The following is a 56,060-nucleotide window of genomic DNA, read 5'->3' on the forward strand; positions in this document are numbered from 1 at the left end:
GCTACGCGCAGGTGCAGCTGGCCGAGCTCTGCATGTACGCGAGCCGACAACTGAGGGGTCCACGATCGCCAGTGCACCTCAGGTCCGTATCGAGGTCGGCGCCCGGAGCGTTTGCGGTCCTGCAGCGCGGCCGGTCCCGCCGTGTGGAACCGTTTGCGCCGGCGACGCACGGTGGACAGGTGTGCTCCCAACTCGCGGGCGATGGCGGCGTTGACCCGTCCGTCGGCCGCGTCCAGAGCCACCCTGGCCCGCTGGAACTGCCCCGGTGCGGTAGACCCTGCCGAGGTGAACTGGAACGTGGTCGGCCGCGCCGCCATCCTGGCCGCGAGCTGACTCACCGCCACACCGGACGAAGCCAACCAGGCATGGTCATCCAGCTGCCGTGAACGCTCCGTCGGTGAGGATCGGAACGATGTCGCAGACATCCAGTTCGGTTGCGATGTCCACGTCCCCGGCGAAGCCTCCGCCCGTGAGTTCCCGGCCGGATGCGCTGCTGGTGACCGTGGTCACGACATCCGGCGTCGCCTCGAAGCAGTCGGCTGCGGCGGCCGCTTCGGGCGACAGCGGGCCGCCACACTGCTTCCGCAGTGCCGCAAGGACCGCTCCGGCGCCGAGCAGATCCTCCAGCGCGGGGCGCAGGCTGCCGTCGGGCCATCGCTCGCCCGAGGCGATCACGGCGACCGGGCGGTCGAGGGTTCCGTATCCGTGCTGGGCGAGCCAACTGCCCACCGCTGACGCGTTGCGCAGGCAACCCGCGACCACCATCGACTCACCGACCGCGGCGGCGATCGAGGAACCGTTGGGAGAGGGCAGGACCAGTCGCGGGGCGAACGGAGCACTTCTCAGCGCCGTCGGAGACAGCGACCACGGCGACGCCGACGTTGCCATGCGCCGCCCGACTGCCAACCGCGCACCCATCTCATCGGCGAACTTCGACGCGGACTCGTCACGCCAGGGATAAGGGAAGACTCGCGTCCCGGCCTCCACAGCCACCGTCACCGAGGTCGTGAACGACAACACGTCGACGACCACCAAGCACGCGATGTCCGCCGCGAGCCGTTGCGCGCCGACGGGCCCCCAGTCGAATCGCGCCCCACTGCCCGTCTGCAGAAACCAACTGTCCATAGCTGACGACCATGCCATTGCATCCGGAAACCGACACCAGCGGGGGCAACCTTCCGTCGGAGCAGGCATCCACAGCCCCGCACCCCTGATCAGACCCTCGCAGGATCAACGCTCACGGTCTCAGGACTGTCCCGTACGGGACCGGTGTGGCCAGAGAACGCGCGGGCGTCAACCCTGACCATCGTCCAAGTCCGGCCTTGCCATTCGGCTCAGTCCTTCGACTGCTGCCGCTCCTAAGTTCGTGGCCATGGAAACGCACACTCGAAAGAACTTCCGGGTCACCCGTCTGCTGGGCGCCGTGGCACTACTGGGAGCGGGGGCCGGAGCGACTGTGTGGCTGTCTCCGGGCGGGCTGGGCGAGGCCGACACAACCGAGGTCACGAAGGGGGCTTCGGTATCGGCGTACCGGTCGGCGGCCGGAGCGGTTGCGGACGTACCGGCATGGATGGGCTCGCTTCTTGAGGTGGCCGGCGAGGGCACCCTGGTCGTTCTCGGGCTGTTGCTGGCCCGGCTGTGCTGGACCGCGGTCCGCCGCAAGGACGCGGCCGGCACTGCAGGAGCCGTCATGATCGGTGTCGGCACCGTTGCCGCCTATGCGATCAGCGAGGCACTGAAACTGGTCGTGGACGAGGAGCGGCCCTGCCGAGCGTTGCGAGGGGTCGAGGCGATCGCGGAGTGCCCGCGGACGGGGGGACTGGCCCGCTCGACCACAGGAGGAAGATCGGCACCCTCGTCATCGACGCGCAGTTCGACCGCGAGCCCGGAAGCGGATGCCTCGCCCACCAGATGCGTGAGGCTGGAGTCGGACGGCCGCATCGGTGCGTCGTCCGTCTCCTCGCGCAGGACACCGATCACCTCGCCAAGACGTTCCACCGCGGACGCAGCCTTGGCCCTGATGTCCTGCGCGGCCATCCGATGGTGGTCTTCCAGACCAGGCGCGAGCTTCAGGGCGCCGGCCGACAGCGCGATCAGGCTGAGGTCATGGCCGAGTACGTCATGCATGTCCTGTGCAATGCGAGCCCGCTCGAGCAGCCTGGCCTGCTCGGCGACCAACCGCTGTTCTCGTTCCAGATGCTCGGCCCGCTCCCAACCGGCCCTGATCAGTTCCTGGTACTGGCGCCAGAACCGGCCCACGAACCAGGGCAGCATGGCGGCGAGGACCACTACCCCCACGAACCGGCTCCCCAGAGCGAGCCACGCGGGCACGGTGGATGCGGCCACCACTCCGGCTGCGAGAACTGCGACCAGTACCAGCGCTGTGGGACGGATCCTCCCCGGCCGCCGCCCTGCCAGAAACGCGGTGATCACGGTCGGCACAGCCCACCACGGGCTCACCACACTCAAACCGGCCGCCACCGTCGTAGCCACCGCCAGTAGGGTGCCCGGATCAAGCACCCGCCGGAAGCCGGCCACCCCGGCTCCGGTCACACCTTCGTCTTCGGTCGTGGACTTGTACACGGACGTGACGGTACGGAAGACATGGACCATCCGGCACTGCCGAAAGTCCAATCCGCCGGACAGCAGGCACAGTCCGTCCTGCACAGCTCACCCCACCTCTCCCCCGGTACCGACACACCGGCCTGACGAAGTCATCCGGCACCCACGTCCAAGTCGACGCCGTCACCATCCAGCCATGACCGCGACCCGGCCCGAGCGCGGTTCGCACTCGGGCCGGGCAGGATTTCAGCGAGAACCGTAGCCGGTCCATCAGCCTGCTGACGCTATCGGCCGTAATCGCCGAGTCCGTCAGCATCGCGCCACTGCCCGCGAGCGTCAGCCAGGCCACCGCCGCGAGCCATGGCCTCGGGCAGCACCGGGCCACGTTCCGGAAGGGTGCGTCCGATCGGGCGACCTTGCAGCGGTCCAGAGAGCTCGGGCGGGTACGGACCAGCCGCTCACGGCCGTCGGCGCGCCGGTGATGGCGAATGATGCGGCAGCTCGGGTTCGAAACACGACATGTCTGCGGGGCTGCCTGGCGGGTGACACCGACGCAGCTGAACGACCGGGCGGCCGAACCCCGGTGGCGGCGCGGAGGGACCTTCGTAGGCTTTGTTGGTGTCAGTCAACGGGCCTCATGTTCGGGGGCCCGGTCCAATGTGCTCTCGAAGGAGCGACGCCATGACCGCATCCTCTGCCCCTGGGGGCTCCCGGCGTTCAGAGACCGATGCCGCCGGCTTCACTGCGTCGCCGCAGCTTGCCCAGGCTTTGCAGCAGATCGTGGTGGACCTGGTGGAACTGCACCTCCAGGGGAAGCAGGCCCACTGGAACGTGGTCGGCCACAACTTCCGGGACCTACATCTGCAACTGGATGAGATCGTCGACGAGGCGCGGGAGGCCGCCGACACCATCGCCGAACGCATGCGGGCTCTCGCGACCTGCCCGGACGGCCGTACCGACACCGTGGCAGCTACCACCACTCTCCCCGCGTTCCCGGAGGGCGAGCAGAGTGTGAGCGCCGTTGTCGAACTCGTCACTGCACGCCTGCGCGCCACCGTCGATACGCTGCGCACCCTCCATGACCAGGTCGACAGCGAAGATCCCTCCACGGCCGACCTGCTGCACGCCATCATCGACTCGCTGGAGAAGCACGCCTGGATGGTCAGCGCGGAAAATCGATCCGCCTGACACCGGATCCGGAGTGGCCCGGAGCAGGCGCCATGCGTGTTGCAGAAGGCTGCGACGTTGCTGGTCGGTTTCGCGTGCCCTGATCAGGCGTCAGGGCGAGACTGTGCATGTGTGCGGTGTCCCGGACGTGGACTGCGGCGGTACCGGACGACCGACAGCAGCCTCATCGCGCGTGGTGCGAGGGAGGGAGCGACCGCGCATCCGCGACGTCATGTCCAGGCCCTGGAACGGCTGTTGACTGGTCCAGGGCCTGGACAGCCGCATCAGTTGACGCGACGAGCTCTCACGCCGTCGGCCTCGAAGTCATAGATGTTCTGATTGATCCGGAGACCGTCGATGGCGCCGTGCCACGCGTTGTCGCGGCCCTTGCTCACCGCGGCGGTGTGGATGGTCGGTCTACCGGTGCTGCCGCTGTCGTCGAGCGCGCTCTTGATCTGCGCCCAGGTGCAGCTCGTGGCACAGGCGGTCGCGCCGCCCGCGGCGCCCGTGAGGAACCAGTGGCCGTTCGTGGTGGCATCGATGTACGGGCTCCATTGGTTCTCGTACGTCGTCGGGAATGCAGCCGGCACCCAAACCAACGAGGAGTAGTTGGTGGCGGGGAGCGACGTCAGGTTCGGATCGATCTCGAACCTGATGTTCGGCAAGTTGGCCGATCCGCCGACGAGAGCGTTCTCACCGGTCTGAAAGACGCGGAACCCGACACTCTTCAAGCCCAGTACCGGATCGCCGTAGAAGTCGACCTCGTTGCCGAATTCGGCCTTCTCAGTGTTGTCCGCCACCGCGATCCCGAGGCTGCCCTGCCCGTACGGCGGGCTTGCGTAGATTCCCGTCTTGTCGTACGAGCCGTACGGGCCGTCCCTCAGATCGGCGACAGGAGAGCCGATCGTGTTACGGGCGATCACGCCCCAGTGTTCTGAACGCGCTTGGTTCGTGTCTGCGAGAGCAGACACCGATCCTGAGAGGGTCGAGGTGACAATCGCGGCCAGCACTGAGACCGCAAGCGCCTTTCCCCGACTCACGCCAAAGCGAGCGTTCACGCTCACTCCTTCCGGATAGTTGAAGGGCCAGATATGTGGCTGGCTGATGAACGACCAGACATGCGCCGGTGCCCGGCCGGCGCGACGCACGCCACCGTATCTGACTCTCAGTAGTTGCAGCGGTCACGACATGCTGCACACATGGGGCGATTTATACTTTTAACGCACCGGGAGACGTGGCCGTCCATCACTTTGCGTGCCGGGTTTCGGTCCTTCGAGCCGTCGAACGCGCCTCCGGACCGTCGAGGGCTGAACGACGGCTCCGGCTTGCCCTGCCGTCCGGCCACGATCCGGTGGTGAGTGTGTCCGCAGCTGTCGCGGTCGGTCGCGAGGACAGCCGCGCCTACCTGCCGGTGGTCCCGGCCGGTGCACGGGTCGTCGCCACCGACGCGCACGGCCGCCCGGCGCTGCTGTGTCACGAGACGGGCGAGGGCCGTACCGTCCTGGCCACCTATCCACTGGAGCACAGGCTGCCCGCACGGCCCGCGCCAACCCGGAGCAGACGCAACGGCTGTACGCGGCGCTCGCCGAACTCGCCGGAGCCACACGGCCGGTGACGGTCGACACGCCGTACGTCGCCGCCGACACCCTGGCCCGCGAGAACGGCACCCGCTACGTGTGGCTGGTGAGCCAGTCGGGCGAGGAGCTGACCGTCCGTCCGTCGGCGGACGGGGAACTGCGCGAGCTGACCGGCGGCGAGCCGGTGAAGGACGTGGTGATCGCCCCATACGGGGTGCGCGTCCTCGAACTGCGCTGACGGCCGGGGCCCTTCTCGTCCTCGCCGGGCTCGCGACACGCGAACCCGGACCGGACGGGAACCTCCTCCGTGCCGATCGCCGTACCGCACACCCGCCCTGTCCTGTCCCGTGAAAGTGAGCCACCCGATGTCCGAGCCGCTCTTCCGGGATCCCACGGCGCCCGTCGCCGACCGGGTGCGTGACCTGCTGGCGCGGATGACGCTCACCGAGAAGGTGGGTCAGGTCAACCAGCGGATGTACGGGTGGGACGCGTACGAACGCACCACGGCTACCGCGGCTATGTCGACCAACCCGCCACCCCACGTCACGCGTTCGGCCACGGCCTGGCCTACACGTCGGTCGAGTACGGCGCACCCCGGCTGTCCCGCGCGTGCGTCGCGGTGGCGGAGTTCGATGCGGACGCGGCGCGCGGAGCCGCAGAGCCACTCCTGTGCACGGTAGAGGTGCACAACACAGGCGACCGGTCCGTGAGCGAAGACGGTGCAGCTCTACGTGCGCCGGGTGCTCGGCGGGACGTCGTGGCCGCGGGTGCGGGAACTGCGCGGCTTCGCCCGGATCGAGCTGGTGCCCGGGGAGCGGGCCGAGGTCTCCTTCCCGGTGGGGGCGCGGTCCCTGGCATCCGTCACCCGCGCGTGGGAACGTGCGGTGGAGCCGGGAGAGTTCGCGATCGAGACGGGACCGTCCTCGGACCGGACCCGTGGCGCCCGGCTCATCGTCACCGCCCCGACGAACGGCATCTGTCGGTAGCGGACGGCCCCGTCGTGCTGCGGGCGCGGATCGGCCGCCGCACCGTACGCAACGGCTCGGGCCGCCGGCCGCTCCAAGCACCGCCGCGGATGGTGACCGGCCCTGCCCCTCCGACGCCGGAGCGGCAGCCTGTCGGGGCCTCGAAGATCACGGCCGGGACAGGCGCAGTCGGCCCTCCGGTACGGGAGACCCGCCTTGTGTGGCAGTTCTTCTGCGCAATGCCCTTGGGAAGACGCGGATCTGAGCCCGGCCGCTCAATTCCGCCCCCCTTCCCCGGAAGGGGGGCGGAATTGCGCCCGGTCGCGGTCAGCGACTGACAGTTACTCGGACCGGGCGGCAGAAGCAGCTAACCAGATCACACAGTTCCGAACAAAACGCCGATCGGCCAGACGGGTGTACGGCCCGCAAGTGCGCTGCGCCGACAGGCATTTGGAGACACCCTGAAGCCATGGTGACACCCCGCTGGACCGTTCAGGCCCCCACGCCTTCCGGAGGCAGACTTGTGACGATGCACGCCAACGGTTGCGAGCGGCGGTTGGGGACCGCGCACAGCGATCACGACCTTGTCGCGCTCCTGTCCGCCGCCGGACTGGCTGCGCCGGAGCGGGTTCTCGACGATCCCGGCGTGATCGAGTGGCAGGGCGCCCGCGCACACGTGTACCAGGCCGGCTGACCGAGAGGGCACGACGGACGGCCCCTGCCCGGCAGTTCGAGGTGGCGGACACGGAGTTGGCCCCTGACCTCCTGGAGCCAGATGGCAGGCCATCGACCGGAACGATCACACATCCGTACCCCGCCGGGCCCTGCTCCAGTTCGCCACGGCCCGCGTCAGCGGTCGCATCACACGCCGACCGCGCCGTCGATGCGCTCACGGAGCAGATCGGCGTGTCCGTTGTGCCGGGCGTATTCCTCGACCATGTGGATGAGCACCCAGCGCAGCGACACCGTCCCGCGCCATGAGTCCTCGCCCACAAGGTCCAGGTGGGGCGCGTCGGTGACGAAGGCGTCGGCGAACGCCACCTCGGCGCGCCATGCCTCCCAGGCCTTGGCCACAATGGCGGGGTCGGACACCGCGCCGTCGAAGTCGCCGTCGGGCTCGGCCGACGAGGAGAAGCGCGGTGGTGCGTCCTGGCCTGCAAGGACCTGGCGGAACCATCGGCGTTCCACGTCGGCAAGATGGCGGACGAGGCCGAGCAGCGAGAGGGTAGAGGGTCCGACGGAGCGCTGGGACAGCTCCGCGTCCAGACCGGCGCATTTCAGTTCCAGCGTCGAGCGCTGGGCCCTGAGGAACCCGACAAGCATGCCTCGTTCTCCGCCGGTCGAGGGAGCACCGAGCCGGGGGTCGTCGTCGGGTCCGACGAACATGGCGGCTCTTCTCTGTGGGCTGGTCGTACTCATGCTGTCTCTCCTTCAGGGCTCGCCGGTGATGGTGGTGACGGCGATGTGCGGGTGGCGCGGGCACGGGCGCTTCGGAAGGTACATGCGGTGGCGGCCGGAGCGGCGGGCAGCAGGAGAACGGCCCGCAGTGGACGAGCACGACACTCATCACCGCACCGCTGAGGGGGCGTCGACCAGGGAGGCCGCCGACGGGGGCGGCAGGACCGTCGCGGCCGCCGACAGACCCGCCGGGGTGCACCGCCCGAGTGATCAGCAGCCCTAACCGGGGCAGTTGAGCCGTCGGCACGGCGTCTGCTTCGGGATACAGGATCTGTCCGATTGTGACCGGTCACCCTGATTGGAAGGTGGCGATCGGGTCACACGGATGCCATGACGTCCACTGACGCAAGGAGAGCCGGCAAGCGGCGCGGGAGTTCCGAGCACCTCGGATCGTCGGGGAAGTCGGGAGAGCGTGATCCTCGGCCCGGCCGCCCCCGGCGGTGGGTGAAAGCGGTCGTGCTCGGCGCGGCCGCACTCGCTCTGCTGCTCGTGGGCACCCGTCTCAGCGTGCTTCCCGGCATCGGTGACTTCTTCGGAGACACGACGAAGGACCGCTCGGGACCGGCAGTGCTGAAGTCGATTCAGGACATGAGCTCGTACGAGGCGGCGTCCGGCAACTTCCAGGTCGTCGTAGATCTGGAGAAGGACGCGAAGTTCCTGCCGGATGCCATCCGCGGCACCCGCACCCTGTATGTCGGTGCCGGCACCGTCGGTGCATCCGTCGACCTCGGCAAGGTGGCGAGTGACGGTGTGGTGATCAACAAGGAGCGCACCACGGCCGACATCCGACTGCCGCATGCAGTACTGGGCAAGCCGGCACTGGACCCGGACCGCTCCTACGCGGTATCCAAGCAACGCGGGTTCCTGGACCGAATCGGCGACTTCTTCTCGGACAACCCCAGCAGTGAGCAGGCGGTCAACAAACTCGCCGCCCAGCACATCGGCGAGGCTGCCAAGGACAGCGGCCTGACCGTCCGCGCCGAGAAGAACACCACGAACATGCTCAAGGGCCTGCTCGGCTCACTGGGGTTCGACCGGGTCACCGTGCACTACGGCCCCGCTCCCCAGTAGTTCAGCGGCATCGAACCCAACGTGCGCCCGGTACGTTCGGGCGCACCGAGACGCAATGAACTCCGAGCCGTCGCCGGCCGAAGCCGCTGGTACCGGTGCCGCCGGTACCAGCGGCGCCGGAGCATCCGGTGCACGATCCCGGAGAAGACCGACAGCCAGGCCGTCCGCCTGCGCCGCGGCTCATGGGGCGGACGGCCACAGGCCTTCGACGACGAGCGTCAGCACCGCCCCGACAGAACTTGGTACAGAACCTAGTACTTGCTGATCTCCCAGAAGCGGAAGACGGTCGAGGCGTCCAGGGTCCACTCCAGGCCGGCGATGTCGTCGTGCGCCACCGCGTACTGCTTGCCCTGCCACAGCGGCAGGATCGGCAGGTCCCGGGCCACGTCGTCCTGGAGCTCGCCGAAGTCCTTCTCGGTGGAGCCCCGTTCGGCCTTGGCTGCGGTGTCGGGGATGATCCGGGCGGTGATGTCGTTGTTCACGTAGCGGTTCTGCAGGACGTTGTCCTTGCCGAAGAACGGCTGGGTGAAGTTGTCCGGGTCGGGGTAGTCCGGGACCCAGCCCTTCACGTAGACGCCGAGCTCGCCGGCCGCGATCCGCTTCTCGTACTGGTCGAAGGGCAGGGACTTGACCTCCGCCTCGAACAGTCCGCTCGCGTTGAGCTGCTTGGCGATCGCGCGGAACGCCTCGTCGGTGGCGGGGCCGTAACGGCTCGGTGTGGACCACAGCGTGAGCTTCACCTTGTCGGTGATGTCTGCGGTACGCAGTGCCTCTTCCGCCTTGGCCGGCTGCGGGCTGCCACCGTACATGTCGAAGTACGCGGTGTTGTGGGCCGTGATACCGGCGGGGACGATCGAGTACAGCGGGGTGGCCGTGGAGTGGTAGACCTCGCTGACGAGAGCGTCACGATTCACCAGGTACGCGATGGCCTTGCGTACGGGGAGCTGTCCGACCACCGGGTCCTTCATGTTGAAGACCAGGTGCTGCACCTCGGCGCTGGTGCCTTCGACGACGTCGATGCCCTTGTCGGCCGCGGCGGCGGAATCCTCCAGTTTGGAGATGTCCCTGGCGGTCAGACCGCGGTAGGCGACGTCGATGTCTCCCTGCTGCAGCGCGGACGCCAGCTTCTTCTGGTCGCCCCGGAAGAAGGCGAGGGTGATGCCCGAGTTCTTCACCCGTGCCGTGCCCTGGTAGCCGGAGTTGACCGTGAAGACGGCCTTCGACTTGTCGAGGGACTTCAGCTTGTAGGGCCCCGACCCGACGGCCTTGCCGTCCTTGCGCAGGCTGTTCGCCGGGTACTCGCTGTGGTCCACGATGGAGCCGGCGCCGGAGGCGATCTTGCTGGGGAAAGTGGCGTCGGGAACCTTGAGTTGGAAGACGACCGTTCGCGCGTCCGGAGTGGTGATCTTCGCGATCGTGGAGAGCAGCGGCGCGGGGCCGGCGGGGTCGTCGATCCTGATCGCCCGCTCGAAGGAGTACTTGACGTCCTCGGAGGTGAGGCTGTGGCCGTTGCTGAAGGTCAGACCGTCACGGAGCGTGCACCGGTAGGTCCTGTTGCCGTCCTCGAACGTGCAGGACTTAGCCGCTTCCGGCTGGGGGGTCGAGCTGCCTCGGGGAAAGCTGAGCAGGGACTGGAAGACATTGTTGAACAGCAGCCAGGATCCCGGGTCGTAGCCCGAGGCCGGATCCGCGGCCAGGACGTCGTCCGACATGCCCACCACGATCGAGTTGCCGGCCTGGGCTGAACCTCCTCCGGACTGGATGCTGCAGCTACTCAGCAGGGCCACCGCGAGACCGGCCCCGACGGGAGCGCTTGCCCACCGCTTGCGTATGTTCACAGAACTGCCTCGTGTTTTCTGTCGGCCGCACGGGGTGTCCCACACGGCCGGGATTGATCAGGAACCATCGGTTGCGGACCTGGTCGGTCCGTTCGGAGATGGTGCAACCGCTGCCCCACCGCCTGAGCCAGGTCCGGATGGACCGGGAGCTGTAGCCTTTGCCGCCCAAGACACGGTCAGGCCGGACCCGTGGCCGTCCGGGACATCCGAATCTCCTCCATCACAGCGGTGCACCGGAGCAGTCGTTGCTGTTCCCGGCCTCCGTCCGCGGTCCCCTCCAGACGCGGGAGGCTCCGCGCATCCGGGCCGGGGAAGCGAGCGCTTTCACTCTGATCATAATGGCGGGCGGCAGCCCCTCTTTGCGCCCCCGGCAGTTGCTGGTGTACGCAGGGGGTTTTGTCCACATGCTCCGTCAGTCCGTCGTGCCCGCCGATAGCGATCGCCGGAACACTTCGAGAACGCGATGCGTCCGGGAGGTTCCAGGACCTGGTGTGGGGCGACCACGCTTCGGTCCGAATCCCCCGATACCGGCACATTTCAAGGGCAGTTGGGGCTCTTGGCGGGATGATGGCTGAGTTCCGGCCGTTGGTCGACATCAGTCCTCCGGAACGGCGGGAGGTCATCACGCTGCCGCCGGGCGCTGAGGTCACCGGCGCCGGCCGGGGACAGCGGTGCGTCGGGCTCTGCGGGGCCGACCCCGCTGCGACAGGCGGCCGAGGTCGGTCACACACCGGAGGTGCCGTCATTTCCAAGTGATGCCGGCAAGTCGGTGACGTCGAAAGGGCCTCACTGACGGCAGTCCGGACGGCCGCTGAGCCATCGAGTGGCAGCCATCAGGACCTGGTCGCCGTGGGAGGAGGGGTCTCGTGCGTCGTCGTGGATCTCCCGGTCGGGGGTTATGGGGCCGTTGTAGACATGTCCGGTGCGGTCGGCTTCCCTGGCCTGGGTCAGAAAGATCGCCGCGCCGTCGGACAGACGGTGATACACGTTGGCGGTGGGAGCGCCCGAGGTGGGTTCTCCGAAGCTGCGTGTGTCGGGGCGTCCCCGGAACGCGATCGTCACGGCCTCGGCTGCGCTTCTGGTTGTGCGGCTGGTCAGGACAGCGACGGGCGGCATCGGGCGGGACAGCGGCTTTGCGGGGCCCCAGTCGTCCAGGTACTGGCGCGGAGTTCCGTTCTTGACCGTCCAGACGGTCTTCTCTCCGTCTGCTTCGACGAACGCGCCGGTGTTGCCGTCACCGAGGATGGGTCCCACCGCGGCGAGCGGGCCCCACATGGTTCCGCCCCAGTTGCTGCGCAGGTCGATGACCCACCCGCAGGCGCCCTGCCGGTCGTACTTGCTGACAGCAGCGCGCGCCTGGCGAACATAGTCATCGGCGGCCTCGTCGGACGGGACGGGCGGAAGTGCAAGGTAGCCGATGTCATCCGCCAGCATCCTCCCTTCGGGAGGCACGACGTCCTCTTCCGCCGACGCGCTCAACGTCTTTCTGGTTTGGTCCGGGTCCATGAACTGGCTGTGCTGATCCTCCAAGTCGCGCAACGCCTGCCTGACTGCCCCGTACGTTTCCGCCGGCGTCTGTGCCGTCCCGGCCTGGTCGAACGCCTCCCGCCGCACTGCGGTCCAGTCCACCTCCGCTGACAGCAGAGAGTTCCTCTGCATGATGTCCAGCGCCTTGGTGAGATAGTTCCGGGCCTTGGGTGACATAGCCCCTCCCGGGGAGGGCGCTTCGGCGGTGCATCCGGCGGTCGCCACCAGCGCGGCCGTCACCGCCATGAGACGACACCACACCATCGTCTGCTTCCTGGTGGCCCGCATCGGCGATGCTCTCCCTATCTGTTGCTGTGGCGCTCGCGCGGTAACACTAATGCGCAGTTCCATACCGCTGGGGGAGTCCTCACGAGCAGGTTGGAAAGGCTCCATGCGAACGAGCTACCGTCGTCGACCATGACCGAAGCGACCTATCTGCACGCCACTCGAACGGCCTACGACACCGTCGCCGTCGACTACGAGAGACTCCTCCGTGACGAACTGAACGCGAAACCGCTGGACCGAGCCATGCTCGCCGCCTTTTCCGAACTCGTGCAGGCACCGAGCATCGGGCCTGTCGCCGATCTCGGCTGCGGGCCCGGCCGCGTCACGGCCCACCTCCACTCTCTCGGAGTTGAGGTGTTCGGCATCGACCTGTCGCCCGAGATGATCGCGGTTGCCCGTCGGACTCACCCGGAACTTCGGTTCGAAGAGGGCTCGATGACCGCACTTGAACTGAAGGACGACATCCTCGGCGGCATCGTCGCCTGGTACTCAACCGTCCACACTCCCCCGGAGCTGCTGCCGACCGTGTTCGCGGAGTGTCACCGGGTGCTGGCCCGAGGTGGCCACATGCTCCTGGCGTTCAAGGTCGGGGACCAGTGTTGGCACCGGGACCAGGCATACGGCCACGCCGTGGCGCTCGACATCTACTGGACGTCGCCTGATCACGTCGCCGACCTGATGAGCAAGGCCGGCCTGGTCATGGACGCCCGGATGATTCGCGAACCTGACGAGAGCGAGAAGCCCCGACAGGGTCAGCAGGCCTTTTTCCTCGCCCACAAGCCCAAGGAATCGTGAGCGATAACTCAGGCCTGTGAGAGGGACGAACAACCGGTGTCGCCACGGTCACTTCCGGACGTGGGCCCGAGACGGTCGCTCATCGGAGCGTTGAGCCTGGGGGACCTTCCGTTCAGGTGATCGTCAAAGGTTCGGCCCGTTGTCGTTCGAGAGGTCCATGCCGAAGCGGGCGCCGGGCACCGGGGCGGCCAGGTCGACGGGGTTGAAGGCGAACGCTCCCGTGGCGGTCAGACCCGAGGTACCGCCGCGCAGGGACCACACCGCGCCGCCGTCCGCGACCGTGCCGAGGTCCTCGCCGGGAGCACCGGCCGCGAGGTCAGCCTTCCCGTTGCTGTTGATGTCGAGCAGCCGGACCGCGCCGCCGAAGTGGTCGTCAGCCTCCGCGACGCCCGGGACGCCCGACGTGTTCTGGTGGAACGCCTGCGCGCCGGTGCCGCCCAGGCCGCCTGAGCCGCCCTTCAGCAGCACCACCGAGCCTGCGGCCCTGGTCGTGCCGATGGCCTCGAAGGGAACGCCCACGGCGAGGTCGGCGTAACCGTCCCCGTTGACGTCGCCCGCGTTGAGTCGGGCGCCGAACTGGTCGCCCTTCTCACTGACTCCGGGCACACCCGTGGTGTTCTGCGTGATGGTCTTCGTCCGGGTGGTGCTCGGGCCGGACGCCGAGCCGTAGTAGATCTTGACGCTGCCGGCGTCGTAGGGGAGATCCTCCGTGATGCCGTTCGGGATCACCCTGGTGGCGAGATCGGCCTTGCCGTCCTTGTCGAAATCGCCGACCGCGGTGGCGGCGGCGGAGGGCAGCGGGGTGGAGGTCGCCGACAGGCCGTGCGCGGTGCCCAGCCACAGCTTGCCGCCTTCAGCGTGTTCCTCGTAGGCGTAGAAGGTGCACAGGTCGTCGATGCCGTCGCCGTTGAAGTCGCCCGCCGCGGTGCTGATGATGGAGTTGTCCGTACTGAACATGGTCACCTGCTGCTCGCGGGCGGGCGCCCCGGCGCGGGTGAACGGCCCGTACAACACGCTGCGCAGGTCGTAGTCGTCGCTGTGAGACATCATCAGGTCCGTCTTGCCGTCGCCGTCGAAGTCGCCGGCGGTGAGGTTCGCGCCGACGGTGGCGTCGGCGGGCGCCGGGAGCCGCACCGAGCCCTCGCCCGTGACACCTCCACTGCGGCCCCAGAGGACGATGACGGAGCCGGAGTTGTTCGTGGTCGCGAGCGCCTCGTTGGTCACCAGGGCGAGGTCGGTGAGGCCGTCGCTGTCGAGGTCGCGGGCGAACATCCGGTAGCCGAAGCCGTGGTCGTCACCAGAAGTGCCGGGCACACCCGGGGTGTCCTGGGTGATGATCGTGGTGTGCGCCGTGCCGAGTCCCTGCGCGGAGCCGTAACTGATGGCGATGTAGCCCGCCCAGGAGTGGCCGTTGATGGTGGCGGCGGGGGCGGCGACCGCCAGGTCCTGGTAGCCGTCGCCGTTGAAGTCCTCGCGTTCGGACGCGGCGGCCGGACCCGTGGCACTCGCGGGCGCCGCAGCGGCCATGCCACCCGAAAGCGCCGTGACCACGCAGGCGGCGGCCGCAACCAAGGTGCGAATACCCACAATTCCTCCATGAATCGCGTACGGAGAGCCGAGGGTGCGCGAGGCGTGAGGGCTCGACTGTGAGACACGCGTGGCGCGCGGATGGTTGCCCGGCGAACAGGAAGTGAACGGTGCTGTCGGGGCGGGGCGCGGCTGACCTCTGACGGGGCGAGTCAGATCGGTGCACAGGTGCCACTTGTCCTGGGCCGACGATTCCTCAGCGTCGCGTATCGCAAGGAGCAGGTCGAACTGAGACCGCCCCGCATCGGAAGACCATCCAGCGCGGCGTACAACCCTGAGTGAACTTCGGATGTCTTCTAGGCGAGTGCATACGGGCATTGCCCTCACCGCACCACCCCACGGGGAGGCCGGACATGATCCCACGCCGTTCTGCGGCGGGCGCGACGGCGCTGTCCGGCGCTCCCGGACACCTGCACCGCTCTGTGCTTCGGCGTCTCGCTGGGGAATCGGCCATGCGTCTCCGCCGACCGCGCCCACGCACAATCCACCGCCGCTGACCAGGACGCGGTAGGCAACCCAGGAGACCAAGGAGGTTCTTGTGCGTCACATCAGAAGCGCGGCCCTTTCGGCCGCGGCACTCCTCACCCTCGGTGGCGGCGCCGTGTTCGCGGCCCCCGCCGCAGAGGCAGCAGTGCCCTTTCCGTCCATCGGCTGGCAGCAGCACAACTGCGACTACGACGGCAACGGTTTCGACGACGTGCTGATCGGCGCCCCGGGCGCCACGGTGAGCGGCGCCGCGGGCGCCGGCTACGTCACCGTGCAGTACAGCTCGTCGAGCGGTCTCAGCACCACCAAGAAGAGCATCCTCCACCAGAACACCTCGGGCGTCCCGGGTGGTGCCGAGGCCGGCGACCGCTTCGGGCAGGCCGTGGCCTCCGGCGACCTGGACAACGACGGCTACGACGACGCGATCGTCGGTATCCCCGGCGAGGACCTGGCCGGGCTGTCCAACGCGGGCGGCGCCGTCGTCTTCTGGGGCTCGCCGACCGGGCTGCACGGGGCCGACAGCACCTGGCTGGAGAACCCCGACCAGCTGCGGGCCGGCGCGAACTTCGGGCGGGCGATCGAAGCTGCCCGGTACTTCGCCCCGGACCCGGCACACCCGGACGCCAACCTGCGGGACAGCGTTGCCGTCGTGGAGAACGACTCGCTGCTGTTCTTCACTGCCCCGCCGGGGGCAGCGACCCAGCAACTGAAGCTCGCGGACAAGGGAGTCCGGGCTCTGGACGTGGTCCCGATGGGGACCGGCTTCGCCCTGCGGAGCCTCAGCCACGGCAACTACAACGAGGACTCCTGGGCGGACCTGGCGATTTCCGGGGTGACCACCGGAGACCAGCCGGGCATCGGCGCCACCCAGGTGCTGCACGGCGCACCCAGCGTCGAGGCGCTCACGGACGGCGGCACGTTCGAGGGCGGTCCCGCAGTGGTCTCCAGCGACTTCAACCACGACGGTCAGGACGACCTGGCCATCGGCGACACGGGCGTCGACTCGCCCGTCGGCGGAGCCGTCTCCGTCTATCTGGGCCAGGGCGACCTGTCCGGCCTCGACCCGACCCCGGCGCAGACATGGACGCAGGACTCCCCGGGCGTACCCGGCGCAGCCGAGGCCGGCGACCGGTGGGGCGCCGAGATGTCCTCCGGCGACACCAACGGCGACGGCATGCCGGACCTGGCCATCGGCGCGCCCGGGGAGGACATCGGCTCCGTCTCCAACGCGGGTGCGGTCTGGACGCTGCGCGGCGCACCGGGCGGACTGACGGCGTCCGGTGCGCGCAGCTTCGACCAGAATCACCCCGACATCCCCGGCGGGGCGGAGGCCTCGGACGCCTGGGGCGGCCAGGTGCGGCTGGTCGACGCCAACAGCGACGGCCTCTTCGGCCTGCTGGCGGCGGCACCGGGCGAGAACACCGACGACGGCTTCGTCTGGGTCATCCCCGCGTCGTCGTCGGGGCTGGTCGCCAAGGGCACGTGGACCTACGACGGGGCACGCCTCGGGGCGCCGGTGGCCGACGCGCAGTTCGGTGCGGCGATCGACGAGTAGCGGAAGCCTCAAGAAGGGCCGGGGATTCTCCGGGAATCCCTGGGGTCGGACCAGCCGTCCGGTCGCCGAACGTGGCGTTGTGCCCGTGACGATGCGGGCACAGCGCCACGAACCAATCTCCGGGAGACTTGTGCGGCCCACCGCTTCCGCGTCACGCTGACGACCACCGACGCGCCGCGCACAGCGGAGCACACCTCCCGAAAGTTCCGCCGGGCCCGGAGTCTTGCCAGGCTCAACCGTGGAGACGCGCTCTCTGCATCGCGGCAAGTCGCCGCACCACACCGATACCCAGCACTCCTGCGAGGACATGGAGCGCGGCCCCGGCCATCTCTGTTGAGAGTGGGCCCCGGGAGGTGGAGGGAAAGGCGAGAAGCTGCGCGGCCACGAAGAGCAGCCACCACGACGTCAGCAGTGCATCGGTACGCCGCGGCCTGTCGGGCGGAGAGCTGGCGGCCCAGATGTCATTGATGATCCGCTTGGGCAGGAAGAAGCAGGCGACCGGCACCAGCCACGCGCCTGTGGTCCAACCGCGTTTCATCCGGTGTCCGCGAGGCGCCAGCGCCTCGGCGTTCACCCGCATCTGCCACAGCCAGCGAAGGAAGACGATTCCGGTCACCAGGAAGGTGAGCAGCCTCATGCCGGTGAGGTTGCCGACCCACATCTCCCTCTGGACGGCGGCATACGAGCCGTCAGCAGCGCGAAAAAACCGCAGTTGAGCGATGAGCAATGCGGCATTCACCAGCACGCAGACCCCGAGCGCTGCCATGACCACGGTCGTCATCGCCCTCGGCACGAAGAGCGGCTCGCGCTCGGTCGATGGCGCGGGCGGGGATATGGCGACGGCGTCGTCGTGATTCACAGGGACGGAACCTAATGCCGCGCTCGGTATCCAGTCCAGCTTGGACTCTCCCATGGTCACAGGCCGGGCTCTGCCGTTCGGAAGGGTGTCGGCGACCGGCCGACGGGCGGCACTGTCCCGGCTGTCGCGTCGAACCCGCCCGCCGACCCCGGTCCCGGTCGCCGGGATGATGCGCCGCTACCGGGCAGGCCGCAGTTGGTTGCCGCGGATCAGTGGGTTTCCCCGTATGCGGCCGCCATCAGTGCTCGCAGGAGGAGCCGGAATTCGGTGTCGTCGACAGCGTGAATGACGCGCTGCAGTTGGATGGGGGCGCGCCCTACGAGGGACGCGGCGAACTCCAGCACGGCCACTTCGCTGCTCGATGCCTTGTGTGCCGGGGGTCTGTCGGCGAGCAGGAGCAGCCCCACCGCGTTCCAGTCGATGGAAGGGCGAGGTCCGGCATGTTCGAGGAGCGGTTGGCCGGCCGCGTCCGCGAGTTCCTGGTCCTCGAAGAAACGCCGGAGCCAGTAGCCGTCGTGGTGGGCACCGAGGAGGCGTGTCGCCGCCCTCATCTGTTCGCTGCTCACACCCTGCAGCAGGTCGTCGGCGAGCTCCTTGCCCGTGATGCCGCGGGTGGCCATGAGCATCGGCGGTCTCCGTTCCTCGGTGGTCGAGGCCAGGTCGGCCCTGCTCCACTGTGCCCGGCCGCGCCCTCCCGCCCCGGCGTACACGCCGAACGATCTGCCGGGCATACTTTTTGCCTGCACACATTGCTGTTCAGGACTCGATCCGATGCGTTGCCGTCAGGGCATCAGCACGCTCTTTCAGACGGTGTGCAGTCGGAGCCCCGGGTGTGTCCCGCGCCGGGATCCGTCAGGAGGTGGTTGCCGGGTGCGGATCGCCGAGGTACGGGAACCGGTCCAGGGTGTCGGTGTGCGGCGTCAGACCGGTGGGCGGCGCCTCGTTCTTGGTGAGGAACGCGACGCGGATGTCGATGACGTCTTCCGTGAATGTCCGGCCATTCGGGTACGCGGCAGGCTTGGACGGGTCGAAGTGCAGCACGTCCGGCAGCAGGCCGTGCTCGTCGAGCGCGGTGATCGCCTCCTCACGCGAGTAGCCGCCTGTGTGGCCCAACAGGTGGACGAACTGGTCCGTCCACCTGGCCCGGTCGTTGACCGGCTCGCTGGCGTTGTACTCCTCCTTCGTGTCGTCGGTGTTGAAGAAGCTGCTCATCGACGGGTGCCCGGCCCGGTCCGCGTGGACGAGTTCGCCGTCGCGCAGGACGCTGCACCGCCCCCAGATGTGCAGCTCGGGCCTGGGAGCCAGCTCCGCGGTCGGCAGTTCGACGGCCATGGAGAAGACGTTGGCCGTGCTGTTGGAGTCGACGCCGACCCACGGGGACTTTCCACCCAGATGTGGCGCGGTGAAATTCCGGTTGCCGCTGGTGTCGAACAGGTTCTTGATTCCGTCGAAGTCGAAGAAAAAGGCGTCACTGCGGCTACCGGCGGCCACCTTGTAGTCGCCGCTGCTGACCACGTTGGCCTGGGGGCCGAAGGAGACGGCGGCGTCCGACACGATCTTGGTGCCGACCGCCTCGGGCCTGCGGGACTCCGCACCGGTTGCCACGAAGACGCTGTAGGTCTGCGAGCCGTCAGCCGCCGGCGGGCTGAAGACCCAGCTGAAAGCGACGTCCGTCAGGTAATCGCCGTCGTTGTCGATATTCAGGCGATATACGGCGTCGGGGTGCAGGGCATCTGCGTTGGGATTGGCGTTGAGGATGAGAACGGTCCTGCTCGGATCGCCGGGTGCCCCGAAGGCGTACAGGTCGCACAGATCGAGGCGCTGGTCGCCGAGTGGCGGCCCAAGGCTGAGGCCGGTGAAGTGGTTGGACATGTCAGGCCCTTCCATTGCTCGCCCGTCGGAAAACCGCTAGTACGCTCGAACGGTCGTTCCGGGGCGCGTGAGGTACACCCACACCTGGGCGGTGCATCCACGCTAGCCGCCACACCATTCCGACCATCGAGGGCGAAGGCACAGCCGTCAAACAACCCTCGAATGGGTCACCGACAGGCGGAAGGCGATCGTCTCGCGGTCCGAGAGCAAGCCTTCAGCCTTCAGAGGGTCGCCGATCCGTTGATCAACTCATAAAAGAGACACGCTCCAAGGGCCGTCCGGTAATCCCCTGGTGGATCAGCGTGCTGCGTCGGATGCGGTACATCGCAAGGCGGAGGGGCGTCGTCGTGCCGGTCGTATTCGGGCGTCCCGACAACGCAGCGAGGTGCCGTAGCTGTCGTCGTGCGCCCGCCAGGGATTACGGGACGGCCCTCAGGGGGCGACGGGCAGCTGACGCTTGTGGTCGGTGAGGCGGTAGCGGCGGACGATTGTTTCGAGGGCCCGCTCGTCCACCGGCTTGCCCTCCAGGAAGTCGTCGATGTCGTCGTAGGTGACCCCGAGCGCGTCCTCGTCGGCCTTGCCCGGGTCGAGGGTTTCCAGGTCGGCCGTCGGGGTCTTCCACACCAGCTCGGCGGGCGCGCCCAACGCGTCCGCGACGGCGCGCACCCGGCGCTTGGTCAGGCCGGTCAGCGGGACCAGGTCGGCGGCGCCGTCGCCGAACTTGGTGAAGAAGCCGGAGACCGCCTCGGCGGCGTGGTCGGTGCCGACGACCAGGCCGTCGTGCGCGCCGGCCACCGCGTACTGGGCGATCATGCGCTGCCGGGCCTTGATGTTGCCGTGCACGAAGTCCTGGTGGTGGGCGTCGCGGTAGCTCACGCCGGCGGCCAGCGAGGCCTCGAGCGCGGCGTCACTCGCGGGCTTGATGTCCACGGCCAGCACGTGGTCGGCCTGGATGAAGGAGAGCGCGAGCTGGGCGTCGTGCTCGTCGGCCTGGACCCCGTAGGGCAGCCGCATCGCGTAGAACCGCGCCTCGTGCCCGGCGGCCCGGGCCCGCTCGACGGCGAGCTGGCACAGCCGGCCGGTGGTGGTGGAGTCGACGCCGCCACTGATGCCGAGCACGAGGGAGCGCAGACCGGTGGAGGTCAGTCGCTCGGCGAGAAAGGCCACCCGGCGTTCGATCTCCCGCTCGGCCTCGAAGTTCTCGGCGACCTGGAGATCCCGGGCGATCCCCTGCTGCAGGGCGATGGACGCCGGCTCGCTCACGTCTGCTCCTTGTTCCGGTTCACGGTGCTCTGTCGCGCCCACTTTACCGAGTAGGGCTTTGTTCCGTGTCGGGGCCGGTGGGACGACCTCACCGTCGGCGGTGTCGGCCCGTTCACCACCGACCCGACACCGTCATCCTGCACATCCGCGAGGTGAAGGACCGACTCACCACCGAGCCGCCACTGGTCGCCCAGGGACCCGACATGGCCGGAAGGGCTACCGGCCCTGCTGATGCCATCCGGCTCGGGCTGAGCAGTAGCCACCCCAGCGGGGCGCGACAACGCGTGAACCGCGGCCTGACCTGGGCGCCCGATTCGGTCTCGAGCCGAGTCAGCGGTCGGTTCGGCTTGCATGCCGTGCGGGGCTCAGTGCACGGAGAAGCCGCCGTCGACGAAGATCGCCTGCCCGGTGACGTAGCCGGAGGCGCGGCCGGCCAGGAACACCGCCGCTCCGGCGAAGTCCTCGGCCAGGCCGTTGCGCCCGACCATCGTGCGCGCCGCCAGCGCCGCCACCTTCTCCGGGTCGGACGACAACCGCGCATTGAGCGGGGTCATGACGAAACCGGGTACCAACGTGTTGCAGGTGACGCCGTGTGGCGACCACGCCTCGGCCTGAGAGCGGGCCAGCGACTCCAGCGCCCCCTTGGAAACCCCGTAGGCGCCGCTCTGGACGAACGCCCGGTGCGCCTGCTGGGAGGTGATGTGGATGATCCGGCCGAAGCCCCGCTCCGCCATGCCGGGCCCGAACCGCCTGCCCAACAAGTAGGGCGCCTCCAGGTTCACCGCCATCGTGGCGTCCCACGCCTCCTCGTCCAACTCGTCCATCGGCGGCCGAAGATTGATCCCGGCACTGTTGACGAGAATGTCGGGCTCGCCGAACACCTCCGCGGCCTGCTCCGCCGCCGCGCGCACCCCGTCGCGGGTGCTCAGGTCGGCGCTCACCCAGGCCGCCCGGCAGCCGTCCGCCGCCAGCTCGTCGACCGTGGCGGCCAGTTCCGATTCCTTGCGCGCCACGATCACCACGCTCGCCCCCGCTCGCGCGAGAGCCCCGGCGATGGCTCGGCCGATGCCGGAACTGCCACCCGTCACCACGGCGACCCGGCTGTCCAGCGAGAACAGCTCGGAGAGATAGGTTTGCGAGATCATGCCCGCACCCTACGGGCTGTCCACGGCGACAGCGCCGCCCAGGCTGTGGCAGGCCGGCCTCCACTGAACATGGGTGGGCGGATGCGGGTCGAGGCGATGTCGGCCGGCAGCCCGGCGGCGGCGCAGTGGTAGGCGCGATGGTCGGTTCGCCCCCGGTCGCGAAGGCCCGTTCCTCACCCACCCGGTCGGCTTTGCAGCGGCCGGGATCCTCCGTCCAGGATCTGGGCAGATACAACTCCCGGTTCACCAGGGCCGGCCCTGGTCGTGGTCGGTGAACTGGGACACGACAGGTAATGCCTGGTCAGAGGCGGTCAGCTGCTTTTGCATGGCCTGCCGTGGTGTGCGCATACGGCTTACGCCACGCGGCCACCCCAAGTCGAGATCATCTGCGCTCGGATCCGGAAAGGGAACGTCGGCCCAACACTGTTCATCCGGAGTATGGCGGCCGGGGAAAACCTCGAATCCATCGCCGATTTTCACGGACGGATCTCCGGCACACGACGTTAATATCGCGACCTGTCCACCCGACTGAAACCGCGAGGCACCCGTGGCACCGCTCAGCAAGCTCTACCTCCAGCTCGACGATGTCGAACTTCCGGACGCGATCCCTTACTCCCAGGTGAGCGCATGGGAATTGCGCTTTCTCTACCTGTTGGGACGCCATCGGCTGACTGGAGAGGGCAAGGTGATCGAGCTCGGGTCGGGCGGCGGCGGATCGACGTATGCGTTCGCTCTCGGTCTGAAGGAGAACCCGGACTTCGACGAGAAGACCAACAAGCTGCACGCGTACGACTTCTTCCGGGTCGGGAAGGGCACCTTCGCCTCCGAGAAATTCTTCTCGGCCGGCGTCGCGCCCGAGGACACGAACTCCTTCCTCGACGACTTCAAGGACAAGCTGAAGCCCTTCATCGACTTCATCGAGCTGCACCCCGGCGACATCTGGCAGACCTCCGACCCCGAGGACCACAGCCCCATCGAGTTCCTGCACGTCGACATCGCCAAGACGGCGCGGGTCTTCCGCTGTGTGGCCGAGCGTTTCCTGCCCCGCCTGGAGCCAGGCTCCGTGCTGCTGCACCAGGACTTCGCCAGCCCTCGGCTGCCGTGGCTGCATTACAGCACCGGTCTGCTGCTGCCGTACATCGAGATCGCCGGGCCGCCCATCCGCTCCACACTCGCCTTCGAGGTGGTCAAGCCGATCCCACAGGACGTGCTGCGGGCCATAGCCGAGGACGCCTTCGACATCGACGAGAAGCTGAAGCTGATGTCGGACGTCCAGGACGTGGTCGACCGGGACTACACCGGCGGAATCCCGTTCAAGGCCGTGATCGAACTCGCCAAGGCCTACGTCGCCCACTACGAGGGTGACCACCGCCGCGCCTGGAAGATAGCCAAGCCGCTGACCTCGAACGAATACCTGAGCCGGACCCGCAAGGACCACTTCGCCCAGCTGGAGAAGGCGCTGAACCAGGCCAAGCCCAACGGCGGATCCTCTCGTCTTGCCAGGCTGATCAAGAAGGTGAAGCGCGGGGCGTAGCCACCGGTCGGTGCCGGGGGCGCCGAAGCGCCCATCCTTGGCCTCGGATACTGAGGACATGGAATTCGTCGTCCTCATGACCCTGCCCGGACTGGTCATCCTGCTGACCGTGCTGGCTTTCGCCGATCAGTTGTTGTTGCGCGCCGGGCGGGCCGGCGTCCTGCCGTGGCGGAACGCGGCACGTCAGGGCCAGATTTCGGCAACCGGGTTCGAGCAACTGCACGCGAGTCTTTCGCCGGGGAAGCAGAACGAACTCAAGGAGCGGCAGTCGGCACTGCTGATGCGGGATGACGAGGAGGACGGAGCTCCGCCGAACCGGACAACGGTGGACCTGGCGAAAGGGACCGCGGTCGTCCGGATGCCGCGGACCGACAAGTAGCGGACCGCTCACCGTTCGTTGGCCTGCGACCGGCACAGTGGAGGAACGCTGGTGTGTACTAACCGGCGTCCAACGGCCGTTCGAAGAAGGTCTCCAGAACCACCGTTGCCTGCGTCCCGCTGACCCCGTCGATCGCGTACAGGCGGCGCAACACGTCCTGGAGCCGCTCGGTGGTCGCGGTGCGCACCTTCACCAGGACGGCAGCGCTGCCTGCGATGACGTGCGCCTCCTGAATCTCCGGCACGGCGGCGAAGTCCTCGGCACGGTCGCCCATCCACGCCGTCGAGTCGACCAGCACGAAGGCGAGGACTGCGCGGTCGAGCGCCGCGGGGTCGACGTCGACCGTCGTGGCCCGGACGACCCCCTGTTCCCGCAGCTTGCGCACCCGCTCGTGCGCGGCACCCGCCGACAGGCCGACCGCCTTGCCCAGTGCGGCATACGACTGGGTGGCGTCCCGCTGGAGCAACGCAATCAGCTGACGGTCGATGTCATCCACTGGTTTCATGCAAAAACCATACCTGGTTCGGCTATATGCATGTTACGTTGAATCATATTCTGGTCAATCCTTCTGAGAGGACGCCATGCCCGCCGACGGTCTGTACGAGATCCTGGATGATCGCTTCCGTACCGAACGCTGTGCGAACGGCGACAGCAGGCTGGAGGTCCTGCACGACGGCTGCCGCTGGGCCGAGGGTCCGCTGTACCTCCCTGCCTGGCGCCAGCTGATCTGGAGCGACATCCCGAACGACCGCATCCTGCGCTGGGACGAGGCCACCGGCACGGTCGGCGTCTTCCGCACCCCGGCCGGCCACAGCAACGGCAACACCCTCGACCGGCAGGGCCGCCTGGTCACCTGCGAGCAGGGCAACCGCCGCGTCACCCGCACCGAGCCCGACGGGACCGTGACCGTCCTCGCCGACCGGTACGCCGGCAAGCGGCTCAACAGCCCGAACGACTCCGTCGTACGCTCCGACGGCACGATCTGGTTCTCCGACCCGGACTTCGGCATCACCAGCGACTACGAGGGTCATCGCGCCGACTCCGAGATCGGCGCGTGCAACGTGTACCGGATCGACCCCGCGACGGGGGACGTACACCTCGCTGCCGACGGGTTCGAGGGCCCCAACGGCGTGATCCTGTCCCCCGACGAGAAGCGACTGTACGTCTCCGACTCGCGGACCGCCCGGATCCACATGTTCGACATCCGCGAGGACGGCACCCTCTCCGACGGGAAGGTCTTCGCCGAGGGCCGGGGCAACGTCCACTTCGACAACATCCGCTTCGACGACGAGGGCCGCCTGTGGGCCGCCGCCCTGGACGACAGCGTCCACTGCTACCACCCCGACGGCACCCTCATCGGCCGGCTGCGCGTGCCCGAGCCCGTCTCCAACATCACCTTCGGCGGCCCGAAGAACAACCGCCTGTTCATCACGGCCACCACCTCCCTGTACTCGCTGGTGATGTCGGTGACCGGGGCGCCGCGCCTCTAGTAGGGCTTGGTCAGCTTCACTCGTGGGTGGCGTGTCTGCTTGTTGGTGAGTGTCGTTGAGGTGGTGTGACACCTGAAGAGATGGCCGGGGTCCGGGAGGACCTGGAGGCATTCACGACGGAGATGTTCGACGGGTTCTTCCGTGCGGATCAGCGGCGGTGGGGGCAGGTGTATGTGCGTGGGCTGCTGCTGGAGGGTCGGCGCAAGTCGGTGGAGCCGATGGCGGCGCGTCTGGGCGAGGACGGCAACCGGCAGGCACTGGCCCACTTCGTGACTACCAGCCCGTGGGATCCAGCGCATGTGCGGGCCCGGCTGGCCTGGAAGATGCAGGATGTGATCGGTGCGGAGGCGCTGATCGTCGATGACACCGGCTTTTTGAAGGACGGGGACGCCTCGGCGTGTGTGTCCCGGCAGTACACCGGCACCGCGGGCAAGGTCACCAATTGTCAGGTCGGGGTGTCGTTGCACCTGGCCCGCGATCATGCCTCGGCCGCGGTGAACTGGCGGCTGTTCCTGCCCGCTTCCTGGGATCCGGGCTCGCCGGAGGCGGATGCGGACAAGGTCGCCCGCCGGGGCCGCTGCGGCATTCCCTCCCAGGCGGGGCATGTGGAGAAGTGGCAGCTGGCCCTGGACATGATCGATGAGACCCGCTCGTGGGGCATCGACCTCCCCTTGGTCGTCGCGGACGCCGGATACGGTGATGCCGCCGCCTTCCGTCTGGGCTTGGAGGAACGCAACCTGCCTTATGCGGTGGGCATTTCTTCCCGCCACACCGCCCATCGGGCCGGCGCCCGGCCTGTCCAGCCTGCCTATGCGGGCACCGGCCGGCCACCGAAGATGCAGTATCCCGAGCCTGCACAGACCATGAAAAATTTGGTCATCGCGGCCCGGCCGGGCTGCTGCGAGACCGGTGTCCTGGCGGGAAGGATCCCGGCCAGGCCAGGGCCAAAGCGGCTTCAAGCGCATGCACTCACGCTTCGTCGCTCTGCGCGTCCGACCGGCCGGACGCGGTGCCCGCACAGCCGGCGACGGTCCAGAACTACCAGAGCGCTGGCTGCTGGCCGAATGGCCCGCCACCGAGCCCGAGCCGGTGCAGTTCTGGCTCTCGAACCTGCCTTCCGGGATGCCGCTGGCCACACTGGTGCGGCTGGCCAAACTACGCTGGCGCATCGAGCACGACTACCGCGAGATGAAACAGGCCCTGGGACTTGCCCACTTCGAAGGCCGCACCTGGAACGGCTGGCATCACCACGTCACCCTCGTCTCCGCAGCTCATGCCTTCTGCACCCTGCAACGACTGGCACACCACCCAAAAGACTCAGCGCAGGTCTGAGCCTCTACCAGGTCCTCCGCGAACTCCAGACACTCCTCGCCCTCTGGGTCGGCGCCTGCCCCACCTGCCACCGCAACATACCCACCCCCATACGAACCTGACCAAGCCCTACTAGGGCCTCTCCTTTGGATCACGCCGGGCTCGCGGGGCCTGGCACGCACATCTGCCGCGTCGTCGCCGGCTTCGACCCGACCGGACCGGCGCCGGGACGGGGACCTTGGACCGGGACCTCAACCGGGGCTCAGACCAGGGGTGGTGGCGGCGCGAGGCGAGTGGGAGCGGAGCGGGTGCGCGTACTCGGGCGGGCTCCTCACACGCTCGCCGCTCACCCGTCCTGCCCACCGACCACGCCCGCGTCATGAGCGATCAGCCCGGCTTGAGTCCGGTTCATGCAGCCCAACTTGTCCAGCATCCGTGACACATACCCCTTGATCGTGGCCTCCGACAGGTACAGCCGCGCGGCGATCTGTGCGTTGGACATGCCCTCGCCGAGGCAGGCCAGTACCTCGACCTCCCGCTCGGTCAGCGACCCCACGAGCTCCCGTGCGCGATCGCGGGCCGAGAGGCTCTCGGTAGACGCCGCGATCAGCCGACGAGCGGCCGTCGGCGACAGCACCGTATGCCCTTCCGCGGCCACCCGGACGAGCCCGATCAGCTCCTCCGGCGGGGTGGACTTGACCAAGAACCCCGTCGCCCCCGCCCGCAGGGCGCGCAGGACGTACTGGTCTGCGTCGAACGTCGTCGGCACCACGATGGCCGGCGGGTCGGCGAGCTCGGTGATGCGCTCGATCGCGGTGAGGCCGTCCATGCCGGGCATACGCAGATCCATGAGCACGACATCCGGCCGGTTGCGCACGACCGCCTCGACACCGGCCGCCCCGTCGTGCGCCTCGTCGACGACGTCCAGGTCGTCGGCCGAGCCGAGAATCGTGCGCAGGAACCGGCACACCATCGGCTCGTCGTCCACGACGACCACTCGGACCATGGGGAGTCACACCGCCAATTCCGCAGTCGGTACGTACGCGGGCAGCGTGGCCTCGACGCAGAACCCGCCGTCCGGAGTGCACCCGGCACGCAACGTACCGTGCACGAGTTCGATGCGCTGCCGGAGGTTGGCTATGCCCAGGCCGGAGCCGGTGCCGACCAGGGCGCTGCTCGGCCGGCCGGCGGTGTGTTGCGGATCGTGAGCCGCACCTGCGCCTCGTCGTACGCGACCCGAACCGTCACCCGCGCACCGGGCGCGTGCTTGCGCACATTGGTCAGCGCCTGCTCGAGGCGTTCGGCGCGCAGACCGGGTTCGCCTGGAAGAGCCTCGGCGTGCTGCTCGTCCGGGGGCGGCCGGGGCGGTCGTCGCCGTCCGACGGTTCCGCTGGGAGCCGCGGCCGGAGTGAGAGTTCTGCCAGGTGTGGAGCGGCCGGTCCGGCCCTGTCGCGGGTGGCACCAGTTCAACACCTGACCGTTCCGACCGACGTTCTTCGACGCGGGCCGGGCGTGGGGCAGGATGGAGCCATGAGCGTCGTCAAGATCAACGTACTCACTGTCCCCGCCGAACAGCGCGAGACCCTGGAGAAGCGCTTTGCCTCGCGCGCCCACGCGGTCGAGAACTCGGACGGCTTCGAATGGTTCGAACTCCTCCGCCCTGTCGAAGGCACTGACAACTACCTGGTGTACACGCGGTGGCGCGACGAAGGGTCGTTCAAGGCGTGGATGGAGGGCCCGATGAAGGAGGCGCATCAGGGGGGCGGCGAACGACCGAAGCCTGCCGCAAGTGGGTCGACGCTGTGGTCCTTCGAGGTCGTGCAACAGGCCGCGCCAGAAGGAAAGTAGCTGCAAGCAGGATCGCAGGCCAGGGTGTGTGCCCCGATCATCCGGGGCGAGCGGTGACGCCCTGCGCCTCGCCTGCGTCGATCGGGCGGCGTCTGGTACGTCGATACGTTCGGGAGTCGGTGCGGCCTTCATCGTCGGCCGGGTGTGGCCATCACTTGCCACTCCGCCAAGTCGTTCGCCCTCGCCGGCGAACGCGCTCACGGAGCGGACAACTCCTTGAGGTGTGCTGGGTGATCCAGCGGGCGCACTCCGTTCCTCCCCCCAGGACCGACAGCAGGATGAGGGCGGCGGCCAGCAGTGCCTGAGATCCGCACGCCACTGGTAGGTCAGCCCGGTAGAAGCCGTAGCCGACCGCCACAAGGCCGGTCGGCCCGACGGTCAGCACCAGGATGAGCCGGGCCGTCGCGCCAGGAGGACGTGCTCCCCCTGCAGCCCATTGCTTGAGGCCTTCGGCGAACCAGAACGCGGCGAGGGCAGCCACCTCCAGCGCTGTGAGCAAGGCTGCCGAGCCAAGGTCCACGGTCCACATGAGCATGTGCACCATGCTCCGCGAGCGGACCGCTTCGGGCCTGAGTACGGCTACTCAACCGGCCCGGATGCCGCACGCACTCCTCACGTGCGGCCTGTTCCGCATACGGCAGCGTCAACTCGGCCTTCGGCCGCCCCCGTCCGTGCCATGGGACGGGCTTATGCGTCCGAACAGAGCACCGACTCAGGACACCAGGAGCCGGGCGAGTTCGGTCGGCTTGCTGACCATCGGCCAGTGACCTGAGTCGATGTCCACGAAGTCAAGGTGCTTGGCCTTGGCGAGCTCGGGTACGTGACCTGCGCCGATCCACTCCTGAGCCTGGGCGGGGGTGAATTCGGGGCACACGAGTACGACCGGGACGTCGAACCGTCGCTCGTCCACCAGACGCACCAGCCCCTTGGTCACCCCTGTGGGGACGGGAATCGCAGCAGCCGCGATGCTGCGCCTGGCATCTTCATCGAGGTCGGCCGAGTCCGGCCCCTCGAACGGGCCCCAGCCGGGGAAGGGCATGACACCGTCCTTCGCCTCGAAGAGGTCGGCGTAGGGCTCCCCGTCGGCGGCCGGGAAACCGCCGATGAGGACGACTTCGGCCACCTTCTCCGGTCGCGCGTCGGCGGCCAGCCAAGCCAGGGTGCAGGCTGCGGAATGCCCCACCACCATGGGCTTTTCGGACGCCGCGTCCAGGGCCGCGAGCACTGCCGCCACCTGGTCGTCGAGCGTGGCCGACGCAGATCCGTCGCCCTGACCGGGGAGGGTGAGCGGCACGGGGCGGTGGCCGAGTGCCTCCAGCGTGGGCACGACATCGTCCCATGCGGATCCGTCGAGCCAGAGGCCGGCGATGAGCAGGATGTCCATGGTCAGTTCTCTTTCTCCAGGGAGGTCAGATCACGTTCGGCATAAAGCCGGTGTTCCCATTCCTCGTTGAGGACGATGCTGAGACATACCTTGAAGGGGAAGTTTTCCATCCGGGGCCAGCCGGGCTCGGTGCGCGTCACCGCAGAGGCGAGTTGCTCGTCGGTGAGTGACTCCATGACGTGGCGGACCATGGCCTGGCGTTCGCGTCGGACCGTGAGCACCTCGTCGAGCGAGGGTCGGACCTCGCGGTCCCACGGGATACCGTCCCAGCCGGGCGCCTCGTCCCACGGCAGGTCCAACTGGTGCCACGGCGAGGGGTTGCCGAGAATCATCCGGCCCACCCAGGCGGCGCCGGCGAAGTTGAGGTGCCGAAGGGTCTGGATGAAGGACCACTCGTCGTCGATGCTGCGATGGAGCGCCGCTTCGGGGAACGTCCTCGCACGCGCGACGGTGTCCTCCCAGAGCCGCTCCAGGATTGCCCACGCCTCACGGAACCCGTCGGTGTCGTCGGGGCGCATCTTCGCCCGCTCGGGCATGCGGCGGTTCAGTTCGGCGTCGACGAGCGGTGCGATGTCGACGCCGTTCACCACGACGTTCTTCAGCTCGCCGCTGATCTCGACGTCGACCAACTCGACGCCACGCATGCGGCTCTCATGGAACAGGGCGCCGCGGACCTGCGCCCCGGTGAAGTCGACTGCCTGCATGCGGACGTCATTCAGGGACACCTGGGTGAAGGTGGCACCCCGGAGGTTGACGCGCTCCAAGCGCGCTCCGGTGAGGTCCTGCTCGCGGAACTCGGTCATGAACGTCACCCTAGGACCAATTCCGGACGATCTACTTCCTGCTTATCTCGTGCCCATCTAATCTGCTGGGGTGCCGACCGACTCCAGCCCCACCGCACGAGCTCTGCGCTCCATCGAGATCCTCCGGACCCGCCCCGGCGTGACGGCCGACGAACTCGCCGCGGCTTTGGGAGTCACGGAGCGGGCGGCGCGTCGGTACGTCGAGATCCTCCGAGAGGCGGGCATCCCCGTTGAGTCGGCCCGGGGCCGACATGGCGGGTACCGGCTGGGGCGCGGGACGAGGCTGCCTCCGGTCGTCTTCACGGAGCACGAGGCACTCGGCCTGGTCATGGCGGTCCTCGACGGCCGGCCGGCCGCCGCCGATGTCGACGACCTCGTCGGTTCCGCCCTGGGCAAGGTCATCCGGGCACTGCCCGAGAGCGTCGGCCGACAAGCAGCGGTGCTGCGAGAGCACGCGTCAGCTGCGCCCGACCGGTACTCGGCCCGTACGGATCCCTCCATCACCAGCGCACTCGTGTCAGCCGTCGCGGCCCGACGTCGAGCGCTGATCACGTATCGGAGCGAGTCCGGCAACGAGTGGGAGGCCGAGGTGGATCCCTGGGCGGTCGTCGTCCGCCACGGGCGCTGGTACCTCCTGTGTCACTCCCATCGCGCTGACGCGATCCGCACCTATCGGGTCGACCGGGTCCGCGCGGTTCAGCAGACCGCCCACGGGTTCGATCCGCCCGATGGCCTCGACCCGGTGGCAGCGGTGGAAGAGAACCTGGGCACCGGGTGGGAGTTCCCCACCCACGTAGTGTTCGACGCTCCACTGGCTGAGGTGGCGCCATGGATCCGGCCTTCGATGGGGCGACTTGAACCATCGGGAGAGGGGTGCGTGCTCGTCGGCAGCACGAGCAACCCGGCGATGTACGCGCAGGAGTGGTTGGCGAGCGTGCCGTTCCCCTTCCGCGTCGACGGCGGGCAGGAACTCCGTGCCGCGGTCGCGACGCTCGCGGCACGATTCGCTGCCGCCCTGGCGGACCAACCCTGACGGCGATTTCGAAGGACTTGGTCGACGCATTGCGCCAAGTCGGTGCGCAACGGCCAGGGGCGGAAAAGCACATCGCGGCGCGGGCACAGCATCGGCGGTCACAGCCAGCCGTTGCGCTTGAAGCCCCGGTGGATGACGAGGCAAGCGGTCGCGATGACGACCAGAGCGACCGGGTAGCCGAAGCGCCAGTGCAGTCCGGGCATGTGCTCGAAGTTCATGCCGTAGACGCCACACACCATCGTCGGCACGGCGATGATCGCGGCCCAGGCGGTGATCTTCCGCATGTCCTCGTTCTGCGCGACGGTGACCTGGGCGAGGTGGGCCTGGAGGATGGAGTCGAGCAGCGCGTCGAAGTCGGTGATCTGCTCGATGACGCGGGCCAAGTGGTCGGCGACGTCACGGAAGTACGCCTGTATCTCATGGTCGATGGAGCGCATCGACTCAGTGGTCAGCACGTGGAGGGGGCGGCCGAGCGGGACCACAGCACGCTTGAGTTCCAGAAGCTCGCGCTTGAGCTGGTAGATGCGCCCGACGTCGGCGCTCCGCGAGCCGTGCGGTGAGAAGACGTCCGTCTCGACCTGGTCGATGTCGTCCTGGACGGCATAGGTGACGGTCAGATAGTCGTCGACGACTTGGTCGGCGATGGCGTGGAGCACAACAGCCGGTCCCTTGGCCAGTTGCCGTGGGTCCTCCTCGAGGCCTTCGCGCAGGGAGCCCAGGGAGCCGTGGCGTCCGTGCCGTACGGTCACCACGAAGTCGGGTCCGGCGAAGACCATGATCTCTCCGGTGTCCACCACCTCGCTGGTGGCGGTCAGTTCCGCGTGCTCGACGTAGGCGACCGACTTGAAGACGGCGAACAGGACGTCGCCGTACTGCTGGACCTTGGGCCGCTGGTGGGCGTGGACGGCGTCCTCGACGGCGAGCGGGTGCAGACCGAACAGCTCGGCAACCCGCACGAACTCCGCCTCGGTGGGCTCGTGCAGGCCGAGCCATACGAAGCCGTCGCCGCGTTTGCGTACCCGGGCGACGGATTCCTCGACGCTGGGGGCGGCCTTCTGGCGGACGCCGTCGCGGTAGATGACGCAGTTGACCACGGTGGAGCCCAGCGGCGAACGGGCCGGGTGGCTGAGGTCCACAGGGCGCCCCCGCCGCGCCAGACGTGCGACTTTGCGCAGGCTGCCGACCATCGACATGAAGTACTCCTTCGCCAGGTGCGGGCCAGTGTGCCAGGAGAAGGTAAAGGGGACGTCAGAGCCTGCGGCGACCCGCTCGTACACACCAAGCCGAACGACGCCTGACCCGGGGTTCCGTTCCAAGGCGCCCTGTGGGTTCTGCCCGAAAGCTCGGAGACCACGCTGACCAGGAACGCCGTGGTCCGTCAGCGTCGCGTTACGGGGAGGGGGCCTGGCGTCAAGCATCCGTCAGTGCGGCGGCTCATCGCCGGTGGGCGGGCATAGCTTCGATGAAGCGCCCGGCCGGACCGACCGGGCGCCGCCAGTCGCCTTCTGCGAGGAGCAGGACCATGTCTCCAGTCGAGTTTCCCGAGGACCCCGAGCCTTCTGAACGGTTCCCGGCCGGACTTCTCTACGTCCCTGTCCGGTCGGGGCCCGCTGGATGTACGTCCCGGTTCTTCCGCACCCCCCTGGGCGGCCGCACCGCCGTCGGATTCACCTCCGCGGCGAAACTCACCGCCACTCTGGGCACGGACCAGCCCTCCATCAGGCTCTCCGAACCCGCACTGCGCGCTCTCGCGGCCCCCCTGGGCGTGACCGCCCTCACCGTCGACCCGCAGTTCTCCGCCCCCGCGACAACCCCTTCGGTCTCCAGGGACATCGAACGCGCGAGCTCCTCGCATACATGGCATCCCCAGCACGTCGGTGCCCTGCGAGTGACCGGCGCCGCTGCCGTCGTCGCATGTCTGAATCTGCTGATCGGCTGAGGAGGCGCCACATGTCAGTTTCCGTTCTCTGACACCACCCCCCACACCCGGCGTCCACCAAACCCCCCTCACGGCGGACGCCACCCCACACACACCACCAATGGCCCGAAAGGCCACCAGATGTGCTCGAGCAGCTCGTCGACCGCGAGGTGCCCCTCTCGGGCTCGCTCAAGCGTGCGATCATCGCGGCATTGTCCGAAGTGTGAGGCATTGTGCCTGTTACCCGATTTACGTGACACCGGTGGCGGAGCGCGGGGTGGTGTGCCACGGCGTGCGGAGGTGCCGGAAAGGGCTTGTTGCCGCGGGTGGCCGGGATGGTTGCCGTGCCCAGTGAATGTCAGGGGCACGCCCGTGCGGGGTCTGTGATCGGTACAGTCATCGGTTACGGAAATATCCGCATTTTGTAACGCAGGCTGAAGCCTGTGCCGACAGGCGGACGGGTGGTTCAGAGTGTGGGTCCTCGGCTTGTTGAGCCGGGACCCGCACCGCGCAACATGGCTCCGACCTGGGCCTGGGCGCCTCTACTTGAGGGGACATCACGTGTCTGCTTCTCGTACTGTCCGTCGTCTCGTCGCTACCGGTCTGGCGGCCGGTTCCCTTGTCGCCGTCGTGGCGATGCCGGCATCCGCCGACAACGGCCACAACCGTGACCGTCACCACCAGACGTACTCCCGTGTGGTGCTCGGCAGCATCCAGTACAACAGCCCGGGCCGTGACGACCACTCCAACCGTTCACTGAACGGGGAATGGGTCGAGGTCACCAACACCGGCTACCGGCCGGTGAACCTGGACGGATGGACACTCTCGAACCGGGACGGCAACCGTTACCGCTTCGACGACCTCCGCCTGGGCGCCCGGGCCACCGTCCGCATCCACACCGGACGCGGCCACGACACCCGCGCCAACGTCTACCAGGACCGCCGCACCGACTACATCTGGAGCAACTACTCCGACAAGGCCACCCTGCGCGACAACCACGGCCGGACCGTCGACACCAAGTCCTGGGGCCGCGACCGCGACCACCGCACCAACGACCGCGGACACCGCCGCTGACCTGACCCCCACCCGCCACTGACAGCCGACCCCCTCCCGGAACCGCTGCGTGCCGCCACCCCCCGCCCCCGAAGTGGCGGCACGCAGCCCGCGCGCACACCTGCCTCCCCTCGGGCGGGATGGGCGCGGGCCTGTCGTCGGTCGACAGGCCACCCCAGGAGCCAGGACAGCAGCACCTGACGAGCAGCCGCCGTCGCACCTTGGTTCGGTGCGACGGCGGCTTTGTCGGCAGGGCTGTTACTAAAGCTCCCGCTCAATCTGGTTCTCGCCGATCTTCTCTTCGCGCATGGTCATCTCGTTCTGGACGGCATAGCGAGTCTGCGGCCCGCTGCCCTCGGCCTGCCGGATCTCGCCTCGCTGGATCTCGTCCTGGTGGTCCCGGTACTCCACGTGCTGTCCCTTGCGGTAGGGCATGGGAAATCTCCAAGTCTCGTGTAGGTCGGCGAGGGGGATCGGCCCCAGCTCGTTCGGTGGGGGATGCCCCTCTTGGCGCCCGCGACCATCACTGGGCGCACTGACAGCCCACTCCCAACTCCGCCCTCCAGCAACCACAACGGGCCGAATGGAGGACCCCCCTGCCCTCCCGACCCACACCGCGCTGATGGTGATCAAACCCGTCGATGACAGGGGTCCAGGCCCGCTGTCACATGACAGCCGGGACGGGCAGCACCGCACCGGTCTCAAGGTCCGTACACCGGATCTCCAGGGACCTGACGTCGGCACTGACGACCGTGACGACTCGGTGAAGATCGCAGCTCGCCCGGTCGGGGCGTGAGGACCGAAAGCGATGTGGGCGGGCTGCGTCACTCCAACGGCCCACACCTGCCCGGCCTGGTGGCGGCACGTGGCCATGTGCAGCGGCCGGGCACGTGCGGGCAGGGGCCGGACGCAGCTGTCCAACGAGTGAGTCGAAGGAGCCAAACGCAAGAGCCGGCGCGCAATCGAAAGGGACAGCGGTCGGGTCGGCGGTGCCGAAGCGGGACAGGTCTACGGATGCGGCTCGCTCACCGCGCGACGTGCAGCCGCCCAGCCGCGAGTCACGTCGCGCCCCTCGGGGCTACCGTGCAAGCTGCGTGGTCAGCCGGACATGGGCGCTCTGCTCCCCGAATCCCCGGTAGCCCTCGTCCCGCTGGACGAGTTCGAAGAAGACGTTTCCGATGGTGCTGGTGCAGCAGTGCCGGAACTGGCCGTTCTCGTCACGGTCGTAGAACCAACCATTATGTGGTGGCCGGCCGTCGGGCGCCGGCAATCTGCTGACCTGGCCTGCCACAGCAACGCTGTGACCTTGGACTTGAACGTGGTCGTACCCCGTGCGGCAGAACGCCCTACGCTGACCACCATGTCGTCTCAGGTGCCGATCAGCGACGAGCTGCGCTCCGTAGTGGGCTCCCCCACGCAGGCCACGCTGCTGGACAGTAGTCCGCGCTCCCGGGTGTGGCGGGTGGAGTTGCGCGGTGGGAGCCGGGTGATCGTCAAACAGATCGCCGACGGAGGGGGCACCGGGCCCGACGGCAATGCGCGCTATGCGCGGGAAGTCGCCGCGCTGCGGCTTGCCGCACGCGCCACCCGACCGACCGTCGCGCCGACGCTGCTCGGAACGGACCCGGCGTCCCGAGTGATGGTCCTGGAGCACCTGGACAGTCCCGGAGCGGCTGACGACTGGATGCCCGGCTATGCCGAGGCCCTCGCCCGGCTGCACTCACTCACCGGGCCGACCGACACAGGCACGCTTCCCACGTGGTCCGGACCGACGGCCACCGACGCCGAGTCCTTCATCGCCCTCGCCGAAGCGCTTGACGTCCCCGTCCCACCGGCAGTGCCGAACGAACTCGCCGCCCTGATCGACCGGCTGGACCCCACGCCCCATCATGCGCTGCTCCACGGAGACCCCTGCCCCGGCAACGATCTGCGCACCGCCACCGGCGTCCGCTTCGTCGACTTCGAACAGGCCTCGCTGGGCAACGGCCTCGTCGAACTCGCCTACTTCCGCATCGGATTCCCGACCTGCTGGTGCGCCATGTCGGTCACCGGCACGCCGCTTGCGGAAGTCGAGGACATCTACCGTGCCACCTGGCGGAGCCTCACCGGCACGGACGTCCCCGGGGACCTCGCCGACGCCTGCGCCGGTTGGCTGATCCGAGGGGACGCGCTCGTCGAACGCGCCCACCGCGAGTCGGTCGACCACCTCGCACGGGTACCGGCAGAGGACTTCGAGTGGGGCTACGTCTCCGCTCGGGAGCGCCTCGTCCACCGGCTCGGCGTAGTCGCCGACCAAACCCGCGACCACGACGACCTGTACGCACTCGGTCATCTCAGCGCGGCAATGGCCGTACGCCTGCTGGAACGCTGGCCCACATTGCGCCCGCTGCCCGCGCAGGACACACGCCCCTGGCACTGACGGTCCTACGCGGTCGAAGAGTGTGTCGGCCAAGGACTCGGGGACCGCAGTGGGCGGATCACCGAGGCGGCATCGGCTGGGGCGGACGCTCCCTCACCGCGGCTGTCCGACCGGCCCGGCACTGTGGTCAGAGCAGCAGGCACCAGGCTGTCGATCACTTGACCCGGGTGACGATGGTCCGCGCGCACTCCATAGACTCGGTATGCGTCGTATCCACCTCCAGGTCGTAGAACATGCCCCGGTGGACCGAATCCGCCTGCGACACCGCCATCCCGGCAATCCTGTCACCACGCGCGATCTCGCGACCCGCGGCAATCGAGGCGTCGCACCTGACGCCCACCCACAGCACCTGCAGTCCGCCAAGAACCTGCTGCCACCGCTGCTGGGACGCCGCTCCGCCGAGGAAGACCTCATCAACGATGATCCGGGCACCCGCACGGGCCATCGTGGCAAGCCCCTCGATCCACGCCGTTTCCAGCGTCCGGAACTCAGGACCGACGATGACCTCACCGTCCGGAGCGAACACGATGCCCGCATCCGACGTCCGCATGGACGCGGGCATCGCCTCGACCAGTGTGTCGACTCCGAAGGACAGCCAAGGATCCGGCAGCACCGCCTGCAGACACCGGGCGATCCCGGACTTCCCCGAACTGGAGCCACCGTTGAGAACGATCATCTGAGTCATCACCGCGCCACATTAGAGGCACCTCGGCGACGACCGAAACGGGTTTGGGTGTGGATCCTCTGGAGTTGTCGAGGTACGACCTCATGTACAAAGTCGCGTACGACCTCACGTGTGAGCTTCCGGTCGGAGGCATCGGGCAGGCCGTCCCAGTGGGGGGGGTACCGCGGGCATGCGGCCGCCGGTGAACGGCCAGGAGCGTCGAACCGGTCAGGTCCGGGGCCGGCAGACGCAGCGATTCCACCTGCGGTAACGCCGGAGAGACCGCCGCTGAGATTTCCAACTCGCTTGACATATACGGGAGTTGTCTGTCCGAAGCCGCAGAAAATGGCGCCGGCCTGCGCGCCACCCGCCGGCTCCGGTGCCGATGTTCATGCGCTGCGTAAGAGTCGGCGCGTGCCGGGCAGGCGGCGTCTTCGGAGCTGGTCAGGTGGTGACGGGGGTGTGGAAGTAGTGACCCTTGGTGAGGTCTTCGAGCAGGCTGGGGTGGGTGGGCTGCCAGTCGAGCAGTTCGCGGGTCAGGGTGTTCGACACCGGGACGTCAAGGCTCATGAAGGGGCTCAGCCAGGTGAAGTGCTCCTCCGCGGCTTCGGGGGCCACGGAGGTCACCGGTACGTCGAGGTGGCGGCCGATCACCTCGGCGATGTCGCGGAGCGCGACGCCCTCTTCCGCGACGCCGTGCAGCGCCGATCCGGCGGGCGCCTTCTCGACGGCCAGGCGGAACAGCCGTGCGATGTCGAGGCGGTGGACTGCCGGCCAGCGGTTGGCGCCGTCGCCGATGTAGGCGGAGACGTTCTTGGTGCGGGCGGTGGCGACCAGGTGCGGCACCCAGGCGTAGTCCCCCTCGCCGTGGACGGTCGGAGAGACCCGCACCACCGATGAGCGGACGCCGCGCGAGGCAAAAGCGAGCGCGGCCTGGGCGGTGGCCGACCGAATCACATACGGCGAGCCGTCGATGGTGGGCGCGTCCTGCTCGGTCACCGCGCGCCCTGTCGGGAAGCCGATGAAGCCGGTGGCGAGGACGAGAGGGCGATCAGTGCCGGCGAGCGCATCGCCGAAGGTGTCGACGACGCGGCGATCGGCATCGGCGGCGCCCTGGTAATCACCGGTGAACGCGCGCTCGCCATTGAAGGCGAGGTGGATCACCCCGTCCGACGCGGCGGCCGCGTCCCGCAGGACGTCAAGGTCATCGAGGGTGCCGCGGACGACCTCCACGCCGGCGGCGGTGAGCGCGGCGGCGGAGGCGTCGGAGCGGGCGAGCCCGACGACCTGGTGCCCCGCGCCGATGATCTCGGGAACGACGGCGGAGCCGATGAAGCCGGACGCGCCGGTCACAAAGATGCGCATGAGAAACCCCAACACTTGACTTCAGTTACTGCAATCGACCTTAACATCTGATTGCAGCCACTGTAATCACGTAGGATCTGCCCATGGGTAGATGGGAGCCGAACGCACGCGGGCGCCTGGCGACAGCGGCGCTGGAGCTCTACAGCGAGCGCGGATACGAGCAGACAACCGTGGCGGAGATCGCCAAACGCGCCGGGCTCACGGAGCGGACCTTCTTCAATCACTACGCCGACAAGCGCGAGGTGCTGTTCGCCACCGCCGGCGAGTTTCAGGACCGGTTCGTGGGGGCGGTCGCCGGTGCCCTGGAGTCCGTGGCGCCGATCGACGCTCTGGCAGCGGGTCTTGACGCGATCGCCGAGATGCTCGCCGACCAACGCGACTTCGTACGCACTCGACAGGCTGTGATCATGTCGAACCCCGAGCTCCAGGAACGCGACCTGATCAAGCTCGCCTCGACCTCGGCCGCGCTCGCCGACACCCTGCGCCGGCACGGCGTTCCGGAACCGGACGCGAGCCTGGCCGCCGAGACAGGGGTCGCCCTCTTCAAAGTCGGCTTCCATCGCTGGATCGCGGCGGACGAGGAACGCGAGCTGTCGCTGTTGATGCGGGAGGCACTCGACGCACTCAAGGCCGTGACCGCGGGCAGTTAGGGGCTTCTCAGGGATTTCCGAGCGGCGTGTAAAGCATCCACACACAACGGGTTTCGACGCACAGAGCTCCCCTGTGCACGTGACGGAGTAGCCGCCTAATCCCTGCGTCGCAGCCGCGCCGAGAGATGGTGTTGCAACGGCTGACCGACTGCCGCGAGGTCGTGTACGAACGTGAGCGTGGCATCGTCGGCCAGGGCATAACGGCGGCGGGTGGCAGTGACCTCCTTGGCGGTGGGGGTGAGAGCCACGTCGTGGGTGGAGAGGTCGACCGTGTTGTCGGTCGCACGGCCGACCGCGATCTCCGCGATGCCGGTGGGCTGGGTGATGAGTGCCTCCACGCGGCCGTCGGGCTGCAGTCGCCACCAGCCGCTCTCCCGGGCTGCCGGACGCAGCGGTGCGTCGTCGGCGTCGAGCAGCCAGGCGCGGGCCTCATAGCGAAGGAAAGGGCGGCCGTCGTGGCTGAAGGTGACCTCCTGCGCGTACTCGAAGTCCCCGGCGAGTGTCGGGTACCCGCCGCGTCCTCGGCCGCGCCAGGTGCCCAGGAGGCCGATCACGGGCGACAGCAGTGCGTGCGGAGCGGGCTCCTCGTCCGGTCGGTGGCCATCGGGGTACGGGGGCTCCGCTGCGGGGTCGAACACGGTGTGCGCTCCTGGGGTCGGGGCAGGTGCCGGGTCGAAGCCTAGAGTGTCGTTCCACTCGGCGACGGGCAGGGAAGCTCCCGCAGCGTGTGGCGGGAGATGTTTCCCGGCGGGGCGCCCGTGCTGTCATGTGACCCGGCGTCGTCGGAGCTGCCGCGCAGCTGCGTCTCGGGGCGCGGATGAGGTGAGGGGACGCACTGGGACGGTGCGGCGGCCCTTGCGGACGGCCAGCCAGAGGTCCAAGTACCGGCTACGTAGGTCCATGGCCCGAATGCCGGCCGCCTGGCAAGTTTCCGGCCACGTCGATCTCCCTGATACGCAGCAAGGCAGCCGTCACCGCGCTCGCGGCCGCCGTGAGCGTGACCGGTCTGCTCCCGGCGGCCGCTTCCGCACACGAACCCGGCGGAACGTCCGGCACCACGTACTACGTGGACTGTCTGCGCGGCAGCGACCAGGCCTCGGGCACGAACAGCGGCACGGCGTGGCGCACCCTCGCCAAGGCCTCGCGCGCGTACGAGCCGGGCGACCGGCTGCTGCTGCGCCGTGGCCGCACCTGCACCGGGGTGCTCGCCCCGACCGGTTCCGGAACGGCCGCGGAGCCGATCTCCATCGACGCGTACGGGAAGGGGGCGAAGCCGCACATCGACGGCGAGGGCGCCAGGGCCGCGGTGTTCCTGGTCAACGTCGAGGGCTGGGAGCTGCGCAATCTCGACATCTCCAACACCGGCGCGCACACCACGACGGACCGCCGCGCGGGCCTGCTCGTGCGGCTCACCGACCACGGCGTGGGCAGCCACTACGTCGTCGACGGGGTGGACGTGCACGACGTCAACGGCGCCGACTTCAAGGATCCCGACCCAAGCGGCGGCATCCTCTTCTCCGTCACCGGCTCGGCGGTCCCGACCCGTTTCGACGGCGTACGGATCGAGGACTCGACCGTCCGCCACACCGACCGCACCGGCATCGGCACCGGCTCCAGCTGGGGGCGCAGGGCCGAGCACCCGAACGGCCCCGGCACCAGTTGGGAGGCGATCACCGGGCTGCGGATCCGGCGCAACAAGGTGTACGACGTCGGCGGCGACGGCATCGTCGTACAGACCGCGAAGGACGCACTGGTCGAGCACAACTACGTGGACGGCTTCAACATGCGCTCGGCCGGCTACAACGCCGGTATCTGGGCCTGGAATTCGGACGACGTCCTCTACCAGTACAACGAGGTGACCGGCGGCCACGGCACCCTCGACTCGATGGCGTACGACATCGGCGGCGGCAACAACCGCAACGTCTACCAGTACAACTACAGCCACGACAACGAGGGCGGCTTCCTGCTGATCTGCAACGGCGCGGGGATGACGACCGACGGCAACCGGGTCCGCCACAACATCAGCATCAACGACCGCAACACCATGTCCCCGTACGGCGTGGTCTCGGTCGTCTGCGCTGCCACCACCGACACCCTGGTCTACGGCAACACCATCGTCACCGACGAGGCGAACACGGCCCTCGTCTCCGACAACGGCCCGACCGGGGTCACCTTCCGCAACAACATCTTCGTCGGGGCGTCCGGCGGTTCCCCGATCAACGACACCCGGAGCGTCTACGAGAACAACCTCTACTGGCGCACGGCCCATCCGCGCGACACCTCCCGCCCTCACCGCCGACCCGCTCCTCGCCTCGGCCTCCCCGACAGCCCCGCGCGACGTCCGCCTGCGCGCGGGCTCTCCGGCGCTCGGGACGGGCATCCCGGTGTCCGACGGAATCACCCGCGACTACTTCGGCAACCGGATCCCGACCCCGCCGAACCTGGGCGCGGACCAGAACCGTTAGCTCCTGACCCGCACTCGCATCACCCCTGCCGCCCGGCCGCCGGTGCCGATTCCCACCCGGCGGCCGGGCCTCACGTTGCCTGAGGCCCGGCGGGTGCCCCCCGTTGGGGTGAGCAAAGGCCGAGCACGCCGTCGCCTCCCCCGCAGGAAGGCGACAACTCCGGCGATGTCAACGTGGTCAGGCCGTGGGAGCGAGTGCGTCGACGGTCTCCGGGGCGAGCCCGATCTCGGTGAGCACCTCACGGGTGTGGGTCCCGATGACCGGGGCGGGTGTGGGGTCGGCCGCGGGAGTGCCCTGGAATCGCGGGGCAGGGGCGGGCTGCAGCAGGCCGTCCTCGGTGTAGTAGGTGCCGCGGGCCACGTTGTGCGGGTGGGTGGCGGCCTCGGTCAGCCCGTACACCGGCGTGACGCACGACTGGGTGCCGTCGAAGGTGACGGTCCACTCCTCCCGGGTCCGGCCCGCGAAGACCTCGGCAAGTCGGTCGCCCATGGCGGGCCATGCATCGCGGTCGAGCTGCTTGGCGAACCTCGGGTCGTCGGTGAGCCCGAGGACTTCAAGGAGTACGGCGTAGAACTGCGGCTCGACGCTGCCGACCGCCATGTAGCCGCCGTCGGAGGTGCGATAGGTGCGGTAGAACGGTGCGGCGCCGTCGAAGAGGTTGGAGGCGCGCCGGTCGGTCCAGCGCCCCGTCGCCAGCAGCCCGTGGATCAGAGCGAGCTGGACGGCGGTCCCGTCGGTCATTGCCGCGTCGACCACCTGGCCCTCGCCGCTGCGCTCGGCGTGGACGAGTGCGGTGGTGATACCCAGGGCGAGCAGCATGCCGCCGCCGCCCATGTCGCCGAAGAGGTTCAGCGGGACGGGCGGGTTCTCGGCGGCTCCGCCGAGAGCGCCCAACGCGCCTGCGACAGCGATGTAGTTGATGTCGTGGCCGGGTGCTTGGGCAAGTGGTCCGTCCTGGCCCCAGCCGGTCATCCGGCCGTAGACCAGTTTGGGGTTGCGGGCCAGACAGGCCTCGGGGCCGAGGCCGAGGCGTTCGGTGACGCCGGGGCGGAAGCCCTCGATGAGCGCGTCGGCGGTGTCGATGATGGCCCGCACGGCCTCGACGCTCGCCGGGTCCTTGAGGTCGAGGGTGACCGAGCGGCGGTTGCGGTGCAGGATCGGGTGTCCGGAGGGGCGGCCGGCCTCGGCCGGACGGTCGATACGGATCACTTCGGCGCCCTGGTCGGCAAGGAGCATGCCGGCGAAGGGACCGGGACCGATGCCGCCGAGTTCGACGACGCGGATGCCGGCCAGCGGGCCGGCGGCGTTGGAGGGAAGGGCGCTCAAGGGAGTCTCTGCTTTCCGCGTGGCGATTTTTCCGGGTGGCGTGCCCGGGGGACGTTCGGGGACAACGGTCGCCCCGCAGGGGGTGAACGGGGGCGGCCGGTCGCCCGGGCCGGGGAACCGAAGGCGGTCCGGGCAGCTGAGCCGGACCTACAGACCGAGGTCCTTCGCGATGATGGTCTTCATGACCTCGCTGGTGCCGCCGTAGATCCGCGAGACGCGGGTGTCGGCATACAGCCGGGCGATCGGGTACTCCAGCATGTATCCGTAACCGCCGTGCAGCTGGAGGCACTTGTCGATGACGCGGCCGGCGACCTCGGTGCCGAACAGCTTGATCCTCGCAGCGTCGGCGCCGGTCAGTTCGCCGGAGTCGTCGAGCTCGATCCCCTTGTCGACCATGGTCTGGAGGGCCTCGACCTCGGCCGCGCACTCCGCGAGCACGAACTTGGTGTTCTGGAAGGCGGCCACGGGCTTGCCGAAGACCTGGCGCTCCATCACGTACTCGCGGGCGAAATCGATCGCGGCGGTGGCGGTGGCGCATGCGCCGACACCGATCGAGAGCCGCTCGCGGGGGAGGTTCTGGCCGAGGTAGGAGAAGCCCTTGTCCTGCTCTCCGAGCAGGTTCTCCACGGGGACCCTGACGTCGGTGAAGGACAGCTCGGAGGTGTCGGACGACTTCAGTCCGATCTTGTCCAGCTTGCGGCCGTACTCGAAGCCCTCGCTGTCGGTCGGGACGACCAGCAGGCTCAGGCCGTGGCGGCGGTCCTCGACGGTGACCGGCGAAGTGCGGGCCACGACGACGCACAGTTCGGAGTTGCGGGCGCCGGTGATGAAGGTCTTGGAACCGTTGAGGACGTAGTGCGTGCCGTCGTCGGAGAGTCCGGCAGTGGTGCGGATGCCCGCGAGGTCGGAGCCGGTGCCCGGCTCGGTCATGGCGATGCACAGCATGATGTCGCCGGCGGCGATGCCCGGGAGCCAGCGCTTCTTCTGCTCGTCGTCGGCGAGGTTGAGCAGGTACGGCAGGACGATGCCGGTGGAGACGCCGTAGTGGCCGAAGGAGACCGCGGCGCGGGCGCACTCCTCGTTGATGACGACCTGGTACTTGTAGCTGGTCTCGCCGGCACCGCCGAGCTCTTCGGGGACGTCGAAGCCCATCACGCCGAGGGCGCCGAGTTTACGGAAAAGGTCGCGGTCGACGAGGTTGTCGTGCTCCCACTGCTCGAAGTGAGGTTTCACCTCCTTGGCGATGAAGTCCCGGATCATCGACCGGAAGGCTTCGTGGTCCTCGTTGTAGATGGTGCGCTTCATGTGTCGGTCCCTGCTGTGTCGTAGTCGGATGTCGAGGCGGGCCGGATCAGCGGGATCCGCCGTCGACGGTCAGGACCTGGGCGCTGATGTGGTTGGAGTCCTGCGTGTACCGCACCGGCGGGCTCGGTCGAGAACTCGCGGGTACGGCTGCCGACGATGGCGACGTCGATGGCCATGGGATGCCATCCAAATAGGTTATGGCCAATTCACTTTCTTCCCCGCATCGCCTCGTGTCAAGCGAATGCATGTACCAAGTTGAGGTTTCCACGCCATAATGATCACCATCCTCCGCCGCAACCTCCACGCACCGCACTCGCGCGTGCCCGCCGTCCGGAAAGTCCGTACGGCGGGCACCGGCAGCACATCGACGGTCAGGCTCCGGCCCTGAGCCTGGCCACGTCCTTGTCCGGGTCGATCAGCAGCAGCGCCGCCACCGCGCCGGTGATCATCGTGACGCCGAGCGTCATGAAGCCGTTGCCGTACCCGATGGCGACCGACTCACCCGAGGCGACGAACTCACCGAGCACGAGGGGGGCGATGATGCCGCCGAGGCTGTAGATGGCGGTGATGATGCCGAAGACCATGCCGCGCTGCTTGGCCGGCGCAACATCGGCCACACCGGCGAAGGCGACGCCGTAGCCGGCGGAGTTCAGGGAGGCACCCAGGATGATCATCACCATCTGCGGAGTGCCCCGGTCCAGCATGGACATGCCGATGCTGCACAGGCCCGCGACGAGGACCAGTGCGGCGGGCAGCAACCCTCGGGTGATCCGGTTACTGATCCCTCGTTGCGTCATGACGGTGGAGATCACGCCGACGAGGAGCACCGAGACGACAGCACCGATGTAGGGCAGCGACGCGAGATTGCCCGCCGTCTCGGCGTCATAGCCCAGCCCCTCCTGCAGGTAGAGCGGGAGCCAGCTGACCTTGACCGCGGTGCAGGCGTACGCGACGAAGAAGAGGAGCGAGATGCCGATGAAGGTCCCCGTGCGGAACAGTCGCCCCAGCGGCACGCGCTCAGGCAGGGCGGACCGCGACTCGCCCTTGCCGGGCCCATGCCCGCCCGATACCGCCTCCGGCCCCGACCGGCCCCAGACCAGCCACAGCGCCGCGACCGCCAGACCGAAGACGGACAGCACACCGAACGCCGCATGCCAGGAGTAGCGGGTGATGACCGCAGTGAGCACCGGGTTGGCGATGACGGGGCCCACGCCGGCGCCGGCCACCACGATCGAGCTCGGAATGGCGCGCCTGTGCGCCGGGAACCACGAGTGTGCGACCTGCATCGCAAGAGCCGATGTGGGCCCCTCGGCGAAGCCGAGCAGCACCCGGCAGATCACGACGACGGTGAAGCCGACCTGTGCGGTCATGGGGGCGAGACTGAGCGCCCACACCGCGGCTACACCGGCGAGCAGCCAGCGCGCCCCGACCTTGCCGCCGAGCCAGCCACCGAGGATGCAGCCGACGGCGAACAGCCAGAAGAAGCTGCTCTGGATGACGCCGAACTGAGCGTTGTCCAGAGCCAGTTCCCTCTTCATCCCGACACCGGCCAGACCCACAACGACCTTGTCGGCATAGTTGACGAGCATCAGACACACAAGCAGCGCGACCACGATCCACGCCCTGCGCCTCACCGGCACATCGCGAGCCCCGGACACGTCCGCCGGAACGGAACCGGGCACTTCCTGCTGATCAACGGCCATGAGGACCTCCCTGGTACGAACACCCGACTTGGCGGTGAAGTGAATCACCCCTAACGCGGCCCCACAAGAGATCGGATGCATCGCCATGGTTATTTGTAATTCACAACCTCCGACCTCACACAGGCAAAAATGGCCTATACGCATCACTTCGCCCTGGTGACAGAGTTACGGTCAATTAACTTGTCGCGCCAGCGAGGTCGCCTCACCTCGCAATGAGCGGCACACCCGCCGCCGAGCACACCCCCGGGCGTCCGCCGAACCGACCCGGCGACCTCATGGATCCGCACAGCCGACCCCGGATCACACCGAGCCATACCTCGCGGGGACAGTTAGGGAGAAATTACTTATACCCGCATCTGTCCAGGTCACAGGGCATATCCTTCAGATGGCATTGCCCGAGGTGAAGAACATTGTCGACAAATGAATCGCTGGTAACTTTGGCTCGCTGTCGGCCCGCACGACAGCGGGCCGACAGCGAGGGGCGGACGGACACAGATGCAGATGCAGACGGAAGTCTCGGGTCGCACGACCGCACGAAGGCCCCCGGACCGCAAGGCGCGGATCGTCTCGGCAGCTTCCGAACTCTTCCGCGAGCGCGGGTATCACAATGTCTCCGTAGCTGATGTCGCGGCCGCGGTCGGCATCACCGCCCCCGCGCTCTACCGGCACTTTCGAGGCAAGCCGGACCTTCTGCTCCAGGTCGTGCACCGCACGATGGGCGCGATCTCGCGATCGGTGGAGGGAAGCACCGATCTCGAGACGTATCTCCGTTCATCGGCGAACCGGACTCTGGAGGGCCGCGGCGCGGCGGTTCTGTGGCAGCGTGAGGCACGCCATCTGCCCGCCGAAAGCCGCGAGGAACTACGGCGCACGCTGAGCGACGTCGCCGACGGGATCGGCTCCCTGATCCACACAGAACGTCCCGAACTGGACGGCCCCGACCTGGAGTTGCTGGCCTGGGCCGTGCTGTCGGTCTACGGATCGATCTCCTGGCACCGCACGTCCCTGCCCCGGCGCCGCTTCGAGGAACTGCTCCACCGCCTGGCGCGCGCCGCGACCGACTGCCCCCTCGGCACCCGGCCAGGCGCACCGGCCGAGGCCGAAGCCTCCACCGGCGGCTACGCCGGGCTCGCACTGTCCCGGCGCGAGGAGATCCTCGTCGAGGCGATCCGGCTCTTCGACGAACGGGGCTTCCAGTCGGTGAGCACCGACGACATCGGCGAGGCCGCCGGAGCATCAGGCCCCAGCATCTACAAGCACTTCCCCACCAAGACCGACCTGCTCGTCGCCGCCGTCCTACGGGGCGGCGAACAGCGCAGGGCCGGTACGGCGCGCGCACTGGACCGGTCCGGCACCCCGAGCGAGAGCCTCGACCGCCTGCTGCGCTCCTACATCGAATTCGCCTTGACTCAGAGCCACCTGATCGGCCTGCTCATCGGGGAGCTCGACCAGCTCCCCGAGAAGGAGCGCAAGGCGTCCCGCCAGTCGCAGCGCGAATACCTCGCGCTCTGGACTCATGTGCTCGAGGGCGTCAGACCCGGACTCGACACGTCCGAAGCGAAGATCGTCATCATTGCGGTGCTGACCGTGATCGACAACGCCACGCGTGCGGGGCGCCTCGGTCGGCGTAACGATCTCGCCGACAGGCTGGCCGAGATCGGTACAGCGATGCTGATGTCCGGGGATGCGCGCACGGCTGCGTAGGGCGTCGTCCCGACGGAGCCGACATCGAAGGCGCCGCCCATCACCCCTGAAGTCGCGCTTCATGACTGATCGCTGATCACCGATCACTGATGGCTGATGGCTGATGGCTGATGGCTGATCCAGCGTTGGGTTGCTGCCCGGAACAACCGTGAAGGCCGTTCCGGGCAGGGGCGTATTCATACGGTCGGCTGCGCTCCGTCCCGGAACGGTCCGCCCCGGCGGGCAGCCGTCGCCTCAGCTGGGCGTGCGGCTGGTTCACCGGTCAGTGGGTGTCACCACGCCAGTCCCACTTCAAAGGTTCGACCAGCCTGGGTTTGTACTCGGACCGCCCGCCCGGACCGTAGGCCCCGATCTCCGTGACCAGCGTCGCACCTTCGCGCAGCGCCGCGTCGGTCCACCCGGTGACGTCCAGGAGCAGGCCGTCCAAGGGGCCGCCGACCAGCTCCCGGTACTCGTGGCCCGCTTTCGGTCCGGGGTCGGGGTCGTCGTGGTCGGCGCCGTAGACCCGACGCTGCCGCATGAGCTCGTCCATGCGGACAGCATTTCATCGAGCACTGACACCGGCCCGGCCGCACAGCGGCTTCGTGGTTCACAACAGTGTCCGCGCTGGGGCCGACCCTGCCGGCAACGCTCGGGCTTTCGTGCCGACCGTCACGCAGGCCCAGAAGATGAGGGAAGCATGACATCACTCGGTACTCCCGTTACCCCATCCCTGCCAGGAGAATCAAGCCGTCAAGTTGTAGACAGGATGGTTATGGCAGATTAACTTGATGCTGTTCCGGCGAGCATGCCGGGCACGCGAGTAAGGGAGTGCGATCGTGCGCCGCAGCGTGTTCACCGAGGACCACGAGGCGTTCCGGGCGACCGTCCGGGAGTTCATCGCCCAGGAGGTCACGCCGCATTACGCGGACTGGGAACGGCAGGGCCATGTCCCTCGCGAGCTGTACCGCGGGCTCGGCGAACTGGGTGTCTTCGGCATCAACGTGCCCGAGGAGTACGGCGGCGCCGGCGTCACCGACTTCACGTACCAGGCCGTGCTGCGCGAGGAGTGCGGACGTGCGGGTGTCGGGTTCGGCGCGGAGTCGGTGCACACCTGTCTCGTCCTGCCCTACCTGCTGGAGTTCGGGAGCGAGGACCAGAAGCGGCGCTGGCTTCCCGGTTTCCTGGCCGGCGAGGTCATGACCGCGATCGCGATGACCGAGCCCGGCACCGGCTCCGATCTCGCGGGCATCGCCACCCGCGCCCGGCTTGCAGCGGACGGCACGCACTACGTCCTCAACGGCGCCAAGACCTTCATCACCGGAGGTGCCCAGGCGGACCTGATCCTGGTGGTCTGCCGCACCGCCCCGTTCGACCCCGGCAACCGCCGGGCCGGCCTGTCGATCCTGTGCGTGGACACCACGTCCGAGGGCTTCGCCGTGGGGCGCAAGCTGGACAAGATCGGCCTGCGCGCGCAGGACACCGCCGAACTGTCCTTCACCGACGTCAGGGTCCCGGTCGCGAACCTGCTCGGCGAGGAGGGCGCGGCCTTCTCGTACCTCACCCACAACCTCGTGGTGGAACGGCTCGGCGCGGCGATCAACGCCTACGCGAACGCGGCCGGCGCGATCGGTTTCGCCACCGAGTACGTGAAGGAGCGTCAGGTCTTCGACAAGCCGGTCGCCGCGTTCCAGAACACAAAGTTCGTCCTCGCCGAGTGCGCAACCGAGGTCGAGGCCGCCCAGACCCTGGTCGACCGGGCACTCGAACTGCATGCGACCGGCGAGCTCACCCCCGCCGACGCCGCCAAGGCCAAGCTCTTCTGCACCGAAACAGCCGGCCGCGTCATCGACAAGTGCCTCCAGCTGCACGGCGGTTACGGCTACATGCTCGAATACCCGATCGCCCGCCTCTACGCGGACACCCGCGTCAACCGGATCTACGCCGGAACCAGCGAGGTCATGAAAACGATCATCGCCAAGGACCTCGGGCTCTGAGCCCGTAATCCCCCACTTCCTCCAGGAGAATCCCATGCGCGACGCAGTGATCGTCGACGCCGTACGCACCCCCGTCGGCAAGCGAGGCGGCTCGCTCTCTCGGCTGCACTCCGCCTCCCTCTCCGCCCATGTCCTCAACGCCCTCGTCGAGCGCACAGGCCTCGACCCGGTGCTCGTCGACGACGTGATCTGGGGCTGCGCGTCCGCCGTCGGCATGCAGGCCGGCTGCGTCGGCCGCGCCTCCGTACTGGCAGCCGGCTGGCCCGAGACCGTGCCCGGCGTCACCGTCGACCGCCAGTGCGGCTCCTCCCAGCAGGCCGTCCACCAGGCCGCGGCCGGCGTCGTCGCCGGCCAGTACGACGTCGCCGTCGCCGGTGGCGTCGAGATCATGAGCAGGCTCCCCCTGGGCACCACCCGCGGCGACGGCTCCTTCGGCGAGCCCTTCGGCCCTGATGTCTTCGCACGCTACGACGGCATCCGATTCAACCAGGGCACGGGCGCCCAGCTGATCGCCGACGAATACGGCATCACCCGCACCGAGATGGACCAGCACGGCCTGGACTCCCACGCCCGCGCCGCCAAGGCCATCGACGAGGGCCGCTTCAAGAACCAGATCGCCCCTGTCACCATCACCGACGCGGACGGCACCACCCGCGTCTTCGACACCGACGAAGGCATCCGTCGAGGCTCCACCCTGGACAAGCTCGCCGCCCTCGAGCCCGCCTTCGAGGGGGACGGGACGATCACCGCGGGCAACGCCTCACAGGTCTCCGACGGCACCGGCGCCCTGCTCGTCACCACCAGCCAGTTCGCCAAGGCCCAGGGCTGGACACCGATGGCCCGGATCCACACCGCCGTGGTCGCCGGGACGGACCCGGTCACCATGCTCAAGGGCCCGATCCCCGCCACAGCCAAAGTCCTGAAGAAGGCCGGCCTCACCGTCGACGACATCGGCGCCTTCGAGATCAACGAGGCCTTCGCCTCGGTGACGCTGGCCTGGCTGCGCGAGACCGGCGCCGACTACGGACGCATGAACCCGCTCGGCGGCGCGATGGCCATCGGCCACCCCATCGGCGGCTCCGGCGCCCGCCTCATGACCACCCTGGTCCACCACATGCGCGACAACAACATCCGCTACGGCCTGCAGTCCATGTGCGAGGGCGGCGGCATGGCCAACGCCACCATCCTCGAACTCCTCTGAGGAGGTCTCTGATGTCCGCGATGCCGGTGGCGCCCGAAGCGCCCGGAAGCGACACGGAGCAACGCCCGCTCGGGGACTTCGGCGGATTCCTGCACCTGGAGCAGCTGGACCGCGACCTGTTCCGCGGCTGGTGCCACGACGGCATCCCGCTGCGCGCCTTCGGCGGACAGGTCGCGGCCCAGGCGCTCACGGCGGCGAGCCGCACCGTTCCCGAGGACCGGCTCGTGCACTCGCTGCACAGCTACTTCCTGCGGGCGGGCAGCACGGCCCACCCTCTGATCTACACGGTCGAGCGGGTCCGCGACGGCGCCTCGTACCTGTCGCGCCGAGTGACCGCCGTGCAGGGCGGCGAGATCGTCTTCACCCTCTCGGCCTCCTTCAAGAAACCGGAGGAGACCGAGGACCGCCAAGTGGCGATGGCCGAGGTCGCCGACCCGCAGTCGCTCCCCGACGTGTACGAGATCTGGGAGCGCATCAACCCGGAGGACTACCGCCAGGCGGAGTTCTGCCGGGTCGTCGAGATGCGGATGGCCCCACCGCCCGCCGAGCCGGTCCCTGGCCTGACCGAGCAGAAGCTGTGGATGCGCTCGGCCGAACGGCTGCCCGACGATCCGATGTTGCACGCCTGCGCCCTGGCGTACGCCTCCGACCTGTTCCTCGCCCCGGCGACGGCCCTGGCGACGGAGCGGCCCCGGATGCTGCGCGAGGAGCCGCCGTCGGTGTTCCTCACGTCGCTGGACCACGCGGTCTGGTTCCACCGGCCGTTCCGCGCCGACGAGTGGATGCTGTTCTCCCAGCGCAGCCCCACCGCGGGCGACGGACGGGGCCTCGCCTTCGCGGAGGTGTGGAGCCTCGACGGCAGGCTGATCGCCCATGTGGTGCAGGAGACCGTGGTGCGCCCGGCGCGGGCGCCCAGCAGCTGACCCCCGCTCCCCCGCTCCTTCCCCCCCTCCCTTCCCCTCTCTTCCTCTCATCGAAGGAACTCCTGATGTCCGATCTGGTCCTCACCTCGTTCGCGGACGGCATCGCCGTCGTGACGATCAACCGCCCCGAGGCCCGCAACGCCGTCAACCGCGCGGTGGCGAACGCCGTCGCCGAGGCCATCGACGAACTCGAAGCCCGCGACGACCTCGTCGTCGGTGTGATCTCGGGCGCCGGCGGCACCTTCTGCGCCGGTGCCGACCTCAAGGCCCTTGCCGCCGGTGAGCGATCCGGTGTTCCCGGCCGCGGCTTCTGCGGGATCACCGAGACCCCGCCCGCCAAGCCGCTGATCGCCGCGGTCGAGGGGTACGCACTCGGCGGCGGTACGGAACTGGCCCTGGCCTGCGACATGGTCGTCGCCGCGAAGACCGCGAAGTTCGGTCTCCCGGAGACCAAGCGAGGCCTCATCGCGGCAGGTGGCGGCCTGGTGCGCCTGCCAAGGAAGATCCCGTACAACGTGGCCATGCAGTATGCGCTGACCGGTGCCTTCCTCGGTGCCGAGCGCGGTTACGAGCTCGGCATGGTCAACGAGCTGACCGCGCACGGCGAGGCGCTGGAGGGGGCCCTGAACCTCGCGAGGGAGATCGCCGCCAACGGCCCGCTGGCCGTGCGCGCCAGCAAGGGAATCGTGGTGGACTCGGCCGACTGGTCGGCCGACGAGGTCTGGGACCGCAACCGCGCCGCGTGTGCCCCGGTCTTCGCGTCGGCGGACGCCAAGGAGGGCGCGCGGGCGTTCACCGAGAAGCGGACCCCTGTCTGGGGCGGCCGTTAGGGGCAGATCCACCGGACCGGCCCAGACGGCTCCGCCGCCGCCCCACGCCCCGGTGCGCCGCAACGTCGAGCTCCACGGCACCGAGGTGGACCACAGCTACAGTCCCGACGCAACGCTCGGGCATGACTGGACAAAGGAGTTCCGCCATGACCACCATCTGGCCGAAAGGGATGCCCCGCACCCTCGACTACCCCGACGGCACGATCGCGGATCTGCTCGCCGGATCCGCCCACGCCTACCCCGACCGTGCGGCGCTGATCGACGGAGATGAGCGGCTCACCTTCGCGGAGCTGTACGAGCGGTCCCTGCGGGTGGCCCAAGGGCTGCGCGAACAGGGCATCGCCCCGGACGACGCCGTCGCCGTCCACATGCCCAACTCGATCTGGTTCACCGTCGCTTACTACGGCATCCTGCTCGCAGGCGCCTCCGTGGTGCCGGTCAACCCGACGCAGCCGCCCCTCGCGCTGCGCCGTCAGCTCGACGACTCGGGCGCGGTCGCGGTCTTCACCCACCCCTCCGTCGCCGCGCAGATGTCCGAAGCCCTGAAGGGCTCCGAGGCGGTCCGCCGCGTCTGTCTCGCACCGGCCACGGCCGCGGCCCCCGCCGGCGACCGGGCCCCCGCCGGATTCCCGGTCCCCACGGTCGAGTTCGACGACCTGATGAAGGCCGAGGCAGCGCCGGCTACGGCGGTGGACGGGGAAGCGGTCGCTCACCTCGCCTTCACCGGCGGCACGACGGGCGTGCCCAAGGCCGTCCGGGTCCTGCACCGCAACCTCTTCAGGAACGTGCTCCAGGTGGCGTGCTGGCGCAGCGCCGCACTCCCGCACACGGACGAGCAGGGCCACATCACGCTGCGCCATGTGACCGAGGCCCGGACCCCGCACCACATTCCGATCGGCGCCGCGACCGGCATCTCCGTCGCCCCGCTCTTCCACGGCATGGGCATGGTCAGCCAGAGCATCTTCGTCGTCGCCGGGCTCACGGTCGTCGTGTTCGGCCGGTTCGATGCCGTCCGGTACCTGGACACCATCGAGCAGCTGGGCGTCCACGCCGTCACCGGCTCCCCCGCGCTGTGCCACGCCGTCCTCTCCGTACGGGACGTGCGGGAGCGCGACCTTTCGTGCGTACGGCTGGTCAGCAGCGGCTCGGCACCCATCAATCCGGCCGCGGCCGCGGAGCTCGCCGAGGTCTTCCCGAACGCCGTCGTCAGCGACGGTTACGGACTGACGGAGGCGACCATGGGCGTCTCGATCAGCCCGCTGGACCGCTCGACGCCACGCCCGGAGGGCAGTACCGGCCTGGCACTCTTCGACACCGCGATCGAGATCCGGGAGACGGACGGTGTCACCCCGGTGGCGCCGGGCGAGAAGGGCGAGGTCTGGGTCCGCGGTCCGCAGGTCACGGCGGGCTACCTCGGCCATCCCGAACTCACCGCGGGACAGTACGTGGACGGCTGGCTGCGCACCGGTGACCTCGGCACGCTCGACGAGCAGGGCTGGCTGTCCCTGGTCGGCCGGGCGAAGGACATGCTCATCTACAAGGGGTACAACGTGTACCCCGGCCCGCTGGAGAACATCCTGCGTGAGCACCCGGCGGTCGCCCAGGCCTCCGTCGTGGGCCGGCCGCACCCTGAGCACGGCGAGATCCCGGTCGCGTTCGTCTCCGTGAAGGCCGAGGCGGAAACGCCGGATCGGGCGGCGATCGCCGAGGAGCTGATGGCGTACGTCGCGGCGCGCGTCGCCCCGTACCAGCGGATCCGTGACGTGGTGGTCGTGGACGAGCTGCCGCTCTCGGCGACGGGCAAGATCCTCAAGACGGAGCTGCGCAGGCGGGCGACCGACTCCTGACGGGCATTCACGGCGGGGCCGGGCGGAGTGGTCACTCTGCCCGGCCCCGCCGTTCGGTGATCTGTCACACCGTCACCCATCGGAGCCATTCGTGGCGGTGCGCCTCGGCATCCTCTTCGGCCTGGGCACGGGCTCGACGACGGTCGACATGCTGGTCGTGTTCATGCAGGGATTCCCGTAGTGGATCACGAGAGTTCGCAGAGACAGAAGAACACCGGGGTCCGCTCGACGCGGGCCCCGGTGCTGTGGAGCGCTCGTTACGGCAGGGCGATCGGGAAGTTGCGCGCCGGCTTCTCCAGGAGGCCGTGGAAGGTGGCGAGGACGGTGACATCGCCCTCCACCGCCATCGCGCCCGAACCGATCGCCTCCGTGAAGGTGGTGCGCTGGGCGAGCACCATGTTGAGCGCGGCCCGCTCCAGCCGCACGGTCAGCTGTGGAGCCTCCCCACCCGGCGCGTCTCCCTTCATCGGGGTGAGCACGCCGTTGCCGACGAGGAGAGTGAACACCTCGTCGGTGTCGGTGAACTCCCAGCGCAGCAGCAGCCGGTGGGCCGCCGCCCGGGGACCGTCGAGGCGGACCGCCAGGGACTCGAAGATCTGCCCGGTGGCGAGGGCGGCGAGCATCTCGACGCTCTCCTTGCCGGGAGCTCCGGTCCGGCGGGTCTCCTGGCCGGCCTCGCGGAGCTCCTTGGCGCCGGTGAGGTAGATGTTGCGCCAGGTGCCGTTCTCCTGGGCGAAGCCGAGCCGCTCGTAGGTGGCGATCTGCAGTTCGCGGGCCGAAACGTGCTCCGGTTCGGCGAAGAGCACATGGTTGAGCAGTTCGGCGGCCCAGCGCAGATCGCCGGTCTCGAACGCCTCGCGGGCCGTGGCGACGGTGGTGTCCGCGCCGCCGATGGCCGCGACGTACCGCTTGGCCTG

The 56,060-nt window shown here is 68.7% G+C and carries 53 protein-coding genes and 5 pseudogenes (2 of these 58 only partly in view); 27 read left to right on the top strand and 31 right to left on the bottom strand.

The window, feature by feature from the left end:
- Positions 1-242, bottom strand: partial view of a helix-turn-helix domain-containing protein gene (locus tag OHB49_RS45795; protein ID WP_443079642.1) — the 5' portion only. It extends 112 nt beyond the left edge of the window; only the first 242 of its 354 coding nucleotides appear in the window; the start codon lies at positions 240-242; its stop codon lies off the left edge, out of view.
- Here OHB49_RS45795 and OHB49_RS05570 point away from each other — a divergent pair.
- A complete protein-coding gene (locus OHB49_RS05570) occupies positions 202-333 on the top strand; it encodes a hypothetical protein (RefSeq protein WP_329166826.1) in 132 nt (43 codons plus the stop codon). The two genes, OHB49_RS45795 and OHB49_RS05570, sit on opposite strands and share 41 nt — an antisense overlap.
- Positions 334-369: 36 nt before the next feature.
- On the opposite strand, the gene OHB49_RS05575 is transcribed toward OHB49_RS05570, so the two are convergent.
- Entirely contained in the window at positions 370-1,125 is a 756-nt protein-coding gene (locus tag OHB49_RS05575; RefSeq protein WP_329158424.1) for a 2-phosphosulfolactate phosphatase, read from the bottom strand.
- A gap of 247 nt (positions 1,126-1,372) precedes the next feature.
- On the opposite strand from OHB49_RS05575, the pseudogene OHB49_RS45800 reads away from it, so the two are divergent.
- Positions 1,373-1,816, top strand: a pseudogene (locus OHB49_RS45800) (phosphatase PAP2 family protein); the annotation flags it as partial.
- Here the strand turns inward: OHB49_RS45800 and OHB49_RS05580 are convergent.
- Positions 1,717-2,613 (bottom strand): sensor histidine kinase, encoded by an 897-nt coding sequence (locus OHB49_RS05580; protein ID WP_443079643.1) that lies wholly within the window; start codon positions 2,611-2,613, stop codon positions 1,717-1,719. The pseudogene OHB49_RS45800 and the gene OHB49_RS05580 sit on opposite strands and share 100 nt — an antisense overlap.
- 630 nt (positions 2,614-3,243) lie before the next feature.
- On the opposite strand from OHB49_RS05580, the gene OHB49_RS05585 reads away from it, so the two are divergent.
- Positions 3,244-3,750, top strand: a complete 507-nt coding sequence (locus OHB49_RS05585) for a Dps family protein (protein WP_329158426.1) — start codon at positions 3,244-3,246, stop codon at positions 3,748-3,750.
- Positions 3,751-4,013: 263 nt separating this feature from the next.
- Here OHB49_RS05585 and OHB49_RS05590 read toward each other — a convergent pair whose 3' ends face one another.
- A complete protein-coding gene (locus OHB49_RS05590; RefSeq protein ID WP_329158428.1) occupies positions 4,014-4,877 on the bottom strand; it encodes a hypothetical protein in 864 nt (287 codons plus the stop codon).
- Between the two features lie 233 nt (positions 4,878-5,110).
- On the opposite strand from OHB49_RS05590, the pseudogene OHB49_RS05595 reads away from it, so the two are divergent.
- The 3 genes and pseudogenes from OHB49_RS05595 to OHB49_RS05605 form a co-directional block, all read left to right on the top strand.
- Positions 5,111-5,544, top strand: a pseudogene (locus OHB49_RS05595) (beta-mannosidase); the annotation flags it as partial.
- 264 nt (positions 5,545-5,808) lie between these two features.
- Positions 5,809-6,292, top strand: a pseudogene (locus OHB49_RS05600) (fibronectin type III-like domain-contianing protein); the annotation flags it as partial.
- A gap of 508 nt (positions 6,293-6,800) precedes the next feature.
- Entirely contained in the window at positions 6,801-6,965 is a 165-nt protein-coding gene (locus OHB49_RS05605) for a hypothetical protein (protein ID WP_376255528.1), read from the top strand.
- 167 nt (positions 6,966-7,132) lie between these two features.
- On the opposite strand, the gene OHB49_RS05610 is transcribed toward OHB49_RS05605, so the two are convergent.
- A complete protein-coding gene (locus OHB49_RS05610) occupies positions 7,133-7,690 on the bottom strand; it encodes a DinB family protein (protein ID WP_329158429.1) in 558 nt (185 codons plus the stop codon).
- Positions 7,691-8,059: 369 nt separating this feature from the next.
- On the opposite strand from OHB49_RS05610, the gene OHB49_RS05615 reads away from it, so the two are divergent.
- Complete coding sequence (locus OHB49_RS05615) at positions 8,060-8,800, top strand: DUF4230 domain-containing protein (protein ID WP_030977573.1); 741 nt, start codon at positions 8,060-8,062, stop codon at positions 8,798-8,800.
- 251 nt (positions 8,801-9,051) lie between these two features.
- Here OHB49_RS05615 and OHB49_RS05625 read toward each other — a convergent pair whose 3' ends face one another.
- Complete coding sequence (locus tag OHB49_RS05625; RefSeq protein WP_030977576.1) at positions 9,052-10,638, bottom strand: ABC transporter substrate-binding protein; 1,587 nt, start codon at positions 10,636-10,638, stop codon at positions 9,052-9,054.
- A gap of 786 nt (positions 10,639-11,424) precedes the next feature.
- The gene (locus OHB49_RS05635) at positions 11,425-12,453 is read right to left on the bottom strand and encodes a S41 family peptidase (RefSeq protein ID WP_329158430.1); all 1,029 of its coding nucleotides are present in this window, start codon (positions 12,451-12,453) and stop codon (positions 11,425-11,427) included.
- A 129-nt stretch (positions 12,454-12,582) separates the two neighbouring features.
- Between OHB49_RS05635 and OHB49_RS05640 the strand changes: the two genes are divergently transcribed.
- The gene (locus OHB49_RS05640) at positions 12,583-13,245 is read left to right on the top strand and encodes a class I SAM-dependent DNA methyltransferase (protein WP_329158432.1); all 663 of its coding nucleotides are present in this window, start codon (positions 12,583-12,585) and stop codon (positions 13,243-13,245) included.
- 123 nt (positions 13,246-13,368) lie between these two features.
- Here OHB49_RS05640 and OHB49_RS05645 read toward each other — a convergent pair whose 3' ends face one another.
- Positions 13,369-14,832 (bottom strand): FG-GAP-like repeat-containing protein, encoded by a 1,464-nt coding sequence (locus OHB49_RS05645; protein ID WP_329158433.1) that lies wholly within the window; start codon positions 14,830-14,832, stop codon positions 13,369-13,371.
- Between the two features lie 538 nt (positions 14,833-15,370).
- Between OHB49_RS05645 and OHB49_RS05650 the strand changes: the two genes are divergently transcribed.
- Complete coding sequence (locus OHB49_RS05650) at positions 15,371-16,873, top strand: FG-GAP repeat protein (protein ID WP_329158435.1); 1,503 nt, start codon at positions 15,371-15,373, stop codon at positions 16,871-16,873.
- Positions 16,874-17,105: 232 nt separating this feature from the next.
- Here the strand turns inward: OHB49_RS05650 and OHB49_RS05655 are convergent, their stop codons facing one another.
- From OHB49_RS05655 to OHB49_RS05680, 6 genes and pseudogenes are all read right to left on the bottom strand, one after another.
- The gene (locus OHB49_RS05655) at positions 17,106-17,786 is read right to left on the bottom strand and encodes a DUF4328 domain-containing protein (RefSeq protein WP_329158436.1); all 681 of its coding nucleotides are present in this window, start codon (positions 17,784-17,786) and stop codon (positions 17,106-17,108) included.
- Positions 17,787-17,941: 155 nt separating this feature from the next.
- On the bottom strand, positions 17,942-18,463 hold the full coding sequence (locus tag OHB49_RS05660; RefSeq protein WP_030977593.1) for a hypothetical protein: 522 nt from the start codon (positions 18,461-18,463) through the stop codon (positions 17,942-17,944).
- A gap of 121 nt (positions 18,464-18,584) precedes the next feature.
- The gene (locus OHB49_RS05665) at positions 18,585-19,604 is read right to left on the bottom strand and encodes a DUF4331 family protein (RefSeq protein ID WP_329158439.1); all 1,020 of its coding nucleotides are present in this window, start codon (positions 19,602-19,604) and stop codon (positions 18,585-18,587) included.
- Positions 19,605-20,036: 432 nt separating this feature from the next.
- Positions 20,037-20,867 (bottom strand): ammonia-dependent NAD(+) synthetase, encoded by an 831-nt coding sequence (nadE, locus tag OHB49_RS05670; RefSeq protein ID WP_329158441.1) that lies wholly within the window; start codon positions 20,865-20,867, stop codon positions 20,037-20,039.
- A 365-nt stretch (positions 20,868-21,232) separates the two neighbouring features.
- A complete protein-coding gene (locus OHB49_RS05675) occupies positions 21,233-22,012 on the bottom strand; it encodes an SDR family NAD(P)-dependent oxidoreductase (protein WP_030977598.1) in 780 nt (259 codons plus the stop codon).
- Positions 22,013-22,157: 145 nt separating this feature from the next.
- A pseudogene (locus OHB49_RS05680) lies at positions 22,158-22,271 on the bottom strand (IS701 family transposase); the annotation flags it as partial.
- 288 nt (positions 22,272-22,559) lie between these two features.
- On the opposite strand from OHB49_RS05680, the gene OHB49_RS05685 reads away from it, so the two are divergent.
- Both OHB49_RS05685 and OHB49_RS05690 read left to right on the top strand, forming a co-directional pair.
- Positions 22,560-23,546, top strand: coding sequence for a class I SAM-dependent methyltransferase (locus OHB49_RS05685; protein ID WP_030977600.1), 987 nt, complete (start codon positions 22,560-22,562; stop codon positions 23,544-23,546).
- A gap of 58 nt (positions 23,547-23,604) precedes the next feature.
- Entirely contained in the window at positions 23,605-23,925 is a 321-nt protein-coding gene (locus tag OHB49_RS05690) for a DUF6191 domain-containing protein (RefSeq protein WP_030977603.1), read from the top strand.
- 58 nt (positions 23,926-23,983) lie between these two features.
- Here the strand turns inward: OHB49_RS05690 and OHB49_RS05695 are convergent, their stop codons facing one another.
- Complete coding sequence (locus OHB49_RS05695) at positions 23,984-24,421, bottom strand: Lrp/AsnC family transcriptional regulator (RefSeq protein WP_329166374.1); 438 nt, start codon at positions 24,419-24,421, stop codon at positions 23,984-23,986.
- 85 nt (positions 24,422-24,506) lie between these two features.
- On the opposite strand from OHB49_RS05695, the gene OHB49_RS05700 reads away from it, so the two are divergent.
- From OHB49_RS05700 to OHB49_RS45805, 3 genes and pseudogenes are all read left to right on the top strand, one after another.
- Entirely contained in the window at positions 24,507-25,415 is a 909-nt protein-coding gene (locus tag OHB49_RS05700) for an SMP-30/gluconolactonase/LRE family protein (protein ID WP_030977606.1), read from the top strand.
- 122 nt (positions 25,416-25,537) lie between these two features.
- Positions 25,538-26,413: pseudogene (locus OHB49_RS05705) on the top strand (IS701 family transposase); the annotation flags it as partial.
- A gap of 124 nt (positions 26,414-26,537) precedes the next feature.
- Complete coding sequence (locus tag OHB49_RS45805) at positions 26,538-26,747, top strand: transposase (protein ID WP_443079629.1); 210 nt, start codon at positions 26,538-26,540, stop codon at positions 26,745-26,747.
- Between the two features lie 325 nt (positions 26,748-27,072).
- Here the strand turns inward: OHB49_RS45805 and OHB49_RS05710 are convergent, their stop codons facing one another.
- On the bottom strand, positions 27,073-27,732 hold the full coding sequence (locus OHB49_RS05710; RefSeq protein WP_329158448.1) for a response regulator transcription factor: 660 nt from the start codon (positions 27,730-27,732) through the stop codon (positions 27,073-27,075).
- A gap of 131 nt (positions 27,733-27,863) precedes the next feature.
- Positions 27,864-28,196 (bottom strand): hypothetical protein, encoded by a 333-nt coding sequence (locus OHB49_RS05715; RefSeq protein ID WP_329158450.1) that lies wholly within the window; start codon positions 28,194-28,196, stop codon positions 27,864-27,866.
- 60 nt (positions 28,197-28,256) lie between these two features.
- Between OHB49_RS05715 and OHB49_RS05720 the strand changes: the two genes are divergently transcribed.
- On the top strand, positions 28,257-28,574 hold the full coding sequence (locus OHB49_RS05720; RefSeq protein WP_030977609.1) for an antibiotic biosynthesis monooxygenase family protein: 318 nt from the start codon (positions 28,257-28,259) through the stop codon (positions 28,572-28,574).
- A 151-nt stretch (positions 28,575-28,725) separates the two neighbouring features.
- On the opposite strand, the gene OHB49_RS05725 is transcribed toward OHB49_RS05720, so the two are convergent.
- The 3 genes from OHB49_RS05725 to OHB49_RS05735 form a co-directional block, all read right to left on the bottom strand.
- On the bottom strand, positions 28,726-29,109 hold the full coding sequence (locus OHB49_RS05725) for a hypothetical protein (protein ID WP_329158453.1): 384 nt from the start codon (positions 29,107-29,109) through the stop codon (positions 28,726-28,728).
- Positions 29,110-29,286: 177 nt separating this feature from the next.
- Positions 29,287-29,958, bottom strand: a complete 672-nt coding sequence (locus OHB49_RS05730; protein ID WP_329158455.1) for an alpha/beta fold hydrolase — start codon at positions 29,956-29,958, stop codon at positions 29,287-29,289.
- A gap of 2 nt (positions 29,959-29,960) precedes the next feature.
- Entirely contained in the window at positions 29,961-30,761 is an 801-nt protein-coding gene (locus tag OHB49_RS05735; protein WP_329158457.1) for a DinB family protein, read from the bottom strand.
- A gap of 70 nt (positions 30,762-30,831) precedes the next feature.
- Between OHB49_RS05735 and OHB49_RS05740 the strand changes: the two genes are divergently transcribed.
- Positions 30,832-31,794 (top strand): helix-turn-helix transcriptional regulator, encoded by a 963-nt coding sequence (locus OHB49_RS05740; protein WP_329158459.1) that lies wholly within the window; start codon positions 30,832-30,834, stop codon positions 31,792-31,794.
- A gap of 98 nt (positions 31,795-31,892) precedes the next feature.
- On the opposite strand, the gene OHB49_RS05745 is transcribed toward OHB49_RS05740, so the two are convergent.
- Positions 31,893-32,987, bottom strand: a complete 1,095-nt coding sequence (locus tag OHB49_RS05745) for a magnesium and cobalt transport protein CorA (RefSeq protein ID WP_329158461.1) — start codon at positions 32,985-32,987, stop codon at positions 31,893-31,895.
- Positions 32,988-33,316: 329 nt separating this feature from the next.
- On the opposite strand from OHB49_RS05745, the gene OHB49_RS05750 reads away from it, so the two are divergent.
- Together OHB49_RS05750 and OHB49_RS05755 are read left to right on the top strand one after the other, a co-directional pair.
- Entirely contained in the window at positions 33,317-33,733 is a 417-nt protein-coding gene (locus tag OHB49_RS05750; protein ID WP_329158462.1) for an SAV_915 family protein, read from the top strand.
- Between the two features lie 540 nt (positions 33,734-34,273).
- Entirely contained in the window at positions 34,274-34,786 is a 513-nt protein-coding gene (locus OHB49_RS05755; protein ID WP_329158463.1) for a lamin tail domain-containing protein, read from the top strand.
- Between the two features lie 240 nt (positions 34,787-35,026).
- Here the strand turns inward: OHB49_RS05755 and OHB49_RS05760 are convergent, their stop codons facing one another.
- Together OHB49_RS05760 and OHB49_RS05765 are read right to left on the bottom strand one after the other, a co-directional pair.
- Positions 35,027-35,200, bottom strand: a complete 174-nt coding sequence (locus OHB49_RS05760; protein ID WP_158711307.1) for a hypothetical protein — start codon at positions 35,198-35,200, stop codon at positions 35,027-35,029.
- Positions 35,201-35,843: 643 nt separating this feature from the next.
- Complete coding sequence (locus OHB49_RS05765) at positions 35,844-36,035, bottom strand: hypothetical protein (RefSeq protein ID WP_329166827.1); 192 nt, start codon at positions 36,033-36,035, stop codon at positions 35,844-35,846.
- Between the two features lie 90 nt (positions 36,036-36,125).
- Here OHB49_RS05765 and OHB49_RS05770 point away from each other — a divergent pair, with 90 nt between their 5' ends.
- Positions 36,126-37,184 (top strand): phosphotransferase, encoded by a 1,059-nt coding sequence (locus OHB49_RS05770; RefSeq protein WP_329158465.1) that lies wholly within the window; start codon positions 36,126-36,128, stop codon positions 37,182-37,184.
- Positions 37,185-37,338: 154 nt separating this feature from the next.
- Here OHB49_RS05770 and cpt read toward each other — a convergent pair whose 3' ends face one another.
- Together cpt and OHB49_RS05780 are read right to left on the bottom strand one after the other, a co-directional pair.
- Positions 37,339-37,860, bottom strand: a complete 522-nt coding sequence (cpt, locus tag OHB49_RS05775; protein ID WP_030979908.1) for a chloramphenicol phosphotransferase CPT — start codon at positions 37,858-37,860, stop codon at positions 37,339-37,341.
- A 432-nt stretch (positions 37,861-38,292) separates the two neighbouring features.
- Complete coding sequence (locus OHB49_RS05780; protein ID WP_329158466.1) at positions 38,293-39,213, bottom strand: SDR family oxidoreductase; 921 nt, start codon at positions 39,211-39,213, stop codon at positions 38,293-38,295.
- Positions 39,214-39,296: 83 nt separating this feature from the next.
- Between OHB49_RS05780 and OHB49_RS05785 the strand changes: the two genes are divergently transcribed.
- A complete protein-coding gene (locus OHB49_RS05785) occupies positions 39,297-39,863 on the top strand; it encodes a TetR/AcrR family transcriptional regulator (RefSeq protein WP_329158469.1) in 567 nt (188 codons plus the stop codon).
- Between the two features lie 95 nt (positions 39,864-39,958).
- Here OHB49_RS05785 and OHB49_RS05790 read toward each other — a convergent pair whose 3' ends face one another.
- On the bottom strand, positions 39,959-40,501 hold the full coding sequence (locus OHB49_RS05790) for an FABP family protein (RefSeq protein ID WP_329158472.1): 543 nt from the start codon (positions 40,499-40,501) through the stop codon (positions 39,959-39,961).
- A gap of 353 nt (positions 40,502-40,854) precedes the next feature.
- On the opposite strand from OHB49_RS05790, the gene OHB49_RS05795 reads away from it, so the two are divergent.
- A complete protein-coding gene (locus OHB49_RS05795) occupies positions 40,855-42,411 on the top strand; it encodes a right-handed parallel beta-helix repeat-containing protein (protein WP_329158473.1) in 1,557 nt (518 codons plus the stop codon).
- A gap of 94 nt (positions 42,412-42,505) precedes the next feature.
- Here OHB49_RS05795 and OHB49_RS05800 read toward each other — a convergent pair whose 3' ends face one another.
- From OHB49_RS05800 to OHB49_RS05810, 3 genes are all read right to left on the bottom strand, one after another.
- Complete coding sequence (locus OHB49_RS05800; RefSeq protein WP_329158474.1) at positions 42,506-43,654, bottom strand: CaiB/BaiF CoA transferase family protein; 1,149 nt, start codon at positions 43,652-43,654, stop codon at positions 42,506-42,508.
- Positions 43,655-43,801: 147 nt separating this feature from the next.
- Positions 43,802-44,959 carry an acyl-CoA dehydrogenase family protein gene (locus OHB49_RS05805; protein ID WP_030979907.1) on the bottom strand — a complete coding sequence of 386 codons (1,158 nt, stop codon included), beginning with the start codon at positions 44,957-44,959 and terminating at the stop codon, positions 43,802-43,804.
- A 371-nt stretch (positions 44,960-45,330) separates the two neighbouring features.
- Positions 45,331-46,662: an MFS transporter gene (locus OHB49_RS05810; protein WP_329158477.1), complete on the bottom strand. Its 1,332-nt coding sequence runs from the start codon at positions 46,660-46,662 to the stop codon at positions 45,331-45,333.
- Positions 46,663-47,163: 501 nt separating this feature from the next.
- On the opposite strand from OHB49_RS05810, the gene OHB49_RS05815 reads away from it, so the two are divergent.
- Positions 47,164-48,366, top strand: a complete 1,203-nt coding sequence (locus OHB49_RS05815; RefSeq protein WP_329158478.1) for a TetR/AcrR family transcriptional regulator — start codon at positions 47,164-47,166, stop codon at positions 48,364-48,366.
- A 262-nt stretch (positions 48,367-48,628) separates the two neighbouring features.
- Here OHB49_RS05815 and OHB49_RS05820 read toward each other — a convergent pair whose 3' ends face one another.
- A complete protein-coding gene (locus OHB49_RS05820) occupies positions 48,629-48,898 on the bottom strand; it encodes a hypothetical protein (RefSeq protein ID WP_329158480.1) in 270 nt (89 codons plus the stop codon).
- Positions 48,899-49,184: 286 nt separating this feature from the next.
- Here OHB49_RS05820 and OHB49_RS05825 point away from each other — a divergent pair, with 286 nt between their 5' ends.
- The 5 genes from OHB49_RS05825 (at position 49,185) to OHB49_RS05845 (ending at position 55,143) form a co-directional block, all read left to right on the top strand.
- Positions 49,185-50,342, top strand: coding sequence for an acyl-CoA dehydrogenase family protein (locus OHB49_RS05825; RefSeq protein ID WP_329158482.1), 1,158 nt, complete (start codon positions 49,185-49,187; stop codon positions 50,340-50,342).
- A gap of 34 nt (positions 50,343-50,376) precedes the next feature.
- On the top strand, positions 50,377-51,543 hold the full coding sequence (locus OHB49_RS05830) for a thiolase family protein (RefSeq protein ID WP_329158484.1): 1,167 nt from the start codon (positions 50,377-50,379) through the stop codon (positions 51,541-51,543).
- Between the two features lie 11 nt (positions 51,544-51,554).
- A complete protein-coding gene (locus OHB49_RS05835; RefSeq protein ID WP_329158486.1) occupies positions 51,555-52,466 on the top strand; it encodes an acyl-CoA thioesterase in 912 nt (303 codons plus the stop codon).
- Positions 52,467-52,531: 65 nt separating this feature from the next.
- On the top strand, positions 52,532-53,296 hold the full coding sequence (locus OHB49_RS05840) for a crotonase/enoyl-CoA hydratase family protein (RefSeq protein ID WP_329158487.1): 765 nt from the start codon (positions 52,532-52,534) through the stop codon (positions 53,294-53,296).
- 146 nt (positions 53,297-53,442) lie between these two features.
- On the top strand, positions 53,443-55,143 hold the full coding sequence (locus tag OHB49_RS05845; RefSeq protein WP_329158489.1) for a class I adenylate-forming enzyme family protein: 1,701 nt from the start codon (positions 53,443-53,445) through the stop codon (positions 55,141-55,143).
- A gap of 257 nt (positions 55,144-55,400) precedes the next feature.
- On the opposite strand, the gene OHB49_RS05850 is transcribed toward OHB49_RS05845, so the two are convergent.
- Positions 55,401-56,060 carry the 3' portion of an alkyl/aryl-sulfatase gene (locus OHB49_RS05850; RefSeq protein WP_329158490.1) on the bottom strand. It continues 1,209 nt past the right edge of the window, so 660 of the gene's 1,869 nt are visible here — the last part of the coding sequence; its start codon lies beyond the right edge, outside the window; the stop codon is at positions 55,401-55,403.

Origin of the sequence: Streptomyces sp. NBC_01717 (assembly GCF_036248255.1) — a bacterium.
In the GTDB taxonomy this organism is placed as follows: Bacteria; Actinomycetota; Actinomycetes; order Streptomycetales; family Streptomycetaceae; genus Streptomyces.

Coding starts and splice junctions, on each gene's coding strand:
- OHB49_RS05570 (WP_329166826.1), top strand. CDS start 202: ATGGCGGCGTTGACCCGTCCGTCGGCCGCGTCCAGAGCCACCCTGGCC.
- OHB49_RS05575 (WP_329158424.1), bottom strand. CDS start 1,125: ATGGACAGTTGGTTTCTGCAGACGGGCAGTGGGGCGCGATTCGACTGG.
- OHB49_RS05580 (WP_443079643.1), bottom strand. CDS start 2,613: ATGGTCCATGTCTTCCGTACCGTCACGTCCGTGTACAAGTCCACGACC.
- OHB49_RS05585 (WP_329158426.1), top strand. CDS start 3,244: ATGACCGCATCCTCTGCCCCTGGGGGCTCCCGGCGTTCAGAGACCGAT.
- OHB49_RS05605 (WP_376255528.1), top strand. CDS start 6,801: ATGCACGCCAACGGTTGCGAGCGGCGGTTGGGGACCGCGCACAGCGAT.
- OHB49_RS05610 (WP_329158429.1), bottom strand. CDS start 7,690: ATGAGTACGACCAGCCCACAGAGAAGAGCCGCCATGTTCGTCGGACCC.
- OHB49_RS05615 (WP_030977573.1), top strand. CDS start 8,060: ATGACGTCCACTGACGCAAGGAGAGCCGGCAAGCGGCGCGGGAGTTCC.
- OHB49_RS05635 (WP_329158430.1), bottom strand. CDS start 12,453: ATGCGGGCCACCAGGAAGCAGACGATGGTGTGGTGTCGTCTCATGGCG.
- OHB49_RS05640 (WP_329158432.1), top strand. CDS start 12,583: ATGACCGAAGCGACCTATCTGCACGCCACTCGAACGGCCTACGACACC.
- OHB49_RS05655 (WP_329158436.1), bottom strand. CDS start 17,786: ATGGGAGAGTCCAAGCTGGACTGGATACCGAGCGCGGCATTAGGTTCC.
- OHB49_RS05660 (WP_030977593.1), bottom strand. CDS start 18,463: ATGCCCGGCAGATCGTTCGGCGTGTACGCCGGGGCGGGAGGGCGCGGC.
- OHB49_RS05665 (WP_329158439.1), bottom strand. CDS start 19,604: ATGTCCAACCACTTCACCGGCCTCAGCCTTGGGCCGCCACTCGGCGAC.
- OHB49_RS05675 (WP_030977598.1), bottom strand. CDS start 22,012: ATGATCTCGCAAACCTATCTCTCCGAGCTGTTCTCGCTGGACAGCCGG.
- OHB49_RS05690 (WP_030977603.1), top strand. CDS start 23,605: ATGGAATTCGTCGTCCTCATGACCCTGCCCGGACTGGTCATCCTGCTG.
- OHB49_RS05700 (WP_030977606.1), top strand. CDS start 24,507: ATGCCCGCCGACGGTCTGTACGAGATCCTGGATGATCGCTTCCGTACC.
- OHB49_RS45805 (WP_443079629.1), top strand. CDS start 26,538: ATGCCGCTGGCCACACTGGTGCGGCTGGCCAAACTACGCTGGCGCATC.
- OHB49_RS05710 (WP_329158448.1), bottom strand. CDS start 27,732: ATGGTCCGAGTGGTCGTCGTGGACGACGAGCCGATGGTGTGCCGGTTC.
- OHB49_RS05720 (WP_030977609.1), top strand. CDS start 28,257: ATGAGCGTCGTCAAGATCAACGTACTCACTGTCCCCGCCGAACAGCGC.
- OHB49_RS05725 (WP_329158453.1), bottom strand. CDS start 29,109: ATGCTCATGTGGACCGTGGACCTTGGCTCGGCAGCCTTGCTCACAGCG.
- OHB49_RS05730 (WP_329158455.1), bottom strand. CDS start 29,958: ATGGACATCCTGCTCATCGCCGGCCTCTGGCTCGACGGATCCGCATGG.
- OHB49_RS05735 (WP_329158457.1), bottom strand. CDS start 30,761: ATGACCGAGTTCCGCGAGCAGGACCTCACCGGAGCGCGCTTGGAGCGC.
- OHB49_RS05745 (WP_329158461.1), bottom strand. CDS start 32,987: ATGTCGATGGTCGGCAGCCTGCGCAAAGTCGCACGTCTGGCGCGGCGG.
- OHB49_RS05750 (WP_329158462.1), top strand. CDS start 33,317: ATGTCTCCAGTCGAGTTTCCCGAGGACCCCGAGCCTTCTGAACGGTTC.
- OHB49_RS05760 (WP_158711307.1), bottom strand. CDS start 35,200: ATGCCCTACCGCAAGGGACAGCACGTGGAGTACCGGGACCACCAGGAC.
- OHB49_RS05770 (WP_329158465.1), top strand. CDS start 36,126: ATGTCGTCTCAGGTGCCGATCAGCGACGAGCTGCGCTCCGTAGTGGGC.
- cpt (WP_030979908.1), bottom strand. CDS start 37,860: ATGATCGTTCTCAACGGTGGCTCCAGTTCGGGGAAGTCCGGGATCGCC.
- OHB49_RS05780 (WP_329158466.1), bottom strand. CDS start 39,213: ATGCGCATCTTTGTGACCGGCGCGTCCGGCTTCATCGGCTCCGCCGTC.
- OHB49_RS05785 (WP_329158469.1), top strand. CDS start 39,297: ATGGGTAGATGGGAGCCGAACGCACGCGGGCGCCTGGCGACAGCGGCG.
- OHB49_RS05805 (WP_030979907.1), bottom strand. CDS start 44,959: ATGAAGCGCACCATCTACAACGAGGACCACGAAGCCTTCCGGTCGATG.
- OHB49_RS05810 (WP_329158477.1), bottom strand. CDS start 46,662: ATGGCCGTTGATCAGCAGGAAGTGCCCGGTTCCGTTCCGGCGGACGTG.
- OHB49_RS05815 (WP_329158478.1), top strand. CDS start 47,164: ATGCAGACGGAAGTCTCGGGTCGCACGACCGCACGAAGGCCCCCGGAC.
- OHB49_RS05820 (WP_329158480.1), bottom strand. CDS start 48,898: ATGGACGAGCTCATGCGGCAGCGTCGGGTCTACGGCGCCGACCACGAC.
- OHB49_RS05830 (WP_329158484.1), top strand. CDS start 50,377: ATGCGCGACGCAGTGATCGTCGACGCCGTACGCACCCCCGTCGGCAAG.
- OHB49_RS05835 (WP_329158486.1), top strand. CDS start 51,555: ATGTCCGCGATGCCGGTGGCGCCCGAAGCGCCCGGAAGCGACACGGAG.
- OHB49_RS05840 (WP_329158487.1), top strand. CDS start 52,532: ATGTCCGATCTGGTCCTCACCTCGTTCGCGGACGGCATCGCCGTCGTG.
- OHB49_RS05845 (WP_329158489.1), top strand. CDS start 53,443: ATGACCACCATCTGGCCGAAAGGGATGCCCCGCACCCTCGACTACCCC.